Source organism: Streptomyces sp. S3(2020) (assembly GCF_013044505.1).
In the GTDB taxonomy this organism is placed as follows: domain Bacteria; phylum Actinomycetota; class Actinomycetes; order Streptomycetales; family Streptomycetaceae; genus Streptomyces.
The window spans coordinates 1-56,767 of record NZ_JABERD010000044.1; the positions used below are offsets into that span (position 1 = coordinate 1).

At 70.7% G+C, this 56,767-nt stretch carries 50 protein-coding genes, 1 tRNA gene and 1 pseudogene (1 of these 52 cut by a window edge); 35 read left to right on the top strand and 17 right to left on the bottom strand.

Going from position 1 to position 56,767, the window contains the following annotated elements:
- The 3 genes and pseudogenes from HLK59_RS51045 to HLK59_RS16615 form a co-directional block, all read left to right on the top strand.
- A pseudogene (locus tag HLK59_RS51045) lies at nt 1–173 on the top strand (formyl-CoA transferase); the annotation flags it as partial.
- 99 nt (nt 174–272) lie between these two features.
- Entirely contained in the window at nt 273–809 is a 537-nt protein-coding gene (locus HLK59_RS16610; RefSeq protein ID WP_171142204.1) for a carbonic anhydrase, read from the top strand.
- A 29-nt stretch (nt 810–838) separates the two neighbouring features.
- Complete coding sequence (locus HLK59_RS16615) at nt 839–1,069, top strand: hypothetical protein (RefSeq protein WP_171142205.1); 231 nt, start codon at nt 839–841, stop codon at nt 1,067–1,069.
- A 169-nt stretch (nt 1,070–1,238) separates the two neighbouring features.
- Here HLK59_RS16615 and HLK59_RS16620 read toward each other — a convergent pair whose 3' ends face one another.
- Nucleotides 1,239–1,931, bottom strand: a complete 693-nt coding sequence (locus HLK59_RS16620) for a GntR family transcriptional regulator (RefSeq protein ID WP_171142206.1) — start codon at nt 1,929–1,931, stop codon at nt 1,239–1,241.
- Between the two features lie 225 nt (nt 1,932–2,156).
- On the opposite strand from HLK59_RS16620, the gene HLK59_RS16625 reads away from it, so the two are divergent.
- The gene (locus HLK59_RS16625; protein WP_171142207.1) at nt 2,157–2,945 is read left to right on the top strand and encodes an acyl-CoA dehydrogenase family protein; all 789 of its coding nucleotides are present in this window, start codon (nt 2,157–2,159) and stop codon (nt 2,943–2,945) included.
- A gap of 42 nt (nt 2,946–2,987) precedes the next feature.
- Here HLK59_RS16625 and HLK59_RS16630 read toward each other — a convergent pair whose 3' ends face one another.
- Nucleotides 2,988–3,677, bottom strand: coding sequence for a GntR family transcriptional regulator (locus HLK59_RS16630; RefSeq protein ID WP_171142208.1), 690 nt, complete (start codon nt 3,675–3,677; stop codon nt 2,988–2,990).
- Nucleotides 3,678–3,966: 289 nt separating this feature from the next.
- Here HLK59_RS16630 and HLK59_RS16635 point away from each other — a divergent pair, with 289 nt between their 5' ends.
- From HLK59_RS16635 to HLK59_RS16650, 4 genes are read left to right on the top strand one after another with little or no spacing between them, the layout of a single operon-like run.
- Complete coding sequence (locus HLK59_RS16635) at nt 3,967–4,440, top strand: NAD(P)H-dependent oxidoreductase subunit E (protein WP_171142209.1); 474 nt, start codon at nt 3,967–3,969, stop codon at nt 4,438–4,440.
- 2 nt (nt 4,441–4,442) lie between these two features.
- On the top strand, nt 4,443–6,122 hold the full coding sequence (locus tag HLK59_RS16640) for an NADH-quinone oxidoreductase subunit NuoF (protein WP_240982450.1): 1,680 nt from the start codon (nt 4,443–4,445) through the stop codon (nt 6,120–6,122).
- Complete coding sequence (gene fdhF / locus HLK59_RS16645) at nt 6,119–8,935, top strand: formate dehydrogenase subunit alpha (protein ID WP_171142210.1); 2,817 nt, start codon at nt 6,119–6,121, stop codon at nt 8,933–8,935. The genes HLK59_RS16640 and fdhF overlap by 4 nt, the downstream gene beginning before the upstream one ends.
- 1 nt (nt 8,936) lies before the next feature.
- Nucleotides 8,937–9,149 (top strand): formate dehydrogenase subunit delta, encoded by a 213-nt coding sequence (locus tag HLK59_RS16650; protein WP_240982451.1) that lies wholly within the window; start codon nt 8,937–8,939, stop codon nt 9,147–9,149.
- 128 nt (nt 9,150–9,277) lie between these two features.
- Here HLK59_RS16650 and moaA read toward each other — a convergent pair whose 3' ends face one another.
- Nucleotides 9,278–10,267 carry a GTP 3',8-cyclase MoaA gene (moaA, locus tag HLK59_RS16655; RefSeq protein WP_171142211.1) on the bottom strand — a complete coding sequence of 330 codons (990 nt, stop codon included), beginning with the start codon at nt 10,265–10,267 and terminating at the stop codon, nt 9,278–9,280.
- Nucleotides 10,268–10,358: 91 nt separating this feature from the next.
- Between moaA and HLK59_RS16660 the strand changes: the two genes are divergently transcribed.
- Complete coding sequence (locus tag HLK59_RS16660; protein ID WP_046256165.1) at nt 10,359–11,291, top strand: LysR family transcriptional regulator; 933 nt, start codon at nt 10,359–10,361, stop codon at nt 11,289–11,291.
- 62 nt (nt 11,292–11,353) lie between these two features.
- Here HLK59_RS16660 and HLK59_RS16665 read toward each other — a convergent pair whose 3' ends face one another.
- Nucleotides 11,354–12,934 carry a FadD7 family fatty acid--CoA ligase gene (locus HLK59_RS16665; RefSeq protein ID WP_171142212.1) on the bottom strand — a complete coding sequence of 527 codons (1,581 nt, stop codon included), beginning with the start codon at nt 12,932–12,934 and terminating at the stop codon, nt 11,354–11,356.
- 257 nt (nt 12,935–13,191) lie between these two features.
- Here HLK59_RS16665 and oxc point away from each other — a divergent pair, with 257 nt between their 5' ends.
- Both oxc and frc read left to right on the top strand, forming a co-directional pair.
- Nucleotides 13,192–14,940 carry an oxalyl-CoA decarboxylase gene (oxc, locus tag HLK59_RS16670; RefSeq protein WP_171142213.1) on the top strand — a complete coding sequence of 583 codons (1,749 nt, stop codon included), beginning with the start codon at nt 13,192–13,194 and terminating at the stop codon, nt 14,938–14,940.
- Nucleotides 14,941–15,009: 69 nt separating this feature from the next.
- The gene (gene frc, locus HLK59_RS16675) at nt 15,010–16,266 is read left to right on the top strand and encodes a formyl-CoA transferase (protein ID WP_171142214.1); all 1,257 of its coding nucleotides are present in this window, start codon (nt 15,010–15,012) and stop codon (nt 16,264–16,266) included.
- Nucleotides 16,267–16,387: 121 nt separating this feature from the next.
- Here frc and HLK59_RS16680 read toward each other — a convergent pair whose 3' ends face one another.
- Together HLK59_RS16680 and HLK59_RS16685 are read right to left on the bottom strand one after the other, a co-directional pair.
- Entirely contained in the window at nt 16,388–16,816 is a 429-nt protein-coding gene (locus HLK59_RS16680) for a PAS domain S-box protein (protein ID WP_171142215.1), read from the bottom strand.
- 285 nt (nt 16,817–17,101) lie between these two features.
- Nucleotides 17,102–18,073 carry a 2-dehydropantoate 2-reductase gene (locus HLK59_RS16685; RefSeq protein WP_171142216.1) on the bottom strand — a complete coding sequence of 324 codons (972 nt, stop codon included), beginning with the start codon at nt 18,071–18,073 and terminating at the stop codon, nt 17,102–17,104.
- A gap of 300 nt (nt 18,074–18,373) precedes the next feature.
- Here HLK59_RS16685 and HLK59_RS16690 point away from each other — a divergent pair, with 300 nt between their 5' ends.
- From HLK59_RS16690 to HLK59_RS51050, 4 genes are all read left to right on the top strand, one after another.
- A complete protein-coding gene (locus HLK59_RS16690) occupies nt 18,374–19,051 on the top strand; it encodes a GntR family transcriptional regulator (protein ID WP_171142217.1) in 678 nt (225 codons plus the stop codon).
- A 31-nt stretch (nt 19,052–19,082) separates the two neighbouring features.
- On the top strand, nt 19,083–19,532 hold the full coding sequence (locus HLK59_RS16695) for a MarR family winged helix-turn-helix transcriptional regulator (protein WP_171142218.1): 450 nt from the start codon (nt 19,083–19,085) through the stop codon (nt 19,530–19,532).
- Between the two features lie 187 nt (nt 19,533–19,719).
- Nucleotides 19,720–19,807, top strand: a tRNA-Leu gene (locus tag HLK59_RS16700).
- A gap of 107 nt (nt 19,808–19,914) precedes the next feature.
- A complete protein-coding gene (locus tag HLK59_RS51050) occupies nt 19,915–20,130 on the top strand; it encodes a hypothetical protein (RefSeq protein WP_240982452.1) in 216 nt (71 codons plus the stop codon).
- Nucleotides 20,131–20,719: 589 nt separating this feature from the next.
- On the opposite strand, the gene HLK59_RS16710 is transcribed toward HLK59_RS51050, so the two are convergent.
- Genes HLK59_RS16710 through HLK59_RS16720 form a run of 3 tightly spaced genes read right to left on the bottom strand, consistent with a single transcriptional unit; the run spans nt 20,720 to nt 24,098 of the window.
- Nucleotides 20,720–22,045 (bottom strand): hypothetical protein, encoded by a 1,326-nt coding sequence (locus HLK59_RS16710; protein ID WP_171142219.1) that lies wholly within the window; start codon nt 22,043–22,045, stop codon nt 20,720–20,722.
- Nucleotides 22,046–22,049: 4 nt separating this feature from the next.
- The gene (locus tag HLK59_RS16715; RefSeq protein ID WP_171142220.1) at nt 22,050–23,015 is read right to left on the bottom strand and encodes a hypothetical protein; all 966 of its coding nucleotides are present in this window, start codon (nt 23,013–23,015) and stop codon (nt 22,050–22,052) included.
- Nucleotides 23,016–23,066: 51 nt separating this feature from the next.
- On the bottom strand, nt 23,067–24,098 hold the full coding sequence (locus tag HLK59_RS16720; RefSeq protein ID WP_171142221.1) for a zinc-binding dehydrogenase: 1,032 nt from the start codon (nt 24,096–24,098) through the stop codon (nt 23,067–23,069).
- A gap of 402 nt (nt 24,099–24,500) precedes the next feature.
- Between HLK59_RS16720 and mftG the strand changes: the two genes are divergently transcribed.
- From mftG to HLK59_RS16760, 8 genes are all read left to right on the top strand, one after another.
- Nucleotides 24,501–26,066, top strand: a complete 1,566-nt coding sequence (mftG, locus tag HLK59_RS16725) for a mycofactocin system GMC family oxidoreductase MftG (protein WP_240982453.1) — start codon at nt 24,501–24,503, stop codon at nt 26,064–26,066.
- A gap of 368 nt (nt 26,067–26,434) precedes the next feature.
- Nucleotides 26,435–28,531 (top strand): elongation factor G, encoded by a 2,097-nt coding sequence (fusA, locus tag HLK59_RS16730; protein ID WP_171142223.1) that lies wholly within the window; start codon nt 26,435–26,437, stop codon nt 28,529–28,531.
- 194 nt (nt 28,532–28,725) lie between these two features.
- Nucleotides 28,726–30,042 (top strand): sugar ABC transporter substrate-binding protein, encoded by a 1,317-nt coding sequence (locus tag HLK59_RS16735; RefSeq protein ID WP_171142224.1) that lies wholly within the window; start codon nt 28,726–28,728, stop codon nt 30,040–30,042.
- Entirely contained in the window at nt 30,042–31,019 is a 978-nt protein-coding gene (locus tag HLK59_RS16740; protein ID WP_171142225.1) for a sugar ABC transporter permease, read from the top strand. Before HLK59_RS16735 ends, HLK59_RS16740 begins: the two co-directional genes overlap by 1 nt.
- A gap of 7 nt (nt 31,020–31,026) precedes the next feature.
- A complete protein-coding gene (locus HLK59_RS16745) occupies nt 31,027–31,866 on the top strand; it encodes a carbohydrate ABC transporter permease (RefSeq protein WP_171142246.1) in 840 nt (279 codons plus the stop codon).
- 20 nt (nt 31,867–31,886) lie between these two features.
- Nucleotides 31,887–33,245 carry a GH1 family beta-glucosidase gene (locus HLK59_RS16750; RefSeq protein WP_171142247.1) on the top strand — a complete coding sequence of 453 codons (1,359 nt, stop codon included), beginning with the start codon at nt 31,887–31,889 and terminating at the stop codon, nt 33,243–33,245.
- A 130-nt stretch (nt 33,246–33,375) separates the two neighbouring features.
- Entirely contained in the window at nt 33,376–34,794 is a 1,419-nt protein-coding gene (locus tag HLK59_RS16755) for an MFS transporter (protein ID WP_171142226.1), read from the top strand.
- Between the two features lie 85 nt (nt 34,795–34,879).
- Nucleotides 34,880–35,731 (top strand): alpha/beta hydrolase, encoded by an 852-nt coding sequence (locus HLK59_RS16760; protein WP_171142227.1) that lies wholly within the window; start codon nt 34,880–34,882, stop codon nt 35,729–35,731.
- A 32-nt stretch (nt 35,732–35,763) separates the two neighbouring features.
- Here the strand turns inward: HLK59_RS16760 and HLK59_RS16765 are convergent, their stop codons facing one another.
- The 3 genes from HLK59_RS16765 to HLK59_RS16775 all read right to left on the bottom strand — a co-directional run bounded on the left by HLK59_RS16765 (nt 35,764) and on the right by HLK59_RS16775 (nt 37,385).
- The gene (locus HLK59_RS16765) at nt 35,764–36,192 is read right to left on the bottom strand and encodes a PIN domain-containing protein (protein ID WP_346779747.1); all 429 of its coding nucleotides are present in this window, start codon (nt 36,190–36,192) and stop codon (nt 35,764–35,766) included.
- Entirely contained in the window at nt 36,189–36,446 is a 258-nt protein-coding gene (locus HLK59_RS16770) for a type II toxin-antitoxin system prevent-host-death family antitoxin (RefSeq protein WP_171142228.1), read from the bottom strand. Before HLK59_RS16770 ends, HLK59_RS16765 begins: the two co-directional genes overlap by 4 nt.
- A gap of 678 nt (nt 36,447–37,124) precedes the next feature.
- The gene (locus tag HLK59_RS16775) at nt 37,125–37,385 is read right to left on the bottom strand and encodes a hypothetical protein (protein WP_171142229.1); all 261 of its coding nucleotides are present in this window, start codon (nt 37,383–37,385) and stop codon (nt 37,125–37,127) included.
- 371 nt (nt 37,386–37,756) lie between these two features.
- Between HLK59_RS16775 and HLK59_RS16780 the strand changes: the two genes are divergently transcribed.
- Nucleotides 37,757–38,152: a hypothetical protein gene (locus HLK59_RS16780; protein WP_171142230.1), complete on the top strand. Its 396-nt coding sequence runs from the start codon at nt 37,757–37,759 to the stop codon at nt 38,150–38,152.
- Nucleotides 38,153–38,455: 303 nt separating this feature from the next.
- Here HLK59_RS16780 and HLK59_RS16785 read toward each other — a convergent pair whose 3' ends face one another.
- Nucleotides 38,456–41,473 (bottom strand): type ISP restriction/modification enzyme, encoded by a 3,018-nt coding sequence (locus tag HLK59_RS16785; protein ID WP_240982454.1) that lies wholly within the window; start codon nt 41,471–41,473, stop codon nt 38,456–38,458.
- Nucleotides 41,474–41,781: 308 nt separating this feature from the next.
- Between HLK59_RS16785 and HLK59_RS16790 the strand changes: the two genes are divergently transcribed.
- Complete coding sequence (locus HLK59_RS16790; RefSeq protein ID WP_171142231.1) at nt 41,782–44,127, top strand: DUF4132 domain-containing protein; 2,346 nt, start codon at nt 41,782–41,784, stop codon at nt 44,125–44,127.
- 20 nt (nt 44,128–44,147) lie between these two features.
- Here HLK59_RS16790 and HLK59_RS16795 read toward each other — a convergent pair whose 3' ends face one another.
- Nucleotides 44,148–45,095 carry a helix-turn-helix domain-containing protein gene (locus tag HLK59_RS16795; RefSeq protein WP_171142232.1) on the bottom strand — a complete coding sequence of 316 codons (948 nt, stop codon included), beginning with the start codon at nt 45,093–45,095 and terminating at the stop codon, nt 44,148–44,150.
- A gap of 157 nt (nt 45,096–45,252) precedes the next feature.
- On the opposite strand from HLK59_RS16795, the gene HLK59_RS51980 reads away from it, so the two are divergent.
- Nucleotides 45,253–45,384, top strand: a complete 132-nt coding sequence (locus HLK59_RS51980) for a hypothetical protein (RefSeq protein ID WP_277349489.1) — start codon at nt 45,253–45,255, stop codon at nt 45,382–45,384.
- Nucleotides 45,371–45,838, top strand: a complete 468-nt coding sequence (locus HLK59_RS16800) for a hypothetical protein (protein WP_171142233.1) — start codon at nt 45,371–45,373, stop codon at nt 45,836–45,838. The genes HLK59_RS51980 and HLK59_RS16800 overlap by 14 nt, the downstream gene beginning before the upstream one ends.
- A gap of 89 nt (nt 45,839–45,927) precedes the next feature.
- On the opposite strand, the gene HLK59_RS16805 is transcribed toward HLK59_RS16800, so the two are convergent.
- Entirely contained in the window at nt 45,928–46,320 is a 393-nt protein-coding gene (locus tag HLK59_RS16805; protein WP_171142234.1) for an SCO5389 family protein, read from the bottom strand.
- 52 nt (nt 46,321–46,372) lie between these two features.
- Entirely contained in the window at nt 46,373–47,326 is a 954-nt protein-coding gene (locus HLK59_RS16810) for an AAA family ATPase (protein WP_171142235.1), read from the bottom strand.
- A gap of 131 nt (nt 47,327–47,457) precedes the next feature.
- Between HLK59_RS16810 and HLK59_RS16815 the strand changes: the two genes are divergently transcribed.
- Genes HLK59_RS16815 through HLK59_RS16830 form a run of 4 tightly spaced genes read left to right on the top strand, consistent with a single transcriptional unit; the run spans nt 47,458 to nt 52,498 of the window.
- Complete coding sequence (locus tag HLK59_RS16815; protein ID WP_171142236.1) at nt 47,458–47,994, top strand: GNAT family N-acetyltransferase; 537 nt, start codon at nt 47,458–47,460, stop codon at nt 47,992–47,994.
- Complete coding sequence (locus HLK59_RS16820; protein ID WP_240982455.1) at nt 47,991–49,484, top strand: ABC transporter substrate-binding protein; 1,494 nt, start codon at nt 47,991–47,993, stop codon at nt 49,482–49,484. The genes HLK59_RS16815 and HLK59_RS16820 overlap by 4 nt, the downstream gene beginning before the upstream one ends.
- A gap of 3 nt (nt 49,485–49,487) precedes the next feature.
- Complete coding sequence (locus HLK59_RS16825) at nt 49,488–51,275, top strand: ABC transporter permease subunit (RefSeq protein WP_171142237.1); 1,788 nt, start codon at nt 49,488–49,490, stop codon at nt 51,273–51,275.
- The gene (locus HLK59_RS16830; RefSeq protein ID WP_171142238.1) at nt 51,272–52,498 is read left to right on the top strand and encodes an MFS transporter; all 1,227 of its coding nucleotides are present in this window, start codon (nt 51,272–51,274) and stop codon (nt 52,496–52,498) included. Before HLK59_RS16825 ends, HLK59_RS16830 begins: the two co-directional genes overlap by 4 nt.
- Nucleotides 52,499–52,557: 59 nt before the next feature.
- On the opposite strand, the gene HLK59_RS16835 is transcribed toward HLK59_RS16830, so the two are convergent.
- Nucleotides 52,558–53,316, bottom strand: coding sequence for a CDP-alcohol phosphatidyltransferase family protein (locus tag HLK59_RS16835; RefSeq protein WP_171142239.1), 759 nt, complete (start codon nt 53,314–53,316; stop codon nt 52,558–52,560).
- A gap of 107 nt (nt 53,317–53,423) precedes the next feature.
- Here HLK59_RS16835 and HLK59_RS16840 point away from each other — a divergent pair, with 107 nt between their 5' ends.
- The 4 genes from HLK59_RS16840 to HLK59_RS16855 form a co-directional block, all read left to right on the top strand.
- Complete coding sequence (locus tag HLK59_RS16840) at nt 53,424–54,407, top strand: FAD-dependent oxidoreductase (RefSeq protein WP_171142240.1); 984 nt, start codon at nt 53,424–53,426, stop codon at nt 54,405–54,407.
- Nucleotides 54,408–54,523: 116 nt separating this feature from the next.
- Complete coding sequence (locus HLK59_RS16845; RefSeq protein WP_171142241.1) at nt 54,524–54,922, top strand: 6-carboxytetrahydropterin synthase; 399 nt, start codon at nt 54,524–54,526, stop codon at nt 54,920–54,922.
- Entirely contained in the window at nt 54,919–56,109 is a 1,191-nt protein-coding gene (locus HLK59_RS16850; protein ID WP_171142242.1) for a glycosyltransferase family 4 protein, read from the top strand. Before HLK59_RS16845 ends, HLK59_RS16850 begins: the two co-directional genes overlap by 4 nt.
- Nucleotides 56,106–56,767, top strand: partial view of a class I SAM-dependent methyltransferase gene (locus tag HLK59_RS16855; RefSeq protein WP_171142243.1) — the 5' portion only. Its footprint extends 385 nt past the window's final position; the window shows 662 of its 1,047 coding nt (coding positions 1–662); it begins with the start codon at nt 56,106–56,108; the stop codon falls past the right edge of the window. The genes HLK59_RS16850 and HLK59_RS16855 overlap by 4 nt, the downstream gene beginning before the upstream one ends.

The following is a 56,767-nucleotide window of genomic DNA, read 5'->3' on the forward strand; positions in this document are numbered from 1 at the left end:
ATCCCGAACGCGGCCGCTTCACCACCGTCGGCAATCCCCTCAAACTCTCCGACTCCCCCACCCACATCACCACCCCGCCCCTGCTGGGCCAGCACACCGAAGAAATCCTCATCGGCGAACTCGGCCTCGAAGAGGCGGAGTTGCCGCTCCTCAAGGCACAGGGCGTGATCTGAGCGACGGCGGCCCGCGCCGCTTCCACTCCGTCCCGGGCGAGCCACGACCGCTCCCCGGGACGGTTTCCGTGAGTACCCGAACCGGAGAGGTAGCCCAGCATGTCGACCCACGCATCCCGTACCGCCCCGCCCGCCGGCGACACCGTCATCGACCGGCTCGTGGAGTCCAACCGCACCTACGCCGCAGGGTTCACGGACCCGGGCATGGGTGCCCGTCCGGTCCTGCGCGTGGCCGTCGTGGCCTGCATGGACGCCCGTATCGATCTGCATGCCGCGCTCGGCCTGCAACTCGGCGACTGCCACACCGTCCGCAACGCCGGCGGTGTGGTCACCGACGACACCATCCGCTCCCTGACGATCAGTCAGCGGGCCCTGGGCACCCGGAGCGTCGTCCTCATCCACCACACCGGCTGCGGTCTCCAGACGCTGACCGAGGAGTTCCGGCACGAGCTGGAGATGGAGGTGGGGCAGCGGCCGGCGTGGGCGGTGGAGGCCTTCCGGGACGTCGACCAGGACGTACGGCAGTCCATGCGGCGGGTGCGCACCTCGCCGTTCCTGCCGCACACCGACGACGTGCGCGGCTTCGTCTTCGACGTGACGTCGGGGCTGCTGCGGGAGATAGACCCGGGGGCCTGAGCCGGGCCAGGCCGTGGGAGCATCTCGGCATGCGTCTGACAGCTGACGGGGCCACGCCGATCCCGCGGTCGGTACTGGTGACGGAACTCGAGACCGACGACGGCCACGCCTTCGAACTGTCGCGCCCGCTCTTCCTGACCGCCGGCGACCGCATCGCGTTCGAGGGCGACGGCCTCGTCGTCGTGCGGCCCTGCGGAGAGCGGCTGATGGTGGACGGCAGCTGGTCCACCCGGTGCCGACCGGGCGCCGGACGGGGTTAGGGCGCTTCGGATGGCTCTTGGTCGGCCTCCGGTCAACCGGTCCGCCCGACGCGGGGCACGTCGTGAGGCACCGGCCGCCGCTCCGGGCTCACCCGTTCCAGCCCCGGGGCGGCTTCGAGATTCGCCAGAAGCGCCCTAGGGGTGTCCGGCGGGGAGCCCGCCGTCGTCGTCACATGTTCCCGTCGGCCATCGCGGCGATCTGACGGCAGTAGAAGTCGGTCGTGTTCGCGGTGTGCCGGCGCATGAGCTCTTCGGCGCCGTCGGGGTCGCCGACGGCGATGGCCTCGATGATCAGGGCGTGCTCGCTCCAGGCGTCCGTGCCGCGGGGCTTGGCGATGGGCATGTAGTACCAGCGCACACGCCGGTCCACCTGGGGGATGAGCTCGGCGAGGACCGCGTTGCGCGAGAGGTGGGTGATGTGGGTGTGGAGGGCGGCGTTCGCCTCCACGATGGCCCGGGCGTCGCCCGCCGCGAGCGCGGTGAGGCCGGTCTGCTGGAGTTCCCACAGCCGGGCGACGTCGGCGGGGGTGGCGTGCCGGGCGGCGCCGTGGGCGGAGTGGGTCTCCAGGACGGCCCGGACGCTGAGGAGTTGGGCGCACTCCTCGGCGGTGGGGGAGTGGACGAAGGCGCCCTGTGAGGGACGCAGGTCGACCCAGCCGGCGGTGTGGAGTCGCTGGAGCGCCTCGCGGATGGGCTGGCGGCTGACGCCGAGGTGCTCGGCGAGGTCGGCCTCGACGAGGTGCTGACCGGGTTTGAGCGTGCCGTTGATGATCAGCTCGGTCAGGGCGTCGTAGACCGCCTGACGCAGCGGGGCGGGCCGGGTGATCGGGCCGCGGGCTGCCACGGTGGGTGTGTTGGGCATGGACCCTCTCCCTCGTTCGACTGCGGACGGTGAACAGTGAACCGCGCCTACGGGATACTGAGTTTAGTATGCAATAGCCATTCTCGTGTGGCCCATGTTGCGGACTCCCTGGAAATTGGCGCGGCTCGCCTCTGGCGTCGACCGGCTGAGGGATGCAGAATACTGTATGCAATCATCGTCGCCGCCTGACAGCGGACCGGACACCGCTCCCGAGGGGGTCACTCCGTGTCGTACCGCACCGCGCTCACAGAAGTCCTCACCCGTGCCGTCGCACCCTGCGCCGAACTGACCGGCGCGGAAGGCAGGTTCCCCCGTGGTGCCGTGACGGCCCTGGGGGCCACCGGACTCCTGGGACTCACCGTCGCCACCGAGTTCGGCGGCGCAGGGCTCGGGCTGCCGGAAGCCGCCGATGTGGTGGCCCGGACCGCGCGCGTCTGCCCGGCCACGGCGGCCGTGCTCCAGGCCCACTACACGGCGGTCGCCGTCATCGAGTCGTACGGCAGTCCCTGGGTGCGCGGGGAGATCGCCGCCGGACGCCACCTCAGCAGCCTTGCCCTCGCCGAGGACGGCGCGGGTGGGTACGGGGAGGAGGCTCAACTCCTCACGCCGCAGTGCACCGCGGCCCGTTCCGGTGGCGTGGTCGCGCTGCGTGGGCGCAAACGCCAGGTGGTCGCGGCGGGGGAGGCCGACAGCTACGTCTGGTCCTCCCGTCCGCTCGGCGTACCGGACGGCCTGAGTCTCTGGGGGGTCCCGGCACACGCCCCGGACCTGTTCGTCCCGGCCCGGCCGGACGCCTCGGGCACGTCCGGCAGCGCGACCTCCACGGTGCTCGCCGATCCGGTGCTGGTGCCCGTCGAGGCGATGCTCGGCGAGGACGGCGGCGGGCTCGACATCGTGCTGCGCACGGTCCTGCCCTGGATGCTGGAGCTGCGGGCCGCCGCCGGCGCGGAGGGGACGCACCTCGCGGCCGCCGGCATGGTGCGCCGGCCTGCCGACTCCCTCGCGCCGTCCTGAACTCCCGCCCAGGAGTGGCCCGTTCGGAGCCGGCCTGTTCGGTCAGTCCTGGTTCGAGCCGGACGCGATCTGCTTGCGGTAGAAGTCGGTCGTGCGCTCGGTGTGCTTGCGCATCACCTCGCCCGCGCGGTCCGCGTCGCCCTTGGCGATGGCCTTGATGAGCTGGGTGTGCTCGTTCCAGGCCTCCTTGCCACGGGGCTTGGCGATGGGGGTGTAGTACCAGCGCACTTTCTGGCCCACCTGGGCGAGGAGTTCGGCGAGAACGTCGTTGGCGGCCACGGAGGTGACGAAGGCGTGCAGGGCGGTGTTGGCCGCGACGAGGCGTTCGACGTCGCCCTCGGCGAGTGCGTCGACGCCTTCCTGCTGGAGCTCACCGAGACGCTCGATGTCCTCGGGCCGCGCGTTCTGTGCGGCGAGCTGGGCCGAGTAGGTCTCCAGCACCGAGCGGACACCGAGGAGTTGGGCGGCCTCCTCCTCGGTGGGGGAGTGCACGAAGGCGCCCTGGGCGGGCCGCAGGTCGACCCAGCCGGCGGTCTGGAGCCGCTGGAGGGCCTCGCGGACCGGCTGGCGGCTGACGCCGAGGTGCTCGGCGAGCTCGGCCTCGACCAGGTGCTGGCCGGGCTTGAGGGAGCCGTTGATGATCAGCTCGGTCAGGGCGTCGTACACGGCCTGGCGCAGTGGTGCCGGGCGGGCGACGCGCCGGGACGCTGCGGCCGTGAGTGCCTCGCGCATGGTTGTCCCGTTCTGCCGCCGGGCCGACGGCTTTGCCAAGTGGTGGCCGCCGAGGGGTTGCCGACGACGGCTTCAGCATACAGGTTTTGGTATGCAACATGGCGTCGGCTGTCGGCTGTCGGCCGTTGGCTGCGAGGCCGGGCTCGACCGAAGCTCCGGACTTCCTCAGGGGCCGGAATCGGTGCAGGCTTCTTACGACTGTCGTCTGTATACAGAAGCCTGTATGGGGTATTGTCTCAGTCTCCTGCAACCCTCGCCGGGGACCCGTGTGACGGAAGGCGAAGCGATCATGACGACCAGCGGGAGCGATGTGACGGTCGAGAGCGTGGTCCGGAGGGTGGTGGCCGACCACCGGGGTCAGCGCGGCGCGCTGCTGCCCGTACTGCACGCCGTACAGGCCGAGTTGGGCCATGTACCGCAGGAAGCGGTCCCGGTGCTCGCCGACGAGCTCAACCTCTCCCGGGCGGACGTCCACGGAGTGGTGACCTTCTACCATGACTTCCGACGTGAGCCCGCGGGCCGCACCACGGTCCGCATCTGCCGCGCCGAGGCCTGCCAGGCACTGGGCGCCGACCGCCTGGTGAGCTACACGCGCGAAGCCGGACTCACCCTGGGCGAGACGACACCCGACGGTTCCGTGACCGTCGAGCAGGTCTTCTGCCTGGGCAACTGCGCGCTGGGGCCGACGGTGGAGGCGAACGGACGGCTGTACGGACGAGTGGGCCCGGCCCGACTGGGCTCGATCCTCAACGGGACGGTCTGATCATGAAGAACTCTTCCCCGGCAGGCACCCCAGCGGGCACCCCGGCAGGCACTCCGGCGGACATCCAGGCCGGCGCCCCGTCGCACTCCGCGGTCACGGTCTACGTCCCCCGCGACGCGGCGGCCAGGTCCGTCGGCGCCGACGAGGTCGCCGGCGCCCTCCAACGCGCCGCCACCCGCGGCGACTTCGCCATCGACGTCGTCCGCAACGGCTCGCGCGGCATGCTCTGGCTGGAACCGATGGTCGAGGTCGTGACCCCGCAGGGCCGCGTCGGCTACGGCCCGGTGACCCCCGAGGACGTCGACGGACTCCTGGCCGCCGGGCTGCTCGACGGCGCGGACCACCCGCTGCGGCTCGGCCTCGTCGACGAACTGCCCTGGCTGGCCCGCCAGAACCGTGTCACCTTCGCCAGAGTCGGCGTCATCGACCCCCTCTCACCGCGGGACTACGTCGAGCACGGCGGCCTCGCCGGACTGCGCGCCGCCCTCGAACTCGCCCCCGCGGACGTGGTCGCCGAGGTCACCGAGTCCGGACTGCGCGGACGTGGCGGCGCCGGATTCCCGGCCGGCATCAAGTGGAAGACCGTCCTGGACTGCGCCGACGAGCTCAAGTTCGTCTGCTGCAACGCCGACGAGGGCGACAGCGGGACCTTCGCCGACCGCATGGTCATGGAGGGCGACCCGTTCCTGCTCATCGAGGGCATGACCATCGCCGCGCACGCGGTCGGCGCGAGCGAGGGCTACATCTACCTGCGCTCCGAGTACCCGGACGCCATCGCCACGATGCGCGAGGCGATCGAGCTCGCCCGCGAACAGGGCTGGTTGGGCAAGGGAATCCTCGGCTCCGCGCTCGACTTCGACCTGCACGTACGGGTCGGGGCGGGCGCGTACATCTGCGGCGAGGAGACCTCCATGCTGGAGAGCCTGGAGGGCAAGCGCGGCATGGTCCGCGCGAAACCACCGATCCCGGCCATCGAGGGCCTGTTCGGCAGACCGACCGTGGTGAACAACGTGCTCACCCTCACCACCGTCCCCACGGTCCTCGCCAACGGCGCCAAGGCGTACCAGGACCTCGGCGTCGGCCGCTCCCGCGGCACCCAGGTCTTCCAGCTCGGCGGCAACATCGCCCGCGGCGGCATCGTGGAGACCGCCTTCGGTATCACGCTGCGCGAGTTGATCGAGGAGTACGGCGGCGGCACCCACACGGGCCGCCCGGTCCGAACCGTGCAGGTGGGCGGGCCGCTCGGGGCGTATCTGCCGGATTCGCTGTTCGATCTGCCGATGGACTACGAGGCGTTCGCCGAGGCCGGTGCGATGCTCGGGCACGGCGGGATCGTGGTCTTCGACGACACCGTCGACATGGCGGCCCAGGCCCGCTTTGCGATGGAGTTCTGCGCCGAGGAGTCCTGCGGCAAGTGCACCCCGTGCAGGGTCGGTTCGGTCCGTGGCGTCGAGGTGATCGACAAGATCGTCGCCGGTACGCACCGGGACGAGAACCTGGCCCTGCTGGAAGACCTCTGCGACCTGATGACCGACGGCTCGCTGTGCGCGATGGGCGGACTGACCCCGATGCCCGTGCGCAGCGCCCTCACCCACTTCCCCGACGACTTCCACGGTGGCCGTCGACTCCTGGACATCCAACCCGTGAACGCGACCGGCGTGAGGACGGAGGGGACGGCATGAGCCTTCTCAAGGAACCCGACTACGGAACCCCGGAACAGCCCGGGCCGGCAACGGTGTCGGTGGAGATCGACGGCTTGCCGGTGCATGTCCCCGAGGGCACCTCGGTGATGCGGGCCGCGGCACAGGCCGGCGTCGAGATACCCAAGTTGTGTGCCACCGACAGCCTGGAGGCGTTCGGCTCCTGCCGTCTGTGCGTGGTGGAGATCGACGGCCGCCGCGGCACCCCGGCGTCCTGCACCACCCCGTGCTCCGACGGGATGAAGGTGAGCACCCAGACACCGAAGGTGGAGAAGCTCCGCCAGGGCGTCATGGAGCTCTACATCTCCGACCACCCGCTGGACTGCCTCACCTGCCCGGCCAACGGCGACTGCGAACTCCAGGACATGGCAGGCGTGGTGGGGCTGCGGCAGGTCCGCTACGGCTACGAGGGCGAGAACCACCTCGACGCCGAGAAGGACACGTCCAACCCCTACTTCGACTTCGATCCGTCCAAGTGCATCGCCTGCTCCCGCTGTGTCCGTGCCTGCGGCGAGGTCCAGGGCACCTTCGCGCTCACCATCGAGGGCCGCGGCTTCGACTCGAAGGTCTCGCCCGGCGCCGGTGAGTCGTTCATGGACTCCGAGTGCGTCTCCTGCGGCGCCTGCGTCCAGGCCTGCCCGACCTCGACGCTCCAGGAGCGCTCCGTCGTCGAACTCGGCATGCCCACCAGGTCCGTTGTGACGACCTGCGCGTACTGCGGTGTCGGCTGCTCCTTCAAGGCCGAGCTGCGCGGCGACGAACTCGTGCGCATGGTCCCGTACAAGGACGGCGGCGCGAACGAGGGCCACTCCTGTGTGAAGGGCCGCTTCGCCTTCGGCTACGCCACGCACCCCGACCGGCAGCTCAAGCCCATGGTCCGCGAAAGGATCACCGATCCCTGGCGCGAGGTCGAGTGGGACGAGGCGATCGGCACCGTCGCCCGGCGGATGCGTGAACTCCAGGACCGGTACGGCACGAGCTCCGTCGGCGCCATCACCTCCTCGCGCTGCACCAACGAAGAGGTGTACGTCGTACAGAAGATGGTCCGCGCGGCCTTCGGAAACAACAACGTCGACACCTGCGCCCGCGTCTGCCACTCCCCGACGGGCTACGGCCTCAAGCAGACCTTCGGCGAGTCCGCGGGCACCCAGGACTTCCGCTCGGTCGCCGAGGCCGACGTCATCATGGTGATCGGCGCCAACCCCACCGACGGGCACCCGGTGTTCGCCTCCCGGATGAAGCGCCGGCTGCGTGAGGGTGCCGAGCTCATCGTCGTCGACCCGCGCCGCATCGACCTCGTGCGCTCCCCGCACATCGAGGCCCGCCACCACCTCCAACTGCGGCCCAGCACCAACGTCGCCGTCGTCAACGCCATGGCCCACGTGGTCGTCACCGAGGACCTGGTCGACCGCTCCTTCGTGGACGCCAGGTGCGAAGGCTTCGACGACTGGGCGGAGTTCGTCGGCCGACCGGAGAACAGCCCGGAGGCGGTGGAGGCCATCACCGGCGTCCCCGCCGCCGAACTCCGCGCCGCCGCGAGGCTGTACGCACAGGCCCCCAACGGAGCCATCTACTACGGTCTCGGCGTCACCGAGCACAGTCAGGGCTCCACCATGGTCATGGGTATGGCCAACCTGGCGATGGCGTGCGGCAACATCGGCCGCGACGGCGTGGGCGTGAACCCGCTGCGGGGGCAGAACAACGTCCAAGGCTCCTGCGACATGGGCTCGTTCCCGCACGAACTGCCCGGCTACCGGCACGTCTCCGACGACGCGGTACGCACCGTCTTCGAGAACCTGTGGGGCGGAACTATCCTCGCGGAGCCGGGACTTCGTATCCCCAACATGTTCGACGCGGCCATCGACGGCACCTTCCGCGGTCTCTTCGTCCACGGCGAGGACATCGCCCAGTCCGACCCCAACCTCCAGCACGTCACCGCCGCCCTCGAAGCCATGGAACTCGTCGTCGTACAGGACCTGTTCCTCAACGAGACGGCCAAGTTCGCCCACGTCTTCCTGCCCGGGGCGTCGTTCCTGGAGAAGGACGGCACCTTCACCAACGCCGAACGCCGCATCAACCGCGTCCGCGCGGTCATGAAGCCCAAGACGGGCAAGCACGAGTGGCAGATCGTCAGCGAGATCGCCACCGCCATGGGCTATCCGATGGCGTACGACCATCCGAGCCGGATCATGGACGAGATCGCCTCGGTCACCCCGACGTTCACCGGTGTCTCCTTCGACCTCCTCGACAAACTCGGCAGCGTCCAGTGGCCGTGCAACGAGGCGGCACCGGAGGGGACACCCACCATGCACGTGGACGAATTCGTTCGCGGCAAGGGCAAGTTCGTGGTCACCTCCTACGTCCCGACCAACGAGCGCAGCACCCGGCGCTTCCCGCTGGTCCTCACCACCGGACGGATCCTCAGCCAGTACAACGTCGGCGCGCAGACCCGGCGTACCGGCAATGTCGCCTGGCACCCCGAGGACATCCTGGAACTGCATCCCCACGACGCCGAGGTCCGTGGGATCGAGGACGGCGACATGGTCACGCTGGCCAGCCGCGTCGGGCAGACGACCCTGCGTGCGGAGATCTCCGACCGGATGCCGACCGGGGTCGTCTACACGACCTTCCACCACCCCGTGACCGGGGCCAATGTGGTGACCACGGAGAACTCCGACTGGGCCACCAACTGCCCCGAGTACAAGGTGACCGCCGTCCAGGTCGGGCTCGCCCGCCCGGACCGGGCCGGTGACGCCGAAGTCGCCGAGAACGACCTCGTGACGGTGGTGGACTGAGATGACCGCCACCGTGCCGTCCGAGCTCAGGATGGCGAACGACATCGCCCGCAACCTCGCCCACCTGCCGGGGGAGCGGGCCGCCGAGGAGATCGCGGGGCACATCGGCAGGTTCTGGGACCCGCGGATGCGCACCAGGCTGTACGACTTCGTGGACGCCGGCGCGGACGGCCTCGACCCCCTGGTGGTGGCCGCGGTCAAGCTCCTGCGCTGAACAGGCCGCGTCTGCGGCCGCTGTAGGGACGTACAGCGGCCGCAGACGCTTCTTACGTGGACGCTTCTTACGTCGACGGTTCTTGCGCAGGCGCTTCCTGCGCGCGCGGTCGGTGCGGGTTCGTCACGTCAGCCCCCGATCGCGGACATCGGCCGTTCGGGCTGGACGAAGGACGCCTCGTCGAGCCCGGCGGCCGCCTTCTTGCCCCACATCGCGGTGCGCCAGAGTCCGGCGATCGCCTCGTCCGGGGCGCCGGAGCGCAGGGCCGTGCGCAGGTCGGACTCCTCGCGGGCGAACAGACAGTCGCGGACCTGTCCGTCGGCGGTGAGCCGGGTGCGGTCGCAGGCGCGGCAGAACGGCCGGGTGACCGAGGCGATCACCCCGACCCGAGCGGGTCCGCCGTCGACGAGCCAGCGTTCGGCGGGCGCGGAGCCGCGCACCGAGGAGGGCTCGGGGGAGAGGGCGAAACGGGCCCGGAGCCGTTCGAGGATCTCCTCGGCCGTCACCATGTCGGCGCGCTGCCAGCCGTGTTGGGCGTCCAGCGGCATCTGCTCGATGAAGCGGAGTTCGTAGCCGTGGTCCAGGGCCCAGGCGAGCAGGTCGGGGGCCTCGTCGTCGTTGACGCCGCGCATCAGCACCGAGTTGACCTTGACGGGGAGGAGCCCGGCGGCGCGGGCCGCGTCGAGGCCGGCGAGCACGTCGTGGTGCCGGTCGCGGCGGGTCAGGGTGCGGAAGACCTCGGGGCGCAGGGTGTCGAGCGAGACATTGACCCGGTCGAGCCCGGCCGCGCGCAGCGCTTCGGCGGTACGGGCCAGTCCGATGCCGTTGGTGGTGAGCGAGAGCCTGGGGCGCGGGGCGAGGGCGGCACAGCGCTCGACGATGCCCACCAGGCCGGGGCGCAGCAGCGGCTCGCCCCCGGTGAAGCGCACCTCGGTGACGCCCAGTTCGGTGACCGCGACGGAGACCAGCCGGACGACCTCCTCGTCGGTGAGCAGCTCCGGCTTGGGCAGCCACCGTAGGCCTTCTTCCGGCATACAGTACGTGCACCGGAGATTGCACCGGTCGGTCAGTGAGACCCGCAGATCGCGGGCGATCCGGCCATGGGTGTCGATCAGCACGACTTCCTCCCCTGTACATATCCCAAATACTGCATACAGTATGGAGCTAGGTGGGGCGGCCCGGGCGACCTCGGGCAGAGAGGAGCCGTTCATGCTGTTCCGGCAGCTTGAGTACTTCGTGGCGGTGGCGCGGGAACGCCACTTCGCCCGGGCGGCGGAAGCCTGCTACGTCTCCCAGCCCGCGCTCTCGGCGGCGATAGCCAAGCTGGAGCGGGAGCTGAACGTCACGCTCATCAACCGCGGGCACAACTACCAGGGCCTCACCCCCGAGGGCGAGCGGCTCGTCGTATGGGCCAAACGGATCCTCGCCGAACAGGACGCGTTCAAGGCGGAGGTGGCCGCCGTGCAGTCCGGCATCACGGGCACGCTGCGGCTCGGCACGGACCCCACGGCGTCCACGACCCTCGCGCTGCCCGTGGCCGCGTTCTGCGCCGCCCACCCGCTCGCCAAGGTGCAGGTGCGGTCCCGGCTGTCGACGAAGGAACTCCACCGCCAGCTGCGCGACTACGAACTCGACGTGGCGATCGCCCACTTCGACCCCGGCGACCAGGAGGGCCTCCAGGTCGTACCCCTCTACCAGGAGCGCTACATGCTGCTGGTGTCGGACGACCATCTGGTGGCGCAGTCCTCGACCGTGACCTGGGCGGACGCGGCCCAGTTGCCGCTCGCGCTGCTGACGCCCGACATGCGGATCCGGCAGATCGTGGACACCGTGTTCGCGGAGAAGGGGTTCGTGGTCACCCCGCAGGTCGAGACGGACTCCATCGCCTCCCTCTACGCGCATGTCGGCGGCGGCGAGTGGGCCAGCATCGTGCCGCACACCTGGCTGCGCGCGATGCCCGTCATCGGCCGGACCAGAGCGCTGCCCCTGGTCGACCCGGAGGCCGGCGCGCAGGTGTCGGTGGCGATCCACGCCGCGACCCCCGGCTCGGTCGCCGCCCGGGCCTTCGTCAACGCGGCGACCGGCCTGTCCCTGGACGACTTCTTCGCCCGCCCACTGCCGAGCGAGCACCGCGTGCGCTGAGCCCACCTCGATGTCGTCGCGCGCGTGCGCCGATCCCGCCGTCCACGCGCGCCGGTCCTCTGTCAGGGCGCGTATCGTGCCTGCACCGCCTTCCGGTCGAGCCCGCCCTTCGCGGTGTACGGCAGTGCGGCGACCAGCGACAGCCGGTCCGGCACCTCGAACGCGGCCAGCCGGTCACGGCAGTACCGCAGGATCTCCTCGCGCTCCACGCTCTCGCCCGCGCGCACCACCACGGCGGCGCCCACCCGCTGCCCGTACACCGTGTCGGGCACGGCGAACACGGCGGCCTCGGCGACCCCCGGACACCCGGCGAGGACGTCCTCGACATGCTCGGGCGAGATCTTCTCACCGCCGCGGTTGATGAGGTTCTTGATACGCCCGGTCAGCGACAGGTACCCGTCCGCGTCCAGGGTGCCCAGATCGCCGGTGCGCAGCCAGCCGTCCACGAAGGTGTAAGCCGTCTCCTCCCGGTCGCCGAGATAGCCGCGCGCGACGGTGGGACCGTGCACCCACAACTCGCCCTCCACGCCCACCGGACAGGCCCGCCCGCCGCGGTCGAGCACCCGCACCTCGACACCGGTCGGCCGGCCCACCGAACCGTGCTTGAGCGCGCCCCGTCCCGGCAGCGGCTCACTGGTCGCCTGGTGCGAGGACTCCGTCATCCCGTACGCGGACAGCAGCGGCGCCCCGAACGTGCGCTCCAGCGCCCGCTGTGTGGCCGGGTTGAGGGGAGCGCTGCCGCTGCGTACGAACTTCAGGACCGGCGCGCGCGGGCCCGGGTACTCCCGTTCCGACCGCTCCAGGAGGATCTCGTGGATGGCCGGGGCCGCGGTGAACCAGGTGGCGCCCACGGCACGCATGTCGTCCCAGAACGTGCCCGCCGCGAACCGGCCCCGCTCGGGCAGCAGTACACAGCCCCCGCTGGCGAGGGAGGCCAGCAGCGCCGCGAACAGCCCGTGCCCGTGGAAGAACGGCATCACCGCGACCGTGGCGTCGTCGGGCCCCAACTCGTAGGTGGCGCACAGGGAGTGGACGGACGCGGCCACGTTGGCGTGGCTGAGCGGGACCATCTTCGCCCGGTCGCTGGTACCGGCGGTGAAGAGCACGAGCGCGTCACGCGCCGACAACTCACGGGCCGAACCGCCGACGTGGGGCGCGGCGCACACGCCGGGTTGGAACGCGACGGCCGCCGTCCCCGCGCGGGAGGCCTCCACGCGCAGCGGCCAGGCCGGGACCGGCAGCGGGGCGCCTGTCGCGGCAGGCCCCAGCAGCACGGCCCGCGCCCCCAACGCCTCGATCCGCGCGCAGAGTTGTGACGCGGGCAGCGCCGGGTCCAGCGGGGCCACCACCAGGCCGGCCCGCGCCGCTCCGAGGAGCGCGACGACGAACTCCGCCGTGTTGGCGCAGATGAGGCCGATCGCGTCACCGCGGCGCAGCCCCGTGCCGCCGAGCCGGGCCGCCACGCCGTCCGCCAGGGCCGCGAGACCCCGGTAGGACAGGTGCACCCGCTCCCCGGTGACGACCAGGGCCCGGGCGTACGGGCGTTCACGCACCTGCGCGTCGAGGAGATCGACGAGGTCCGTGACCTTCGGAGGCCGGTACAGGTTCGCGTCGCGCACGGATGCCGCGGCCGCAGCGGCCATGACCCCACCCCCTCGCGCCCAGGTCCGATGCATCAGTCCTCTGCGAGCCTGCGGTGACCTGCGACGCACGTCCAATACCTACTGCCGAACGGCTGATAGCAGGCGTCTATCAAGGGAGTTGCGAGGGCCTCCGGCAGCCGTCGATAGATGTTGCTTATCGGCTGGTCGCCGATGGGTCTTGGACGCGGGCGGACGCGCTGCGGATGGTGAGAGCAGTAGCCGCTCCGGCAGGACCTGCCCAAGGAGGACCTCGGACCATGACCGCCCCCTCGCCACTGGAGACCGCGGCAGCAGCCGACGTTCCGACCGAGCTCACCGACGGGTACCACCTGGTCGTCGACGCGCTCAAGATGAACGACGTCGACACCATCTACGGCGTGGTCGGCATCCCGATCACCGACCTGGCCCGCCTCGCCCAGGCCCAGGGCATCCGCTACATCGGCTTCCGTCACGAGAGCAACGCCGGACACGCGGCGGCCATCGCCGGCTACCTCAACAAGAAGCCCGGCGTCGCCCTCACGGTGTCGGCCCCCGGCTTCCTCAACGGCCTGGTCGCGCTGGCGAACGCGACCACCAACTGCTTCCCCATGGTCCAGATCTCCGGCTCCAGCGAGCGCCACCTCGTCGACCTCAAACAGGGCGACTACGAGGAGATGGACCAACTCGCCGCCGCCCAGCCCTTCGTGAAGGCCGCCTACCGGGTCAGCCGCGTGGAGGACATCGGCCGCGGCATCGCCCGCGCGCTGCGCACCGCGATCTCCGGGCGCCCCGGCGGTGTCTATCTCGACATCCCCGCCGCGGTGCTCGGTGCCATCCTCCCCAAGGCCGAGGGCGACCGCACGCTGAGCCGCCTCGTCGACCCCGCCCCGCGCCAGCTGCCCGCGCCGGAGGCCGTGGACCGCGCGATCGAGCTGCTGGCCTCCGCCGAGCGCCCGCTGGTGGTGCTCGGCAAGGGCGCCGCGTACGCCCAGGCGGACGCCAAGGTACGGGAGTTCATCGAGTCGACCGGTATCCCCTACGTACCGATGTCGATGGCGAAGGGCCTGCTGCCCGACGACCACCCGCAGTCCGCGGCCACCGCCCGCTCGCTGGCGCTGAAGAAGGCCGACGTGGTGATGCTGATCGGAGCACGCCTCAACTGGCTTCTCGGGCACGGGCAGACGGGCTGGAACCCCGACGCCAAGTTCGTCCAGATCGACATCGACCCCAAGGAGATGGACAGCAACCAGCCCATCTCCGCCCCCCTCGTCGGCGACATCGAGTCGGTCCTCGACGCCCTCGCCGAACGCACCAAGCCCGGCCAGATCCAGGCCCCTTCGGCCTGGCGCGAGGAACTGGGGGAGCGCTCGGCGCAGAACGTCGCCAAGATGGCCAAGCGCCTGGAGGCCGACCCGCACCCCATGCAGTTCATGGGCGCCCTCAAGGCCGTACGCGACGTCGTGCACGCGCACCCGGAGACGTACATCGTCAACGAGGGCGCCAACGCCCTCGACATCGCGCGCAACGTCATCGACATGCACGTCCCGCGCCACCGCCTCGACAGCGGCACCTGGGGCGTCATGGGCATCGGCATGGGCTACGCCATCGCCGCCGCCGTCGAGAGCGGCGCGCCGGTCGTCGCCATCGAGGGCGACAGCGCCTTCGGGTTCAGCGGCATCGAGATCGAGACGATCTGCCGCTACCAACTGCCCGTCGTCACCGTGATCATGAACAACGGCGGTGTCTACCGGGGCGACGACGTCAACCCGTACGACGACGAACCCTCGCCCACCACCCTCATGTCGGCGGCCCGCCACGACCTGCTCATCGAGTCGTTCGGCGGCAAGGGCTACCGCGCCACCACCCCCGCCGAGGTCACCGCCGCCCTCACCGAGGCCCTCGCCTCCGGTCGCCCGGCGCTCATCGACTGCGTGATCGACCCGTCGGCCGGCACCGAGAGCGGCCACATCTCGCACCTCAACCCCAAGGGCATCACGGTCGGCAACATCACGCCGGCCAAGAAGTGACCGCGCCCTGCCCTCCGAGCTCCTCGAACTCCCGCTCCGTACGCGTACGTTCACGAAAAGGAAGCACACATGAGTGAAAAGCCGCTCGCCGGAATCAAGGTGATCGACTTCACCGGGGTCCAGGCCGGCCCCGCCTGCACACAGATGCTCGCCTGGTTCGGCGCCGACGTCCTGAAGGTGGAGCGCCCCAACGGCGGCGACGTGACGCGCCGTCAGCTCCGGGACATCGAGGACCTGGACGCCCTCTACTTCACGATGCTCAACAGCAACAAGCGCTCCCTCGCCATCAACACCAAGACCGCCGAGGGCAAGGAGGTCCTGGAGAAACTCATCGAGGGCGCCGACGTCCTGGTGGAGAACTTCGCCCCGGGCGCCCTGGACCGCATGGGCTTCACCTGGGAGCGCATCCAGGAGCTCAACCCGCGCCTCATCTTCGGCTCGGTCAAGGGCTTCAACGACCAGTCGTCCTGGAACGACCTCAAGGTCTACGAGAACGTCGCCCAGTGCGCGGGCGGCGCCGCCTCCACCACCGGCTTCTGGGACGGCCCGCCGACCATCTCCGGCGCCGCCCTCGGCGACACCAACACCGGTATGCACCTGGCGATCGGCATCCTCACCGCGATCATCGACCGCAACCGGACGGGCAAGGGCCAGAAGGTCTCCGTCTCCATGCAGGACGCCGTCCTCAACCTCTGCCGCGTCAAGCTGCGCGACCAGCAGCGGCTGGAGCGGGTCGGCTACCTGGAGGAGTACCCGCAGTACCCGAACGGCGAGTTCACCGACGTGGTGCCGCGCGGCGGCAACGCGGGCGGCGGTGGCCAGCCCGGCTGGGTCCTGAAGTGCAAGGGCTGGGAGACCGACCCGAACGCGTACATCTACTTCACCGTCCAGGAGCAGAACTGGAAGCGCACCGCCGAGGTCATCGGCCACCCCGAGTGGGCCGAGGACCCGGAGTACGCCACCGCGCGCGCCCGCCAGTCGCACATCTTCGAGATCTTCGAGGAGATCGAGAAGTGGCTCGCGGACAAGACCAAGTACGAGGCGGTCGACGTCCTGCGTGAGTGGGAGGTGCCCTGCGCCCCCGTGATGAGCATGAAGGAGATCGCCTACGACGAGGACCTGCGCCGCAGCGGCACCGTCGTCGAGGTCGAGCAGAAGGAGCGCGGCACCTACCTCACGGTCGGCAGCCCGGTGAAGTTCTCCTCCTTCAAGCCGGACGTCACCGGTGCTCCGCTGCTCGGCGAGCACAGCTCGGAGGTCCTGGTCGAACTCGGCTACGACGAGGAGACCATCGGCCGGCTGAAGGAGAGCGGAGTCATCGTCTGACCCGGTCCGACGAAGCGGAAGCGGAAGCGGCCGTGGCCTTCGGGCCACGGCCGCTTCCGTACGCGGTCCGACGGGGTCCTACGGGGTCCGATGGCGTTCGGACCGGGGTTCAGACCGGGGCTCAGGCCGGGGCGGTCTCGGACCGCCGCCGCATCAACTCCCGCTCCCGCTCACGGCGGGCGGTCACGTCTCGGATGACCGCGCCGACGTACGTGCTGCCGTCGGGACCGGGCAGCAGCACCACACTGAACTCGATGGACAGCTTGCGGCCGTCCGCGGCCAGCGCGGGAACGTTCAGCAGGTCCGCGTCCCCGTACTTGCTGTACCCCCGCTCCATGGCCTCGTCGAAGCCCTCCTGATGCCGCTTGCGATGCCGCTCGGGAATGATGACGTCCAGGCTGAGGCCGTCCACGTCGGCCGCCGAGAACCCGAAGATGCGCTCCGCGCCCCGGTTCCAGTAGCGGATCAGTCCTTCACCGTCGACGATCACGATGCCGTCGGGTGCCTGGGCGGCCATTCCCAGCACCACATCGGGGTTCAGATCTTCCATGTCGCCTCCGAGCCGGGGCCATTGGATGCCGATCGAGTACAGGTCGGCAGTATACAGAGGATCGTATACAGGATCCAGGTGCGGGACTCAGGTGTGGGATCCAGGCCGCACACGACTGAGGCGGGACCCCTCTGGCGCAGGGGGCGCTCCCCGCCGGTAGAGGTCCCGCCGTCGTGCAGCGGAGGGCCGGTCAGCCCTGGGTGGCCGCGCCCCGCAGGGTGATGCGGTCCGCTTCCGCGTGCACGTTCCTGGAAGTGCCGTCCCGTGGCGGCGAGTCGGGCCGTCTCATGCGGCGGTCCGGTGGGCGAGGAGGTCGCTGATGGCGTGGACGGTGTGGAGGGTGGGGACGTGGGTGTGGGTGATGTGGGCGAGTTCGATGACGGCGGTGAGGAGGACGTCGAGTTCGAGGGGTTTGCCGGCTTCGAGGTCTTGGAGGGTGGAGGTGCGGTGGTCGCCGACGCGTTCGGCGCCGGCGAGGCGGCGTTCGATGGAGATGCCGATGTCGCAGCCCAGGGCCTGGGCGACGGTGAGGGTTTCGCGCATCATGGTTTCGATGACTTGGCGGGTGCCGCCGTGGTGGCACATCTGGCGCATGGTGGCGCGGGCGAGGGCGCTGATGGGGTTGAAGCTGATGTTGCCGAGCAGTTTGAGCCAGATGTCGTTGCGCAGGTCCTTCTCGACGGGGCATTTGAGGCCGCCGGCTTGCATGGCGTCGCTGAAGGTCTGGCAGCGGGGGGAGATGGTGCGGTCGGGTTCGCCGATGGAGAAGCGGGTGCCTTCCAGGTGTCGCACCACACCCGGGCCCTCCAGTTCGGTGGCCGCGTAGACCACGCACCCGATGGCGCGTTCGGGGGCGAGGACCGCACTGACCGCGCCTGCCGGGTCGACGCTTTCGATGCGTTGTCCGTCGTGGGGTCCGCCGTGTCGGTGGAAGTACCACCAGGGGATGCCGTTCTGGGCGGCGATGACCGCAGTGGTCTCGTGGAGCAGGGGGTCGATGAGCGGCCCGCACGCCGCGTAGGAGTTGGCTTTGAGGCCGAGGAGGACGTAGTCGACGGGGCCGATCTCGTTGGGGTTGTCGGTGGCGTGGACGTGGGCGGTGAAGTCGCCGCGGGGGCTGTGGACTTGTACGCCGTGCTGCCTCATGGCCGCGAGGTGCGGTCCACGGGCGATGAGGTGGACGTCGGCGCCTGCGTGGTGCAGGGCGGCGCCGACGTAGGCGCCGATGGCTCCGGCGCCGAGGACTGCGACTTTCACTGGGTGGCGCTCCGTTCGGTCGAGGGTGTACCGCGGAACTGTCGAAATCTGTCGACGAAATATTGTCTACAGGATGGAACTGGCGCCAGCAAGAGTTTGGGACGGCACCCGGACGGCCACTCGTGGCGTGTGAGAAGCCTGGGTCGTTTGCTCATCCGCGCTCGTGAGCTGCTGGTACGGCCCGCCGGAACGGGCCCAACTCCCGGGTGTCCAGGCGTTTGTGCGCCGTAGACTGTAGGCGAAAGCCAATCCATACTTGGCTCTCGCATACAGCGATGACGCTGCTGAGGAGGGGCCGTGATGTTGTCGACGACAGGACTGCCGCAGGGTGCGGTACCCAAGCTCGAACGCCCCGGCCCACTGCGCGACCGTGTCTACGAGGCGCTGCTGGAACTCATCACCACCCGTGCGCTCCAGCCCGGCCAGCACCTCGTCGAGAGCGAGCTCGCCGGCCATCTCGGCGTCTCGCGCCAGCCCGTACGCGAGGCGCTCCAGCGCCTCAGCACCGAGGGGTGGGTCGATCTGCGGCCCGCCCAGGGCGCGTTCGTGCATGAGCCAACCGAGGAGGAGGCGGACCAACTCCTCACCGTCCGCACACTGTTGGAGGCCGAGGCCGCCCGGCTCGCCGCGGCCAACGCGTCCAAGGCTGCCATCGGAGTACTTGAGGAGGTGTGCGCGGAGGGCGAGCGCGCGGTCGCCGCCGACGACGTGGACCGCGCGGTCGCGATGAACGCCCGGTTCCACGCGAAGATCATGGAACTGGCCGGCAACGCCGTCCTCGCCGAGCTGGCGGCACAGGTCGACCGACGCGTCCGCTGGTACTACACACCGGTCGCCCGGCAGCGCGGACGGCAGTCCTGGATCGAGCACCGCGAGCTGATCGCGGCGATCGCGGACGGCGACGAGCAGCGCGCCACGGCGGTCATGCGGGCCCACACGGAACACACGCGGAAGATGTACCACGAGCGCGACAAGTAGGGGTCCGATCGACCCTGGGTACAGTCCCCGCATGTCCGATGATCAGAGACCCTCACCCCCCGGGGACCGGCTCGGCCACCTCCTGAAGAAGGCCCAGGCCAAGCTGGCCAGAGCGTCCGCCGAAGCCCTCGCGCCGCACGGGGTGGACGGGCACGAGCTGACGGTGCTCGCGGTGCTCTCGGGGGCGGCGTCGCTGTCGCAGGTGGAGGTGGCCGGGCGGCTCGGCGTCGACCGTACGACGATGGTGGCTCTCCTCGACGGCCTGGAGGACCAGGGGCTCGTCGAGCGGCGTCGCAGTCCGCGGGACCGGCGCAAGAACCTCGTCGAGCTGACGGACGCGGGACAGGAGTGTCTGAGCCGGGCCGAGCAGGCGCGCACGAACGCCGAGGAACGTTTCCTCGCGCCGCTGGGGGAGGAGACGGCGGCATCGCTCGTACGGGCCCTGCGGGTACTGGTCGCGGAGGGGCGCGTCCACGGATGACGATGACACGGACGACCTCCTCCGCGTAATCGTTCCGTCGCTGGTGGTGAGTGCCCGGAACCGCTCCGCACCGCGCTCCGGGAGTGCCCTCCGGGGCACGGATATGCAGGTGAAAGGCGCTCCGAAAGCTTGGTATTGTTGTCCATGTCGCCGCGGGGAACACCCCCGGCAAGGCGGCAGACACCTGGTCCGGGTGGCGGAATGGCAGACGCGCTAGCTTGAGGTGCTAGTGCCCTTTATCGGGCGTGGGGGTTCAAGTCCCCCCTCGGACACCAGCTGAGACCCCTGTGCATCAGGGGTCTTTTGCTTTGGGGCGACGCCGGGCGCGCACTGTCGCGCCTCGCTGCGCACCGCCCCCATGCCGGCGACGGTCACCAGCACGATGCCCGAGCTCTGGGCCCATGAGGGCTGCTCGGCGAGGAGCACGAACCCGACGACGGTTCCGATGGCGGGCTCCAGGCTCATCAGGGTGCCGAAGACCGTCGTGGGCAGATTGCGCAGGGCGACCATCTCGGCGGCGTACGGCAGGATCGGCAGCAGCAGCGCCGCCAGCGCGGACAGGGCGAAGGCCCGCGCGTCCATGTGGCCGACGATGTGACCGGCGTCGGCGAACGGCAGGGTCACCGCGGAGGCCGCCGCCATGGAGACGGCGAGGCCGCCGAGGCCGGTGAACTGGGCGCCGACCCGTTTGGTCAGCAGGATGTAGCCGGCCCAGCCCGCCGCCGCCCCGAGCGCGAAGCCGACTCCGGCCAGATCGACCTCACCGCTCCAGGGCCGGGTCAGGGCGAGCACACCGGCCGCCGCGGTCAGCGGCCACAGGACGTCGATCCGGCGCCGCAGACCCGCCACGGCCACCCCCAGCGGGCCGAGGAACTCCAGCGCCGTGGCGGTGCCGAGGGGGATACGGACCACGGCCTCGAAGTAGAGCAGGGTGAGCAGTCCGCTGACCGCTCCGAGCAGCAGGGCGGTGCCCACCTCACGGTGGTCGCGGCCGCGCAGGCGGGGCCGGGCGAGGAGCCACAGGACGACCGCCGCCCAGGTCAGGCGCAGCCAGGCGGTTCCCGAGGGCGTGAACGTGTCGAAGAGGTGGCTGGAGGTACCGGCCCCGGTCTGCACACTGGCCATGGCCACCAGGGCGAGCGCCGTCCCCCGGTAGCGGGAACCGGTGTCCGGGGCGAGCGGGAGATTCATGAGGCGCGTGCTCCGTCGGCCGTGAGATCTGCCGGGTCGCCAGGGTCCGGCAGTTGGGCTACGAGGGCGGCGACCGGATGTGCCACCGTGTCCCCGACGCTCGCCGGAGCCACCTCGTGGCGGCCCTCGGTGAGCGCGAGCAGCCACTCGCCGACCTCGGGGATCCAGGGCACGCCCAGTGTCTCGGCGTCCCGCCGCACGCGCTGCGGTCGGGTGGCCGCCTGCTGGGCGAGGTAGAGCTGTGCGCGATCGGGGTCGACGGCGGGCAGTGCGGTGAGCCGGGCGGCGACGAAGTCGAGCCACCAGGCGTCCCCGTCCTCCAGGGCGGCGCCGAGCAGCACCCGCGCGTCCTCCGTGCGCAGCGGCACCCCGCCCCGCTCGCAGGCCAGCCCGACCAGGACGCGATCGCCGGACGAGACACCCAACGCATAGGCGTCCACGGCCTGTTGGGCGAGCAGGTCGGCATCGTCGCAGCACTCGAAGGCGAAGCGTACGGCGGGCGCGCTGCCCGAGGTCAGCAGCCGGCGCCACATGGGGGCGTCGAGGGACTCCCGGTCGGCGTCCGTGAACACCGTGAACAGGGCGGGCAGTTCGGCGAAGCGCTCCTCGGACACCAGGCGCCGGAACACCGAGGTGAAGCCCTCGATGCGGGGTGGCGGGCGCAGGCAGGCGAGGGCCGCGGCCAGATCGTGCAGGGTGCCGTCGGTGACGGCCTCGGCGACGGCGCGGTGGATCTCCCGGGTGTCGAGACGGACCTCGACATCGGCGAGGCGGGCCAGCTTGCGCAGCGCGCCGTGGCGGCCGCTCGCCAGGAGCGCCCGGATGCCGGTGGCGGCGGCGTCCGCGTCGAACCGCACCGGGACGCCGGAGAGTTGACGCATGTAGTCCACGGCACCGAGGCGGCCGGCGGCCACCAGGACGTTGTACGACCGCAGGACCGTCTCCTCGTCGAGAACGGGGCGCACCCCGGTCGCCGCGATGATCTGCTCGATGCCGCCCGCGTTGCCGCGTCGCGCCAGCCGGGCACAGGCCCGGTCGATACGGTCGCGGGCCGGGCGCCCGGCCGGCGGCAGATGCGCGTACAGGAAGCAGAAGTCGTCGACCACGCCCCGCTCCAGCGCCCGACCGGTCGCGCGGGCCACAGCCTCCATGGGCAGTCCGGCCAGGACGGGAACGTATTTGTTCACCTGCTCCAGGACGTAGATCTCGTCCCTTTCGAGCAGCCATCGTGACTGCGCGGCGAGGAATTCCGCGGGCAGCCGGGTGAGCTTCTCCGGGGCGTCCTCGGACAGTTGCTTGAGAAGATTGCGGTACGCGCGCACGGCCCTACCCCGCCAGTGCCAACTGCGCCGGCACAAAAGGCAGCAGGTGGCTGAAGTCGTGGTCGCGGTTGAAACGGACCATGGCCTTGCGCAGTTCGGGGTCGTACCCCTCACGGCCACGGAAGTCGGTGCTCTCGTCGGCGAGTTCCTCGCTCCACAGGCCCGTGTAGACGGGCAGCCCCATGGAATGTCCGGCCACCACGACATCGAAGATGCCCTGGATGGTGGGCGGGGTCCAGTCGCCCGGCTGTGTGGTCTGCTGGAGATAGGAGCCCTCGGCGACATAGGTGGGCGTCAGATAGATCACCAATTCGGTGCCGTGGCGGTCGCAGAGCTCCTTCAGATACTCCATCGTGGCGACGGCCTCGCGCACCCCGTGCTCGTCCGTCATCCGCGGCGCCGGCTTGACCAGGACGTACGAGGTGAGCCGGATCCCCAGCTCGCCGAGGAGCGCGACCCGGGCCTCCATCACCCGGCGGGAGATCTTCTTCTTCAGCACGGTCTGCCGGATGAAGTCGTCCTGCGTCTCGAAGCCGACCGTCACATCGAGCCGAGGCGCGTGGGTGGTCCTGGCGATGTGCTCCAGGTAGTCGCGCTTGACGTACTCGGGGCGCGTCTCGATGGACAGGACCTCCAGGTTCTCCATCTCCCGGGCGCGGTACAGGAGATGGTCGACGGACTCGCGGTGGAAACGCCTCGGGTCGAGAGCGGAGCCCTCGTTGCCGAAGCACAGCTGGCGGAAGCCGCCCAGTTCACCGGCCCTGGAGTCGAAGACGTGGTCGATCTGGTTGTTGATCTGTCCGGCGGTCACCTCGAACGACGCCGAGCGGGTGGGCAGCGCGCAATAGGTGCACTGGAACTGGCACTTCGTCGTGTAGAACGACAGGACCAGATCACGCCTTCCGAGGAACTTCCGGGTGCCGACATAGAGCGGTGTGTTCGGATCGTGGGTCTCGTTGTTCTCGGACATCCTCAAACCTCCGTGGATATACGGCCGTTCGGCTCTGGGGCTGTCGTGTTGTCAGCGCCACGGATGCAGAATGATCTTTCCGCATTCCCTGGTGAGCTGGAGTTTCCAGGCCTGCTCGATCTCGTCGAGCGGAAAGGTGTGCGTGATGAACCGGTCGATGAGCGGGCCGGTACGGGAAATGGCGTCGAGCATTCCCGGGGCGTGCCGCAGATACAGATCGAGGCTGCCGTGGAGGGTGACGCCCTTCTGGATCAGGTCCCGGTCGACGTGGAGCGACAACTCACCGGACTCCCCGAGGAAGGTGACCCGCCCGCCGCGCCCCGCGGCGTCCAGCCCGAACCGCTGGTGGCCGGCCTGCGCCGAGCAGTCGATGACGTGGTCGACACCCTTGCCGCCGGTGAAGTCCCGTACGGCGTCCGACGCGTCCGGTGTCCCCAGGTCGACGATCAGCCCCGCGCCCAACTGCCGTGCCAGTTCCCGGCGGTAGGGGCTGCGGCCGGCGCAGACCACCCGGGCACCCCTGGCCCGCCCGTTGATCACGGCCCCGAGCCCCACCTGGCCGAGCCCGGTGACCAGGACCGTGTGGCCGGCGGCGACCTCCATGTTCTCCATCGCCGTGTACGTCGCGCCCATCCCGCAACAGGCCATCGCGGCATGCTCGTACGTCATCCCGTCGGGGATCCGGAGCAGCAGCCGTTCCCGCTTGATCATGTACTGCGCGAAGCCGCACTCACCCGAGTCGCCGCCGCACACCGCGAGAGGATCCTCGGTGTCGGCGCAGTGCGCGTACCGCCCGGAGACACACAGCGCACAGCGGCCGCACGGATAGCCGCTGAGCACGACCACCCGGTCCCCCGGCCGGAACGGGCTGCCCGGGCGGGCCTCGACCACCTCGCCGGCCGCCTCGTGCCCCAGGGAGTCCCAGCGGTTGCGGTCGCGGAAGTCCCAGCGCTCGTACGCCAGATGCTCGTTGCACATCGGGGCCGCGACCACCTTCACCAGGACGTAGTCCTCGGCGATCCGCGGCAGCCGCTTCTCGATGATCCGGCTGACGCCGGGTCCGTCCAGTGACGCGACTTTCATGCGTGCCTCTGCGGCCATGGTCGGTGCTCCAGGAGGTCGGGAAGGGCTTCGGTCCCGGTCCGGGGTGGGGCGAACAGCCCTTGTGGCAGGCCTGGTCGGTGAACCGGGGACGGTGCGCGCGCGGTGCGCCGCTCGTACGGGACCGGCGCACCGCGGGGGTGGGGGTGCGGCCGGTGACCGCCGCCGCGTACCCGCACGGCACGCGGATCCCGGAGCCTCGTCCGGACGCCGCCTGGTACGGGGCTCCCTTGCCCCGACAGATCCGCTGGAGCGATCGTTCAGAGTCTCTGCGGATCCGCTAGGGGACGACTCGACCGACAGCTGAGCCCACGCCCTCCCGGAGGCCGGGGCGGCAGTGGGGCGCACCCGTGATCGCCGCAGGTCTGGGGCAGGATGGCACCCATGGCACAGACCCCGAACCCTGTCGATGTCCTCGTGGTCGGCGCCGGAGCCGCCGGAGCGGTGCTCGCGGCACGGCTCAGCGAGGACCCCGACCGCAGCGTGCTGCTGATCGACACGGGCGAAATGCCGCGAGGGGAGGCGGAGTTCGGCCCCGACCTGCTGGACGCGCGGCTCGTCCCGGGAGCGCGGCCCGGTCATCCCGCCACGACCTGGTATCCCGTGCACCTGACCCCCCGGCGGCCGTGGCGGGTCCCGCGCGGGCGGGGTCTCGGCGGCTCCACCACCGTCAACGGCGGCTACTTCGTACGGGCCCGACGCGCGGACTTCGACCGCTGGGCCGCCGCGGGCAACCCCGCCTGGGCCTACGACCGGGTCCTGCCGTTCCTGCGGGACCTGGAGAACGACCTCGACTTCGGCCACGGTCCGTCGCACGGCGGCTCCGGCCCGGTCCCCGTGCGTCGAAGCCCCCTGACACACCCGGCGGCGCGGGCCTTCCGCGACGCCGCCCGCCGGCTCGGCTTCCCGGCCGAACCCGACAAGAACGACCAGGCCCCGCCCGGCTTCGGCCCCGTCCCCTCGAATACGGTCGACGGTATACGCCATAACGTCGGCCTCGGCTACCTTCCACCGGAGGTCATGGACCGCCCCAACCTGCGCACCCTCGGCGACTGCCGCGCCCTCAGGGTGATCGTCGACAGCGGCCGCGCCACCGGAGTCCTCGTGGAGCACGAGGGAGCACGCCGGACCCTGGACGCGCGGACCGTCGTCCTCAGCGCCGGAGCGTTCGCCACCCCGCACCTGCTGCTGCTCTCCGGCATCGGCCCCGCCCCCGACCTCGTGCGCCACGGCATCCCCGTCGTCCGCGACCTCCCCGCCGTCGGCGCCCGACTCGCCGACCACCCCCAGCTCGTCCTGGACTGGACACCGCGCGACGACCTCGGTGAGCCGGCCGACACCTGGCTGGGCGGCTGTCTGCACCGCGCCTCGGCGGGCGCCTCCGACGGACCGGGCGACATCGAGATCCTCCAGTCCCTGGTGCCCATGGCCGGGCTCGTCGAGGGGGTCGTGCGGGTGCCGGGCGCCCCCCTGTCGTTCCTCGTCTCCGCGCAGCTGTCCCGGCCGGGCGGCACGCTGCGGCTGGACTCCGCCGACCCCGACGACATGCCGCGGATCGCCTACGGTTTTCTGGCCACAGGCGACGACTTCCGGCGGCTGCGCGAGGCCGTCCGCCTGACCGCGGAACTGCTCGACAGCCCGCCGCTGGCAGCGGTGTCCGGGGGACTGATGGACCCCGGCCCCGAGGTACTCGACGACGACCGTGCGCTGGACCGGTGGATCTCCGGGCATCTGGGCACCAGTCAGCACACCTGCGGCACCGTGCCGATGGGGCCCGCCGACGATCTCCGGCACACGGCGGTGGACCAGTTCGGGCGCGTCCACGGCGTCCGGGGGCTACGGGTGGCCGACACCTCGATCCTGCCGGACACCCCCCACCGGGGCCCGGCGGCGACGGCCGTGCTCATCGGCGAGGTCGTCGCCGACGCGATCCGCCGGGAGCTGCCGTGAAGCCTCCCTCGCCGGGTCGACGGAAAATCGCGTGACCCGCGTGTCCCCGTCTCCCTACACTCGCCACGCGTCGCGCACCACCCACGCCGGGCCGGTGCGCGTGTCATGACGAGGACCGACGAGTGAGGGGAGACCGGCCGTGTGTGACCGCGCCGCTGTCGTCGTTCCCCCGTCGTCGTACGACGTGATCCTCGTGTCCCGCTCCGTCCGGTGCCCGCTGCGCGGCCGGTACCGGATGCCCCGGACACACACCTGACCAGCAACTGACCCCGCACGTCAGCACATTGACATGCCATCAGATGCCGTCAGACGCGTCCTGTCCGGGAATCGCGCCGCCCTGTCACACACCGTCCGAAAGGCCATGGGCCGTGCGCATCAACCTCGACAGCCTCTCCGTCGTCCGCAACCTGGGCATCCTCGCCCACGTCGACGCCGGCAAGACCACCGTCACCGAGCGGATCCTCTACGCCACCGGAACCACCCACCGGCGTGGCGAGGTCCATGACGGCACGACCGTCACCGACTTCGACCCGCAGGAGCGCGACCGCGGCATCACGATCTTCGCGGCGGCGGTCAGCTGCGCCTGGGACGGCCACCGGATCAACCTGATCGACACCCCGGGACACGTCGACTTCGCCGACGAGGTGGAACGTTCGCTGCGGGTGCTCGACGGGGCGGTCGCGGTGTTCGACGCCGTCGCGGGCGTCGAGCCGCAGAGCGAGTCGGTCTGGCGGCAGGCCGACCGGTACGGCGTCCCGAGGATCGCCTTCGTCAACAAGCTGGACCGTACGGGCGCCGACCTCGACACCGCCGTCGCGTCGATCCGGGAGCGGCTGCACCCGGCCCCGCTGGTCGTGCAGCTGCCCATCGGTACGGAGGACGCGTTCCGCGGGGTCGTGGACCTGGTGCGCATGCGGGCGCTGATCTGGACCGACGGCGGCGACATGGTCGTAGCGGACATTCCCGGGAGGCTGCGCGAGGAGGCGCGACGGCGGCGTCGGCTGCTGGAGGAGGCGGTGGCCGAACTGCATCCGGCCGCGCTGGAGGAATTCTGTACACAGTCGACGCTCGACACGGAACCGGACGACACGGAACCGTTCGACGGGGGATCGCTGCACACGGCGACACTCGTCGACGCCCTGCGCGACCTCACCCGCACCGGCGACGCCGTCGTCGTCCTGTGCGGCTCGGCCTACCGCAACCGCGGGATCGAACCGCTGCTGGACGCCGTCGTGGCCTACCTGCCGTCGCCGCTCGACGTGCCGCCCGTGCACGGCACTCTCGGCGACACCCGGCAGGAACGCCCCGCCGACCCGATGGCGCCCTTCGCGGCTCTGGTGTTCAAGGTGAACGCCACCCCGAACGGGCGGCTCACGTACCTCCGGGTGTACTCCGGAACGATCGGGAAGGGAGACATGGTGATGGACGCGGGTGCGCGGCGCGGCGAGCGCGTCGGGCGGATCCTGCGCGTACAGGCCGACCGGCACGCCCAGTTGGACCGGGCGGTCGCCGGTGACATCGTCGCGGTCGTCGGGCTGAAGTCCGCCCGCGCCGGGTCGACCCTCTGCGCGCCGGACGCCCCGCTCGTCCTCGAACCGCCGAGCGTCGCCGAACCGGTCGTCTCCGTGGCGGTCGAGGCCGTCAGGCGCACCGACACCGACCGGCTGGCCTCGGCGCTCGCGAGGCTCGCCGAGGAGGACCCGTCGCTGGTCGTACGGACCGACCCGGAGACCGGGCAGACCGTGCTGTCCGGCATGGGTGAACTGCACCTGGAGGTCGCGCTGGAGAAGGCGCGGCGGGACCACGGCCTTGACGTCAACGCCGGCCGGCCCAGGGTCGCGCACCGCGAGACCGTCGGGCGCGGCGTGTCCGGACAGGTCTTCCGGCACGTCAAACAGGACGGTGGAGCAGGGCAGTTCGCCCATGTCGTCCTCGATGTGGAGCCGTTGGACCTGGAGGCCGGGTTCGAGTTCCGCTCGGCCGTCGTCGGTGGACGGGTCCCGCAGGAGTACGTCCGGGCGGTCGAGGCCGGCTGCCGGGACGCCCTGGCGGAGGGACCGCTCGGCGGGCACCCGGTGACGGGGCTGCGGGTCACGCTCACCGACGGGGCGACCCATGTGAAGGACTCCTCCGACACGGCCTTCCGCACGGCGGGCCGGTTCGGGCTCCGTGAGGCGTTGCGGGCCTGCGCGATGGTCCTCCTCGAGCCGGTCGCCGAGGTCACCGTCACGGTGCCCGACGCCGCCGTCGGGGGAGTGCTCGGCGACCTGGCGGCACGGCGCGGCCGGGTCTCCGCCTCGGTGACGCGGGCCGGCTCGGCGGTCGTCACCGCCACCGTGCCGCTGGCCGAACTCTTCGGTTACGCGACCCGGCTGCGCAGCCGGACCCAGGGCCGCGGCACCTTCACGGCCCGGCCCACCGGGTACGCCCCGGCGCCGGCGCCGGTGGCGTCGGCCCCGCGATAGCGGTACCAGGGCGGCCCCTCTCCCGTACGAGAGGGGCCGCCCGCTCCCCGTTCAGGAAGTGAACGGCCCGGCACCCGGTCGCGCCCCCTCGTCGAACTCCAGCCGCTCAACCCCTTGACGTCCCGAACCCGTGGCAGTTAACTCACGTCCTAAATTAAGCCGTGAGTGCATTCCCTGAAGGGACACCAGGAGCCATGCGCAGCAACCGAGCCGCGGCCGTAGGCGCCGTCACCCTGTCTCTCGCCCTGGCCGCAACGGCCTGCGGAGGCGGTTCGTCGACGGGCGGCGGGTCCAACGACTCGCCGAAGACGCTCACCTACTGGGCCTCCAACCAGGGGGCGAGCATCGAGGTCGACAAGAAGGTCCTCCAGCCGGAGCTCGACAAGTTCGAGAAGCAGACCGGCATCAAGGTGAAGCTGGAGGTCGTGCCCTGGTCGGACCTGCTGAACCGCATCCTCACCGCGACCACCTCGGGACAGGGCCCCGACGTCCTCAACATCGGCAACACCTGGAGCGCCTCGTTGCAGGCCACCGGCGCGCTGCTGCCGTGGGACGCCAAGAACCTCGCGAAGATCGGCGGCCGGGACCGCTTCGTCGACTCCGCGCTCGGCTCGACGGGCGCCGAGGGCAAGGACCCCTCCGCGGTGCCGCTGTACTCGATGGCGTACGCCCTCTACTACAACAAGAAGATGTTCGCCGACGCCGGCATCGCACAACCTCCCACCACTTGGGCGGAGTTGGCCGCCGACGGCAAGAAGCTCTCCAAGGACGGCAAGTGGGGCCTGGGAGCGGAGGGTTCGAACCCGTCGGAGAACATCCACCACGCCTTCGTCTTCGCCCAGCAGCACGGCGCCGACTTCTTCACCGCCGACGGCAAGCCCGACTTCACCAGCGACGGGGTCGTCACCGCGGTCAAGCAGTACGTCGACCTGATGGCCAAGGACAAGGTCATCGCGCCCGGCAACGCCGAGTACGCCCAGAACCAGTCCGTCAGCGACTTCGCCAAGGGCAAGACGGCGATGCTGCTTTGGCAGTCCGCCTCCGCCAACCTCCAGTCGCAGGGCATGAGCGAGGACGACTACGGCATCGCCCCGGTACCCGTGCAGTCCGGCACCCCGGGCACCGGCGCGCAGGTCAACTCGATGGTCGCGGGCATCAACCTGGCCGTCTTCAAGAACACCGACAACCGCGACGGCGCCACGAAGTTCGTGAAGTTCATGACCAGCGACGCGGAGCAGAAGATCCTCAACACCGCGTACAGCTCCATACCGCCGGTGAAGACGGCCCAGGCGGACAGCGCCTTCAACACCCCCGCCAACGCCGTCCTGAAGGACACCCTCGCCAAGAGCGCCGCCGCGCTGCCCCAGGTCGCCGACGAGTCGCAGTTCGAGACGGCGGTCGGTACGGCGATCAAGGGCCTGTTCGCCGACGCGGCCGCCGGACGCGCGATCACCACCGACTCGGTGAAGGCGGCGCTGGAGAAGGCCCAGCAGCAGATGCCGGCCGCCTGATGACCGTGACCCTGGAACGCGCCGAACCCGAGGCGCCACCCGGCGAGAAGCGCACCCCGCGCCCCGGCCGCATCCGCCGCATCGGGCTGCCCTATCTGCTCCTGCTGCCCGCACTGCTCCTCGAACTCCTGGTCCACCTGGTGCCGATGGGCGTCGGCATCGTGATGAGCTTCAAGGAGCTCACGCAGTTCTACATCCGCGACTGGGGCACCGCGCCCTGGTCCGGGCTCGACAACTTCAAGGTGTCGGTGGACTTCGACGCCCCCGTCGGCGAGGCCCTGCTGCACTCCTTCCTCGTCACAGTCGCCTTCACCCTGCTGTCGGTCGCGCTGTGCTGGCTCATCGGCACCGCGGCGGCGGTCTTCATGCAGGACACCTTCCGCGGCCGCGGCCTGCTGCGGGCACTGTTCCTGGTGCCGTACGCGCTGCCGGTCTACGCGGCCGTCATCACCTGGGTGTTCATGTTCCAGCACGACAACGGCCTGGTGAACCACGTCCTGCACGACCAGCTGCACCTCACCGACAAGCCGTCCTTCTGGCTCATCGGCGACAACAGCTTCGTCGCGCTGCTGATCGTGTCGGTGTGGAAGGGCTGGCCGTTCGCCTTCCTCATCGTCATGGCCGGACTCCAGAACATCCCGAAGGAGTTGTACGAGGCGGCCGCCCTCGACGGCGCCGGAGTGTGGCAGCAGATCCGCCGCATCACCCTGCCGTCGCTGGGCGCCGTCAACCAGGTGCTGGTCCTGGTCCTGTTCCTGTGGACGTTCAACGACTTCAACACGCCCTACGTCCTGTTCGGCAGAACCGCCCCGGAGGCCGCGGACCTCGTCTCGGTCCACATCTACCAAGCCTCGTTCGTCACCTGGAACTTCGGCACCGGTTCCGCCATGTCCGTACTCCTGCTGCTGTTCCTGCTGCTCGTGACGGGCGTCTATCTCACCGTCACCTCGCGCGGACGGAGGGCCTCGCGTGCCTGACTCCCCGATGGCACCGCCGCGTTCGTTCCTCTGGTCCCGGCGGATCTTCCTCACCGTGCTCGGCACCTTCGTGCTGGTGCCGGTGTACGTGATGGTCTCCAGCTCGCTGAAGCCGCTGGCCGACGTCACCGGCAAGTTCCGCTGGATACCGAGCGAGTTGACGATCCGCCCGTACATCGACATCTGGTCGACGGTCCCGCTCGCCCGGTACTTCGTGAACTCACTGATCGTGGCGGGCGCGGCGACCGTCTGCTCGGTGGTGATCGCGGTCTTCTCGGCGTACGCGGTGAGCCGCTACGACTTCCGCGGCAAGCGGGTCTTCACGGTCACCGTCCTGTCCACGCAGATGTTCCCGGGCATCCTCTTCCTCCTCCCGCTGTTCCTGATCTACGTCAACATCGGCAACGCCACCGGCATCGCCCTGTTCGGCTCGCGCGGCGGGCTGATCCTGACGTATCTGACCTTCTCCCTGCCGTTCTCCATCTGGATGCTGATCGGGTACTTCGACTCGGTGCCGCGCGACCTGGACGAGGCGGCGCTGGTCGACGGCTGCGGCCCCCTGAGAGCGTTGTTCCGGGTCGTCGTACCGGCCGCGATCCCCGGCATCGTCGCGGTCGCCGTCTACGCCTTCATGACCGCCTGGGGCGAGGTGCTGTTCGCGTCGGTGATGACCAACGACACCACCCGCACCCTCGCCGTCGGCCTCCAGGGCTACTCCACGCTCAACGACGTGTACTGGAACCAGATCATGGCCGCCTCGCTGGTCGTCAGCGTGCCGGTGGTGGCCGGCTTCCTTCTCCTGCAGCGCTATCTCGTCGCCGGGCTGACGGCGGGTGCCGTCAAGTGACCGACCTTGAAAGGGATTTCGTGACCATCGACCTCGCCGCACTCCCGCCCGGCTTCCTGTGGGGCACGGCCACCTCGGCGTACCAGATCGAGGGAGCCGTGGCGGAGGACGGCCGTTCGCCGTCGATCTGGGACACCTTCGCCCACACCCCCGGGAAGATCGCCGGGAACGACCACGGCGACGTCGCCTGCGACCACTACCACCGCTGGCGCGAGGACATCGCGCTCATGCGCCAACTGGGCACCAACGCCTACCGGTTGTCGATCGCCTGGCCGCGCGTGCTCCCGGGCGGCGACGGACCGGTCAACGCCAAGGGCCTCGACTTCTACGACCAGCTGATCGACGGCCTGCTGGACGCGGGCATCACCCCGTCCGTCACCCTCTACCACTGGGACCTGCCCCAGGCGCTCCAGGACCGGGGCGGCTGGCCCGAGCGGGCGACCGCCGAGCACTTCGCCGCGTACGCCTCGGTGGTGGCCGCGCGCCTGGGTGACCGGGTCAGCCACTGGACCACGCTCAACGAACCCCTGTGCTCGGCCTGGATCGGCCACCTCGAAGGCAAGATGGCCCCCGGGTTCACCGACCTGACCGCCGCGGTGCGCGCCTCGTACCATCTCCTCCTCGGCCACGGACTGGCGACGCAGGCCATCCGGGCGGCCGTCCCCGCCGCCGAGGTCGGCATCGTCAACAACCTCTCCACCGTGTACCCGGCCACCGACCGTCCGCAGGATCTCGAAGCCGCCCGCCGGATGGACGGCCACACCAACCGCTGGTGGCTGGACCCGATCCACGGCCGCGGCTTCCCCGAGGACATGCGGAAGGTGTACGGCGTCGAACTCCCCGAGCACGACGGCGACCTGGAGACGATCGCCGCCCCCCTCGACTGGCTCGGCCTCAACTACTACTTCCCGGCCACCGTCGCCGACGACCCCAGCGGCCCGGCCCCGCACGCCCGTTCCGTACGCCGCCTCGGCGTGCCCCGCACCGGCATGGACTGGGAGATCGACGCCGGCGGCATCGAGACCCTGCTGCTCCGCCTCACCGACGAGTACGGCGCCCGCAAGCTGTACGTCACCGAGAACGGCTCCGCCTACCCGGACGTCGTACGCCCCGACGGGACCGTCGACGACCCCGAGCGGCAGGACTACCTGACCCGGCACCTCGCCGCCTGCGCGTCCGCCGCCCGCCGGGGCGCACCGCTGGCCGGCTACTTCGCCTGGTCGCTGCTGGACAACTTCGAGTGGGCCTACGGCTACGACAAGCGGTTCGGCCTGGTCCACGTCGACTACCGGACCCAGACCCGCACGGTCAAGGGCTCCGGACACCGGTACGCGGAGATCATCCGCGAACACCGGGGCAGGGTGCGGCGCGCGGCCTGAGCCGGGTCGGAAGTCCCTGGTGAAAGGGGGTCCTAGGGCGTGCGCGGTGCCGCCCTTGGACTCTGCTCTCCCTCTTCGTGCGAGAGGAGGCTGAAGAGGCAAGGACACCTCCTCACCACCAGGAACAGCCATGCCTGCCGTACACGAAGCGACGACCGCGGTCGCCGGGCGGTCCTACGATCTCGCCCAGTACCGGCCCGGCCGGGACATCACCGACTGGGAGCCCGAGAACGAGCTCTTCTGGACCTCGGTGGGCAGACGGGTCGCCCGGCGCAACCTGTGGATCGCCGTCCCGGCGCTCCTGGTGGCCTTCGTGGTGTGGCAGGTGTGGAGCGTCACCGCCACCAACCTCGCGGACGTCGGCTTCTCCTTCACCACCTCGCAGCTCTTCTGGCTGACCGCGATCCCCGGCCTGACCGGCGGCACGTCCCGGATGATCTACACCTTCCTCGGCCCGAGGATCGGTCAGCGCACCTTCACCGCACTGTCCACGGTCGTCCTGATCGTCCCGCTGATCTGGCTCGGCATCGCCATCCAGGACACCTCCACGTCCTTCACCACCATGGCCACGATCGCCGCCCTGTGCGGTTTCGGCGGCGCCAACTTCTCCTCCTCCCTCGCCAACATCGGCTTCTTCTTCCCGAAGCGCGAGAAGGGCAACGCGGCCGGTGTCAACGGCGGCCTCGGCAACCTCGGCGTCTCCGTCGTACAGCTCCTCACCCCGATCGTCATCACCAGCTCGGTGATCGCCATCGGCTCCGGGCAGGCGAACACGAAGACCGGGGAGACGGTCCACCTCCAGAACGCGGCGTTCGTCTGGGTGCCGGTCCTCCTCGTCCTGGCGGGCCTCGCCTGGTTCGGCCAGAACAACCTCAGGACGGCCTCGTCCTCCTTCTCCCAGCAGAAGGTCATCTTCAGGCGCAAGCACACCTGGGTGATGACCTGGATCTACGTCGGCACCTTCGGCTCCTTCATCGGCTTCGCCGCGGCCCTGCCGATGCTGATCAAGACCACCTTCCCGGCCTACTCCGTCGCCACCTACGCCTGGACGGGCCCGGCCCTGGGCGCCCTGGCCCGCTGGGCCGGCGGCTGGATCGCCGACAGGCTCGGCGGCGCCCGAGTCACGATCCTGTCCTTCGCCGGCATGGCGGCCTCGATCGTCGGAGTGATCCACTTCCTCCCGGCCGGCGGCGACACCGGAAACTTCGCGGGCTTCCTCGGCTGCTTCCTCGCCGCGTTCCTCTTCTCCGGCATCGGCAACGGCTCGACCTTCCGCCAGATCCCCGTGATCTTCCGCAACCAGCACCTCAAAGGCCTGACCGAGGGCACCGAGGAGTACACCCAGGCCCTGCGCCGGACCGAGCGGGAGGCCGGCGCGGTCACCGGCTTCACCGCCGCGATCGCCGCCTACGGCTTCTTCTTCATCCCCGCCCTGTTCGCCAACTTCGCGGTGACCAGCGCGATGTGGGGCTTCGTGGCCTTCTACGGCACCTGCATCGCCGTCACGTGGTGGTACTACGCCCGCAAGGGCGCGGAGTCGCCGAGCTGAGCGTCGTGGCGGAAGGGCCGGACATCCGCCGTCCGGCCCTCCTTAATACGTTGCCGCAGGCCAGGCCCCCTGAAAGCCTCACGTCATGCCCACCTTCACCACCCCCGACAACACCACCCTCGCCTACCACGCGACCGGCGACGGACCACCCCTGGTCTGCCTCCCCGGCGGCCCCATGCAGGCCTCGGCCTACCTCGGCGACCTGGGCGGCCTCACCGCCCACCGCACCCTGATCCGCCTGGACCTCAGAGGCACCGGCGACTCGGCGACCCCCGAGAACCCGGCGTCGTACCGCTGTGACCGCCAGGTCGACGACGTCGAGGCCCTGCGCGAGGAACTGGGCCTGGACCGCCTGGACGTGCTGGCCCACAGCGCGGGCGCCAACCTGGCCGCCCTCTACACGGCCCGCCACCCCGACCGCGTCGCCCGCCTCGCCCTGATCACACCGAGCGTCTACGCGGTCGGCATCACCGTCACCGCCGAGGACCGCCTGAGCACCGCCCGGCTGCGCCAGAGCGAGGAGTGGTTCGCCCCGGCGTACACAGCCCTGGAATCCCTCACCACGGGCCGCCCCGCCCCCGACGCCTGGCAGACCGTCGCCCCCTTCTGGTTCGCCCACTGGGACGAGCAGGCCAAGGCGGTCCGCGCGGCCGAGGAGGAGCAGCGCAACGACGAGGCGGCGGGCGTCTACGGCTCCGACGGTGCGTTCACCCCGGACGCCACATGCCCGGCGCTCGCCGCCTTCGCCGCACCGGTACTGGTACTGGCCGGTGAAATGGACGTGGCGGGCCCGCACCCCGCGATGGCCGAGTATGCGGGCCTGTTCCCGAAGGCTGACCTGGTGGTCCAAGCCGGTGCCGCGCACTTTCCGTGGCTGGACGACGCTGAGCGGTTCGCGGCTGCCATGGTGTCGTTCCTGGCCGGGGATTCCGTCTGAGGTGCGCTATGGCCCTCGGCGGAGTCGGCCCGTCAAAGATCGTCCGGCAGGAGGCGGAACGCTGTGTGTCCTGTCAGAGGGCGCACCATCCGGAAGTGGCGGTGATCCAGGGTCAGGACCGAGTCGGTGTGGTACTCGGATGCCATGACCACGTTCATGGCATCGGTGAGCCCGATCTGCGGATATCGCCGCATGGTGACCAATGCGGTCGACAGATGAGGCTCGATCTCGGGCACCGCGTACCTGCGCACAGCAACGCGGTCGCGGATGTGGGCCAGCGCCCCCTGCGCGGCTTCCGGGCCGATTCTCGTGGTCAGCAGATAGTCGAGTTCGGCCAGCACCAAGGGCGTCACCACGAGGTGAGCGGCGGAGGCGAGCCCCGCGCGGCACGCCTTGTGCTCAGGGTCACTTCCGTCGTAATAGGCGTACAGGCCCGAAGTGTCCGCGATCAGTACGGTCACGCCCCGAACCCTTCCAGGTAATCACTGCGGCCCGCCGACCAGTCGATGGGGGATCCGCTGTCAAACACGGGGGCTTCGTCGTCCTCACCCATGGGGTCGGTCGGGTATGCGGAAACGGGGGTGGCTAGGTCGCCCGCTGGGGAGAGTATGGCGACCGGCCGGCCGTTCTTGGTCACCGTGATGCGCTCGCCCCGCTCCGCTGCGGCAAGGATCTTTGAGGCGTTCTGGTTGAACTCTCGGGCGGTGGTCTCCATGTACTACATGGTAGTACGCGAGGCTCGACGGAGCGATCGCGTACCGATGAGGAACCCTCGGCACATCGACGAGCCATTCGGGAAGATCGCAGTACTCGGCAATTCCGGCCGTCGTTCCAGCCTCGCTCAGGAACAGGCTCGGGTGCCCATGCCATGACACGTACAGGGTGTCCCGTCCCCGTGTGCAGGCCACGAACAGCAGGCACCGTTCGGCCATGAGGTCTGCCTCATGCTGGAGTTGGTCCACCGCCCTCCTCGTCGGCCAACTCCTTAAACGGGTGGCCGACGAGGAGGGCGGTGGACCAGCTGAGAATCTCGTGTGTGGAGCGACAGTTCCTGCGCATCTTCGTGGCGCGGCCCGCGACATTGATTCCGACCGCCTTCAGCGACACCTTCGAGTCGTAGATACGTTGATGAGGATCGCCCGCGATGAACAGGTCGTCCGGTCACGGCGGGACCGCCGCACGCAGTAGCCGCGACTGGGCCGGGTGCAGGTCTTCGCGCATGTGTCGAGGCAGGTGCGCAGACCGTCGGCGCCCATCCGTTCCGTGAATCCTGGATGGTCCGCCATACCAACGGTCGTTTCGACATGGCCAACGCGCTGCCGCGCCCGCGCCGCTCGCACGCTTCGTCCGCCTCCTGCCAGACGCCTTCGATGCTCTCCACACCTTCGTCCGGCTATTCGAGTTCGTCGAGAACCCGCCACGCAAGGTCGGCGAGGGTCTTGCCCGAGGTGGGCGCCCGCCGTGCCGTGCCCTGGTCGGCGACGGGCCGCTTCTCCCATTGTGCGACCTTCCAGATGAGGGAGATCAGCCCGGAAGGCGAGTACTGCTTGCCATCGGCGGCCCAGAGAACCGGCTTGATGCGGTGCGGTACCCACGTGGCTCGCGACCGCTTCTCGTCCTTGGCGAGCCAGCCCCACAGGGCGTCGGCCTCCATGGGGTAACCCGTCGTGAGCGTGAGCTGTGTCGGCTTGCGACGGTACTTGTCCGCGGTGGCGGAGGTATCCGGCGCCGCTGGAGCGCCGAGAACCCGGTCGGAGACCTCGCGGCACCGTTCGATGTCCGCGCATACGGCACGGATCTGCGAGCGATCGGGGGCACCTCGTCAATTGGTCAGGGCGGCACTTCGTCCCTCGTAGCGCGGACTCAGTCCATGGAGGCTGAGAGGCGACCCCTCCAAGGCGAACGCCTTCCTCGCCCGGCCGAGTGACAGGACACAGACGTCACGTCGGCGAGTGATGATCAGGCAGAGCCTCTGCCAGTTCCACGCGGTGAGTCTTGTCCGAGCTGTGTGCTAGGCATGACTTCATGCCGCTGCCGCACTTCGAGCTCAGCAGTTCCCAGTACCGGCTTCTGGCCGAGACGGTGCTCAGCTCGCTGCCTGATCCCGCAACGCAGGAAGACGCGCAACTGGAATGGACTGCACGGGGATTGGACCCGGAAGATCTCGAGTTGGACGTGCCAGAGCTGATCTTCCTCGGGCTGGTTGCCCAGGAGCAGGGTTCGCTCGCGATGACCCGACTGGGGGCGGCGGTCCACTACCGGGCAGTGTACGAGGCCGCCGAGGAGCGGCTGGCCGCCGTGGTGCTGCTCGCTGAAGCGGCGGAGAACGTAGACCCGCAGTTCTGCCGTACGGTGCGTCGATTGGTGCAGGGCAATGTCTCGTTCGCCGAGGCGTTGGCCGAGGTCGCCAGGAACGTCTGAGGCAGATCAGCCGTTGTCAGTGCCGGTGCTGAACAAGGTGCCCTCCTCACGATGTCGGGCTTTCCGTGCTCCGGGAGCGATGGGAAGAACCCCGGCAGTGGTCAGGTCCGTCACCGTCACGACGCTGCCGCTCAGAACATCGGTGAGCAACTCGCTCTGCGCGGGTGCCAGGTCGGTGAGGCGGCGCAGGACGGAGAGCAGCTCGATCAGCTCGGTCGTCCACTCGTGCGGCCAGCTGTCGACGTGGATGTCGTCCAGTGGACTGGTCTTCTTACTGGTCGGGGATGCCTTGCGGTAGCCGAACTACTTGTTGAGGACGCCCATGCCGCCGACGTCGTATCGCCAGACGGCCTGGGGCACCGGAGCGAAGCGTGCCTCACCGATGTGAAGGGTTTGGGTCTCCGCCTCATAACGCATGCGGTCGGGGAGCCCGATGCCGATGTGGCTCAGGTACTTGACCTGACCGGGTTCGCCGGATGGGAATTCCACGTTCCGAGGAGGGCGTCCCGCCGACGGCTCAGCGCAGCGCTCGCCGTACGTGGAGGCCCACAGGACTTTGCGGCCGAGGGAGACGCCCTTTTCCCAGAGCGCTCGTTCCCGCGTGAGGGGGACGCGGACGCCAGGAGTGAGGAGTTCCTCGGTGAAGCGCTCGGTGAAGGCCCTGTGGCCGGCTAGCGCGATCGTGTAGGCAGCAAGATCTGCCACCGTGACGCGCTCTACTCCCAGGACATGCGCAAGATGAGGCAACAGGCCGGTGGGGGTGTTGGCAGAGCCGTCAGGATGGAGGATCGGCAGGACTCGTCCGCCTCGGCCGTTGAAGTGGTGGGTATCCGGGAGCAGATGGGTCGCGACCACGGCGGCGCCCGAGTCGATGGCATGGGATGACTGCTGGTTGAGGAAGACCTGGCCGGGCTGAAGAGAGGCCCAAAGGCTGGGCCTGGGGTAGTCGAGCACGCGATTGTCGGCGATGAGGTACTGGCGATCGAAACTACGCAGCCCGACGCGTATAAGTGCCGGCGTGGTGATGGTCTCCTGACCGATGGAAAGTGGGGAGCCCGAGTGCGCTGGCAGCGGCTGCCTGCTGTATGCCAGCGTCCGGTCGCGGGTTTCCTTGAACAGGTTGCCCTTCTCCACTTGGTCGGTCTCTCGGATCAGCCGGGCCCATCTGCGGCGCAGAGTCTCGACTGAAGGGGAGCTGACCCAGGAGCGGTTCGACGTGATGCCGAGGCTGCTCCAGGGGAACAAGTCGCCGAGTTCGGGGAACTCCTCCCAGCCCGAGCGGCTGGCCGGCGTGAAGGGACGAGGGCCTTCGGCGTGCGTGTCCCGCCAATCGTCGTCATCGAGGCCGATGCCCCTGAGCTGACGGAATTTGTCCTCCCGCCGACCAGTTACTTCCCGGTAGTGCACATGGGCCTGATGATGTGGCCCACGCACCATGTCCGCCCGGCGGACGAAGATATGGATCGCCAGCGGTTGCGCGACTCCCGGGAAGACCCGACTCGGGACCGGCGCACGCTGTCCCTCGGGCGAGAGATTGATGATCCATCCCTCGTCGCACGTACGGCGAAGATAGTTGCGCATGCCGCGCCCACCGGGCCCGGTTGCCCACCCTGACGGGGTGATGAGGCAGACCACGCCGTGTTGGTCCTCCGGATGAGCATCGAAGACTTTCCAGGTGGCCCAGCGCCAGAAGTACACGTACATGTTTTTGAGCATGTGCTCGTGACGTCCGTTGTCCGGGTAGCGGAACGCATCGAGGACCGGTGGTTCCTTGCCCGCAGGACGCTTCTCCACCCAGCCGCCGCGGCCCTCTGCCTTGTCGTCGTAAGGCGGGTTGGTGACGACGGCAGTGACCGGTGTGCGGGCCTTGATCTGGTTGGCGCGCCTGCGGGAGTCGGAGAGGGCTCCGTAGGTGGAGGCCAGGTGCTCCTCTTCCACGAAGGGGTTGTCCAGGGTGTCCGTGACGAAGAAGCTCAGCCCGTTCCGAGGCAGCGGCGCGCCGTACCGTTTGAGCATGTCGGAGGCACGGAGCTCGGCGACCGCGAACGGGCCCGTCTGGAGTTCGAAGCCGAACAGCCGCGAGGCCAGCCGGGAGATGGCGTCGCGGGCCATGGCCGGGCCGTGGCGGTCCGTCGCCTGCTCGGCCACCCGCTCGATGATGGTGTGGAGGAACGTGCCCGTTCCCATGGCGGGATCGACGATCTTCACCTCGTCCGCGCCGAATCCCTCCTCCTGGCCGAGCCGGGTCCGTACGACCTCTTCGGCGAGGCGGACCATCTCCTCCACGATCTCGAGTGGCGTGTAGTACGAGCCGCTCTGTTGCCGCAGCGATGGATCGTAGACGGTGAGGAAATGCTCGTAGAGGTGAAGGTACGCGTCCCGGTTCCCTGCTCGGATGACGTCCCACCGCACTTCGGCGATGGTCCGGGTCAGCAGGTCCAGTGTGACGGTGAAGCGTTCGTTGATGTTGTCCGTGAGCAGTTGGAGAGCCTTGCCCATCAGCCCGTGGTCGGCGTCGAGCAGGCGGCCGATCTCGTGGAAGGAGTTCGCTTCGAGCGGGATGCCCTCGGTACGCGCCAGCAGGAGTGCGAAGGTGATCGTCTGCGCGTATCCGTCGGCGAACGTGGCGTCGTCGGCGGTGGGAAAGAGCAACCGCCTCCAGTCGTTCTTGAGGCCGGTGAACGGTCGGGCGCGTACGTCGTCGTCGGGAGCTGACGAGCGTGCCTCGAAGTCCAGTTGCTCCAGGACGGTGGAGCGCAGCAGTCGGCACAGCGGCGCGATGTGGTGGACGAGACGGGCGACTTGGGTGATCTTTGGCGGGGTCCAGCGCAGGAACTGCTTCAGCAGTGCGTCGAATGAGGCCGGACTGACGGCTGACAACTTCTCGCCGGCGCTCTTGAGCGCTCCGTGGAAGAAGACAGTCTCGCCGAGCTGTTCGCCGTGGCGGAACAGACGCCACTCGGTACCGTTGGAATACAGGAGGTTGGGCAGGTCTCGCAGCTTCTCCCACTGCTCGCGATTGTGCTTCGAGAATGTTTCCGGATCCACCGACAGTCCGGGTTTCTTAAGCTCGATGTACCCGGTGATGTCGTGCCCGGACCGGACTGCATAGTCGGGGCGAACACCCAGCTCAGGGATGCGATATTCGTCGTGCCACGAGATCTCTCGAAACTGATGGCGTTCGCCCACAGCCCTGAGCAACCCTTCGAGAGGGGAGCGTATCGACGATTCCGGGCCGCCCCCACCGGCCAGTTTCTGACGGCACTGTCGGCCGAATTCCGACACTGCGTCGCGTAACCAGCCATACGAGTCCTCAGGCATGAATCCCCCCGGGGTCTGATGCGCCCCGGTTGTCCCTCCTCGGGGCATGCCACATGCATGTCAGTCCGTCAAATGCAACGCGCGTAACTGATGGTGACGGAGAGGAAGCGCTCTGTCCATCCCTCTGTATGGCGCAGAGGTTCACGTCTGGCACCAATGCGGGCGAGCCCATCACTTCAGCGCAACGCAGGCGGCACGGCGACCGGCGCATCGTGGACTCGGACCTCACGGCGGCAGGTTGAGGAGAGGAGGGGGAGGCGATGCATGGTGGCCCTGGATCCTCCGGGGCGAGACCGAGAGTCGGTTGCATGTCAGTGCCGCCTGCCATGATCCTCGACATGCTCTACGACGACCTGGTCCGCGCGTTGACCGAGCCCGGCTTCACGATCGACGTCCGGGCCGGTGATCTGTCGGGGCTGTCCGACGAGGAGTTGGGCGAGTTGCTCCCGGCGGCTCAGGCCGTCGGCGCCGAGGCTCCGGTCGTGATGCGGCAGGTGGCCGTCACGGTCTGCCATGCGGTCAGGGAGCGGGAGCCGCGTTTCACGCCGGAAGCGTGCCGTCGGATGTTCGAGTCGCTCGTCGCGCGGCGGGGACAGGTGGGTCCGTTGCCGGCGCTGGACGCGTTGCGGCGTTGCACGGGCCCGTGGCCCGAACTCTCCGGCCCCGCCCGTGCCCTGACCGAGCTGTATCTGGAGGAGGACCGGGTCCCTCACCCGTACGCGCTGCTCGCGGTGGCGGGACTCGCGGGCGACGAGACACTGCGCACGGCCGCGGACCGTCTTCGGAGCGACGCAGGGGCCATCGTCGTGGACGAGATCGACGTCGTCATCGACCTCACGCCTGTCGAACGGGCCGTGCTCGCCGAGGCTGACGAGGTCCACACCTACGCGCCGGAGCCGAACGCCCCGGACGTGTGGCGCGGGATCGCCCGCATCCCGGCCTACGTCGCCTTCGCCCGCCGGGCGCTGGAGGCGGCCGCCGACCGTGCCGACGCCCTCCAGCGCGGCGAGCTCCCCTACCGGGCCGACAAGGCGTTCACGCCCCGTGAGGTCGACATCCTCGGACAGGCCGCGCGGGTGGCGCTGCTGCGGGACGAGCCCTGGCTGCCGGACCTCGTCGAGCGGCTGCTGCCCGGCATCGCCGTCGCCCCGACGGCCGCCAGGACCGTCCCCTCGCAGGCCCTGCTGTACGAACTGGTCCGCGCCGCCCGGGACTTCCCGACGCCTGAGCTGGTCACCGCGATCCGCACCGCGCGCTCGGTCACCCGGCACGCCGGAATCCCCAGACAGCTCGACAGGCTGCTCAAGAAGGTCGAGCCGGCCCTGGCCGAGCGGACCGAGGTGGCGCTGCGGCTGTCGAGGGACGGGTTCGACGACGACGGTGTCCTGCGCAGGGAGGCGGGCGACGGGTACACGGCCGTCGTGACGGTCACCGAGACCGTCGGGCTGACCTGGGAGAAGGACGGCCGCCCCCTGAAGAACGTCCCCGCACCCGTGCGCCGCGACCACGCCGGCCTGCTCAAGGAACTGCGCGGCCTGGTGAAACGGGTGGACATCCAACTCGGCACCCTCGCCCGGGCGCTGGAGGGCGGTTTCACCGTCGACGCCGTCCACCCGTACGGCTGGTGGCGCGCGGAGCTGGCCGGGCATCCGCTCGCCCGGTCCGTCGTACGCCGGCTGATCTGGGAGATCGAGGTCGCGCCCGGACGGTGGCGGGCGGTCCTGCCGGCGGCCGAGGACCTCCCCGACGCGCCCGACGACGCCTCGGTACGGCTGTGGCACCCGATCCGCTCCGACGCCGACACCGTACGGGCCTGGCGGGGCCGTCTCGTCGACGGGCAACTGCGACAGCCGTTCAAGCAGGCGTTCCGGGAGATCTACCGGCTCACCCCGGCGGAGGAGGAGACCCGCGTCCACTCCCTCCGCTTCGCCGCCCATCTCGTGCACTACCGCCGGATGTTCGCGCTGTTCCGGGCCAGGGGCTGGACGAGCCGACTGCTCGGACCCTGGGACGCCGGGGACGGGGACGCGGCTCTGCGCACCCTGGGCGTGGGGGAGTGGCGGGCCTCCTTCGCCCACACCTACGCGGACGGGGTGGACGGCGACGAGGTGGCCTCGACCGACCGGGTCCGCTTCGAGCGCCGGGCGGCCGGCGCCTGGCGGGAGGCACCCCTCGCGGAGGTGCCGCCGCTGGTGTTCAGCGAGGCGATGCGCGACGTGGACCTCTTCGTCGGCGTGACCTCGATCGCCGCCGACCCCGACTGGACCGAGCAGGGACCGGCCCGCGCCTACTGGGAACGGGCCGCCTTCGCGGAGCTGAGCGAGAGCGCCGAGGCCCGCCGTGACGCCCTCGCACGGATCCTGCCGCGACTGAAGATCGCCGACCGGTGCACGCTCGACGGCCGCTTCCTGGTGGTCCGGGGCGACCTGCGGACGTACCGGATCCATGTCGGCTCGGCGAACATCCTGATGGAGCCGGACAACTCCTATCTGTGCATCGTCGCTTCGCGTGCCGGGGCGGGCGGCAAGGTCTTCCTGCCGTTCGAGGACGACCGGCTCACCGTGATCCTCAGCAAGGCCCTGCTGCTCGCCGCCGACAACGAGATCACCGACCCGTCCATCCTCACGCAGATCGAGAGCGGGAGACCGGGCTGACGACCATTGACCTCCCTCGGCTACCGCCCTGTCTGCGCCGCCCGGCGCAACTCGGCCGCCGTGCAGCCGAACTCGTCCCGCAGCGCCCGGGCCAGATGAGTGGGGTCCACCAGACCCCGGTCGGCCGCCACGGCGGCGACCGTCCGGTGCGCGAGCGCCGGATCCATCAGGTCGCGGCGGATCCGCTTCAGCCGCTCGTGGCGCACCCAGGCGGTGAACGTCCGCTCGCGGCCCTTGAACAACTGGTGCAGCCATCGGGGGGAGATGCCGTGCCGGGCGGCCACGCCCGCCGCACACAGGTCGGGGTCGTGGAGATTGGCCAGGGTGTAGGCGATGATCCGGTCGACGACGGCGGCGGACCCGCTCTCGACGCGTTCCGCGGGAACACCGGCCAGCGTGCTGATCAGCAGACCGGTCACGGCGTCGAGCAGATACTCCGAGTGCGGTGCGCCGAGCGCGTCGACATGGTCGCCGAGCCCGGTCAGCAACGCGGCGCACACGGCGCCCATCCCGGCGTCGGTGGGCACCGGCTCCCCGCTGCGGCGGGCCAGCGTCTTCGCGTGCGGGCCGAGCAGCCCCCGGGGCAGACCGACGACCACGACATCGCACGGGTCGGGAAGGGCGAGGGTGTAGGGGCGGGTGGTGTCCAGGGCCAGCAGGTCACCGCTGCGCACCTGACGCTGCCGGCCGCCCTGGCTCGCCCACGCGCTGCCGCGCCGGTGCAGGGTGACCTTGAACAGGTCGGGATCGGTGGAGGACATGGACCGCGACTCGCGCAGCACACTGTGCGGGGTGCAGCGCACCCGCCCGGCGCTCAGCCGCGTCGTCCCGGCGGATTCGACCACGGCACGGAAGGCCTGGCTGTCGGGCGCGGTCACTCTGAGAGGGACGAGAAAGCGCGAGACGGTCGTCTGCAACTCCTCGGCCTGCCGCATGTGCGGCGGCCCTGCCGCGTGCCCGTCGTCCATCGGGCGGCTCCTTTCCCCGTTGCCCAGGGGCGGCTTCCAGTGAAGCAGCAGCCCGTCGCCCGCGAGGTGCGCTCGGTGGCGAATCACCCTGCGCGGTACGGCGGTTGCCTCCGTCGCCCGCCGTCTAGCGTGGAGGCCGACCGAAGGGGGACGGAACGTGGCGGAGTTGGTCCGGATGACGTTCGCCGACGAACGCGGCATGGTGACGGCGAAGACGGCCGGCGAAGCGACTTTGGCGGCGCCGACGCCCGGCCGGCCGGGCACGGGGGCGGGCCATGCCGTCGGCTGAACTGCCCGACCCGCTCGACACCGACCCCGACTACCGGCGCGGACAGGCCGCGCTCGCCGACGGCGACTACCCCGGGGCCGCCCGTGCCCTCGCCGCGGCCGCCGAACGCCACCCCCGGGCACCGGTCCAGTACCGGCTCGCGCTCGCCAGGCTCGCCCGCCGGTCCCCGCGTACCCTGCGCACCGAGCAACTCGCCGACATCGAACGCCTGGTCCGGCACGCGTTGTGCACCAACCCCGCGTACGCGCCCGCGGCCGCGCTGCTCGCCGTCCTCAAGGAGGAGGCCCGCGAGTCGCTGGAGCGGGCCGACGATCCGCCGTACCTCCCGGAACTCCATGCCCGCGCGGTGCACTGCGGCCGGGAGGAACTGACCGAGCTGCGCACCCACTGTCCCGCCGCCGCGGGATCCGTGACGTGGTACCTGCTCATCGGCCGGAAGGACCACGCCTCATGACCACGACTCATGACCACACGCAAGACCGTTGTCGCACGACCACGCGCGGAACCGTCGTCGGGGGGCGACGGTTCCGCGCGGCGGACGGCTCAGCAGTCCCTGAACTCCGGCGACTGATTCAGGATCTGTGAGCGCGTGGAGGTGAAGCGCGCGTACGTCTCGCTGTCCTGCGCGCCCGGCCGGAACGCCGCCACCCGGTGGCAGTTCTGGAAGGCCAGGGCCACCCCGAAGTGCCGCTCCAGGCTGCCGCGGATGGCGTCGCTGGCCAGGGCCCGCAGCAGCTGGCCGCGCTCCTTCTCGGACGGCGGGGGCGTCTGGTTGTCGGTGAACTCGGCCTTGCCGCCGTGGAGTTCGCCGGCGAGAGAGGCGATCAGGTCGTAGGCGTAGGGGAGGGACGTGCGGACGGTGTCCACGAAGTCCTCCTCGCGGACGGCGCCGTTCTCGGCTTCGGCGAGGAGCTTCGGGGAGACGTCGAGAGACATGAAGGTGCTTGTCCTGTCTGTGCGTTGAGCGGGGGTGGGGGTGAGGGGTGTGTCAGGCGAGGGACGCGGGGCCCGGTACGAAGTCGGGGTCGACCTGGGAGGCCAGGTCCTCGCCCGCCCAGGCCCGGGCGTTGCGCAGATGGAACTCGACGGCGTGCCGATGGAGCGTCGCCCAGTCGCGGGGGCAGTCGTCCACGGTCTCCCGCAGGACGTTCAGGGCGTGCCGGTTGTGCGGCTCCAGGGACTCCAGGGACTTCTGGTCGCCCTGTTCCCGGCCCTGTTCGGCGGCCCGGACGAACGGTGAGTGGACCAGGTGGGTCAGCAGGTCGTCGCCCACCTCCTCCTTGAGGAAGAGCAGATCGTCCTCGCCGGTCACCTTGTTGCCGACGACGGCGATCCGGATGCCGAACTCACGGGCGTGATCGCGGTACTGGCGGTAGACCGAGACGCCCTTGCGGGTGGGTTCCGCCACCAGGAACGTGAGGTCGAAGCGGGTGAAGAGACCGGAGGCGAAGGCGTCCGCGCCCGCCGTCATGTCCACCACCACGTACTCGCCGGGCCCGTCGACGAGATGGTTGAGGTAGAGCTCCACCCCGCCGAGCTTGGAGTGGTAGCAGGCCACCCCGAGGTCGCTCTCCTCGAACTCGCCGGTCACCATCAGCGGCACGTCGCCCACCCGCCGGACGTGCCGGGCGTGCAGTCCGTCGTCACCGAGCAGGGTCAGCAGCCGGGAGCCGCGGCCCGGCGGAGTGGTCTTGATCATGGCCTCGGAGGACGCGATACGCGGGTTGGTGCCGCGCAGCAGGTCCTTGACTGCGTTCAGGTGCGCGCCCAGCGCGGGAGCGGCCGGCAGTTCACCGTCATGGCCCAGTGCCTCGGCCAGATGCTGGTTGATGTCCCCGTCCACGGCGAGCACCCGGGCGCCGGAGTGCGCGAGGTGACGGGAGAAGAGTGCCGACAGGGTGGTCTTGCCGCTGCCACCCTTGCCGACGAAGGCGACGCGCATCAGCATCCCGCCCTGACAGCTAAGGCCGTTTTGAAAATGGATGTCATGTCGGTAGGTTGTAGGGCGTGCCCTTGATCACTGTCAAATCGTCCGGTGATCAACCACTTCCGCTTAATGCATATGATGTGCAAGTGCGTGAATACAGCATCAGGGCCGCGGGCCCGGACGACCTCGAAGGTGCGCGAGCCGTGATGCTCGACACCGTCTACCGTGACTTCGGTTCCGGCTACGTGCCCCGCTGGCACGGCGACATCATCGACCCGGCCGCCGCCTACCTGCTCCCGGAGCGCCACACCCTCCTCGTGGCGCTCGACCCGGAGAGCGGCGAGGTCGTCGCCACCGGCGCCCTGGACTCCCGTGGCCCGGCCCACCCGCCGAACCCGCGCCATGTCGCCGAGCGCTACCCCTCGGGCCAGACCGCACAGCTGCGCCGCATCTACGTCCGCCCCGAGCACCGCAGGCGCGGCCTCGCCCGGCGGCTGGTCGCGGAGCTGATGGCGTTCGCCGTCGCCGAGGGCGGCTACCGCTCCGTGTATCTGCACACCGACCCGGCCGTCCCGGGCGCCGAGGCCTTCTGGCGGTCGCTCGGCAAGCTCGTGCACGACGAGCGCGAGGACCCCGAGGGCGCGTCCGGCGTCCTGCACTTCGAGATACCGATGGGGCGATGACCCGCATGACCCGACCGCGCTTCCTTCTCGCCCTCCTCCTCGCCCCCGTCCTCACCGGCTGCTTCGCCTCCGACGGCACCGGCGACTCGTCCGACGACGCCGGTGACGGCTCCCGGCTGCGGGTCGCCCTCGCCTTCCCGCCCGCCGAGAACCTCTCGCCGTACGGCGCCGACGCCACCCTCCTCAGCCGTCTCGGCGTCACCGAGGGACTGACCGCCCTGGACGCCAACGGCGCCGCCGCCCCCGCGCTCGCCGCGTCCTGGACCCGCGAGAACGACCGCACCTGGCTGTTCACCCTGCGCGAGGCCACCTTCCAGGACGGCACCGACGTCACCCCGGCCACCGTCGCCGCCGCCCTCAGCCACGCCACCGACGCCGAGCCGGCCCCCGCCGCGCTCTCCGGCGTGACCCTCACCGCGAAGGCCGAGGGCGCCACCGGCGTCCGGGTCACCACGAAGGACCCCGACCCCGCGCTGCCCCTGCGACTGTCCAGCCCCAGCCTCGCCATCCTCTCCGCGAAGGCCTACGGCACCAGGGTCGACCCCGTCGGCCACGCCACCGGCCCCTTCGAGCTCACCAAGGTCATGGGCGCCACCGCGGCCACCCTCGACCGCTACGACGACTACTGGGGCGGGCGCGCCCAGGCCTCGGGCATCGACGTGAAGTTCGTCGCCGACGGCACCGCCCGCACCAGTGCGCTCCGTACCGACCAGGTCGACCTCGCGGAGGCGATTCCCGTCGCCCAGGCCGCCACCCTCGACAAGGGCCTGCGCAAGGCCACCGCCACGACCCGCACCACCAGCCTGCTGCTCAACACCGAGAGCGGTGCCTTCGAGGACGCCGGCCTGCGGGCCGCCGCCCGGCGGGCCGTGGACACCTCCGCGCTCGCCGAGGGCGTCTACGAGGGGTACGCCGACGCCGGTGCCGGCATCTACGGACCCGCCGTGACCTGGGCCGAGGGCAAGCGGACCGAGCCGGCCGGCCGGGCGAAGGCCACCGACCCCGAGGGCGCGAAGATCACCCTCGCCACATACGACAACCGGCCCGAACTCCCCGAGGTCGCCCAGGTGTTGAAGCAGCAGCTGGAGAAGGCCGGGTTCGAGGTCGAGCTGGAGGTGCGCGAGTACTCGCGGCTGGAGAGCGACGCGCTCCAGGGCAGGTTCGACGCCTTCGTCGGCGCCCGCAACAGCCTCCTCGACACCGGCGACCCCGTCTCGGTCCTCGCCAGCGACTTCACCTGCGACGGCAGTTACAACCTGGCGCTGCTGTGCGACAAGGACGTCGACAAGGCGGTGAAGAAGGCCGAGGGCATCGCCGACACCGAGAAGCGCCAGGGCGCCGCCATGGCCGCCGAGGCGAAGATCCTCGGCACCGACGCCGTCGTCCCGCTGGTCCACCAGCGCGTCATCACCGGCGTCGGCCCCGACGTCGCCGGCGCCCTCCTCGACCCGTACGAGCGCACCCTCGTCGGCATCGGCACCCGGCGCTGACGCGTGCGGCAGCAAGCGGCCACGCTCCTGTGGCGGGCCGGGATCGCCGCCGCCCTCGTGTGCGCCGTCGGCCTGCTGCCCTGGCTCACCCGCACGGACCCGGCGCTGACCGTGCTCAAGGCCCGCTCGGCCGAACGCGACCCCGACCCGCGGGTACTCGCCGACATCCGGGCCCAACTGGGCCTGGACGACGGCCCGTTCCACCTGCTGGGCCGGTGGGTGAGCGGGCTGTGGCGCGGCGACGCGGGACAGTCGTGGATCTCCGGCGGCGATGTCACCCCCGCCGTGCTCCAAGCGCTGGGCGCGTCCCTGCTGTTGATGGCGGTGGCCCTGCTGGTCGCCGCCGTCACGGCCGCGCTGGTCTGCGCCCGCACCCTGTGGCTCGGCGCACACCACAGGCTCGGCGGCCGTGGCGCCGGCGGCAGCGGGTCCGCGGTCCTCGCCGCGCTGCCCGAGTTCCTCACCGCGTCCGTGCTCGCCACCGTCGTCGGCGTCCAGCTCGGCTGGCTGCCCGCCCTCGGCTGGTACGGGCCGCAGTGGACGATCCTTCCCGCCCTCGCCCTCGGCCTGCCCGCCGGGGCCGTGCTCGGCCGCCTCCTCGACGACCTGCTCCCCGGCGCCTTCGCCGAACCCTGGGCGCTGGCCGCCGCCGCGCGCGGACTGCCCGGCCGCGTCATCGCCCGCCAGGCCCTGCGCCGCTGCCTGCCCGGACTCCTGCCGAACACCGGCCTGTTCGCGGTCGGCCTCACCGGCGGCGCCGTCGCGGTGGAGCAGATCTTCGACATACCCGGCCTCGGCCGCACCACCCTCCAGGCGGCGATCGCCCAGGACCTCCCCGTCCTCCAGGCCGGCACCCTCGCCCTCGTCCTCCTCGCCGCCGCCTTCGCGGGCCTCGCCGCCCTCGCCACCCGCCTGCTCATCGGCACGGCCCTGCGCGACGGCGCGCTGCCGTCGCTGCACGGCCCCAGGTCGACGGTCCGCGGTGTACAGCCTTTTGTCTACGGTGGTCTGCTGGCGGTCGTCATCGCGCTCGGCCTGCCCCGCGACCCGCTCGCCCTCGACACGCAGCAACGCCTCCGCGCCCCGTCCCCGGCACACCCCTTCGGCACCGACGCGCTCGGCCGCGACGTCCTCGCCCGCGTCGGCCACGGAGCCCTGGAAACCCTGCTGCTCGCCCTCGCGATCGGCACCGCCGCACTGACCGTCGGCGTCCTGCTCGGACTGCTGCCCCGGCTGTCCGGCCCGCTCGTCGACACGGTCACCGCACTGCCGCCGGTCCTCGTCGCCCTCCTCGTCACCGCCGTCGCCGGCAGCGGCCCCGCCACCCCCGCGCTCGCCGTCGGCGCCGTCGCCTGGGCACCGCTGGCCGCCCACACCTCCGCACTGCTCCGCCAGGAACGCGCCGCCCTCCACATCACCGCCACCCTCGGCCTGGGCGCCGGCCGCTGGCACCTGCTGCGCCATGAACTCCTGCCCGCCGTCCTGCCGCCCGTCACCCGCCACGCCCTGCTGCGGCTCCCGGGCATCGCCCTCGCCCTGGCCTCGCTCGCCTTCCTCGGCCTGGGCGCCCAGCCGCCGTCCCCGGAGTGGGGCCTGCTGCTCGCCGAGAACCAGCCCTACGCCGAGCGCGCCCCCTGGGCCGTCCTCGCCCCGGCCGCCGCACTCGTCCTGCTCGGCGCACTGGCGGTGACCGCGGCGGGAGGGGTGCGTCGGCCGCGCGGGAAACAGCGCCCGCCCGTCGCCGAACCCGAACAGCGGCCTCGTACAAGGGAATCGGTGGGAAGCCGATGAGCGCGATCGCGACCGCGCTGCGCAAGGACCCGGACCGCCCTCGCCTCCCGCCGCTCCTCCACCTGCTGATCCTCACCCAACTCGCCTTCAACATCGGCTTCTTCGCCGTGCTGCCGTTCCTCTCCGAGCACCTCGGCACGGCGGTGGGCATGGCGGGCTGGACGGTCGGCTTCGTGCTGGGGCTGCGGACCTTCAGCCAGCAGGGGCTGTTCGTGGTGGGCGGGGCGCTCGCCGACCGGTACGGGATCCGGCCGATCGTGCTCGCCGGATGCGCGCTGCGGATCGCCGGGTTCGTCTGGCTCGGGTACGCCGAGGCGACCGGGGCGGTCATCGGGGCCGTGCTGCTGATCGGGTTCGCCGCCGCGCTGTTCTCCCCCGCGGTCGAGTCCGAGGTGGCCCGGCAGGCCGTCGTCCACGAGGAGGAGGACGGTGGATCGCGCACCCGGGTGCTCGCCCTGTTCACCGTGGCCGGACAGGCGGGCGCGTTCGTCGGGCCGCTGCTGGGCGCGCTGTTGCTGTCGGTGGACTTCCGGAGCGTGTGTCTCGCCGGAGCCGGGATCTTCGTCCTCGTCCTCGCCGGGCACGCGTGGCTGCTGCCGCAGCACATCCCGGGCCGGGAGCGGGTGCGGTTCAAGGGCGGGACACGGGTGCTGCTGCGCAACCGGCGCTTCCTCGCGCTGTGCTGCGCGTACGGCGCCTATCTGCTCGCCTACAACCAGCTCTATCTCGCCCTGCCCGCCGAGGTGGAGCGCGCCACCGGCTCCCAGTCGGCGCTGGCCTGGCTGTTCGCCCTGTCCTCGCTGCTGGTGGTGACCGCCCAGCTGCCCGTCACCCGCTGGGCGGGGGACCGGCTCGCACCACGCCGCTCGATGGAGGCCGGACTGCTGCTCATCGCCGCCGGGTTCGCCGTCGTGGCGCTCGCCCGCCCGGCCGGCTGGACCGGGACGGCGGGGCTGCTCCCCGCGGCCGGGTTCGTCGTGCTGCTCACCCTCGGGCAGATGCTCGTCGCCCCCGTCGCCCGCGCCTGGGTTCCCGACCTGGCCGAGGCGGGGCGGCTCGGCCTCTACACCGGCGCGCTGTCCTCGGTCTCCGGCCTGATCGTGCTGGCCGGCAGCTCGCTGACCGGCACACTCCTCGACAGCGGGCTGCCGACGGCCGTGCCGTGGCTGGTGCTGGCCGCCGTACCGGCCACGGCGATCGCACTGCTGCCGCGCCGGCCCTGAAGCCTGCTCCAGAAGTCGGTGGGCGGGCATCTACCGTGTATGGCTGGGGTGTTGAGGGGTCAGCCGGCGACGAGCTCGCGCACGTCCTCCAGCAGGACCGCCTCGATCCGGGAGGTACGCATCAGCCACAGGATGTCCCGGCCGAACGACCACACCAGCGCGCCCAGCGCCGTCGCGACGACCCCGAACTCCAGGGCGTACGGCAGGAAGCCGGAGGCGGCCAGGAGGAGGAACACGCCCTGGAGGGCGGCCACCGTCTTGCGGGCCGTGCTCGGCGGGAGGGGGGCGTTCAGCCACGGCCAGACGCGGGCGGCGGCCACGAAGGCGTAGCGCATGCCGCCGATCAGCAGGACCCACGGGCCGTGCGTCATCGACACGTAGACGCTCAGCACCAGGATCAGGAACGCGTCGACCTCCATGTCGAAGCGCGCGCCCAGCGGCGTGGAGGTGCCGGTGCGGCGGGCGACCTTGCCGTCGACACCGTCGAGGATCAGGGCCACGGCCGTCAGACCGACGAAGAGGGTGACCGGCGGCGAACTCTGGAAGGAGTCGGCGACCAGGGCCGTGACCCCGCCGACCAGGGTGGCCCGGCCGAGCGTCACCCGGTTGGCGGGGCCGAAGGAGCGCGGACGGTGGCGGTGCAGGGCCCGGGAGAGCACCGCCCAGGTGGCGACGGCGAAGACGAGACCGGTCAGCCAGCCCGCCGGTCCCATGCCGATCGCCGTCCCGAGCAGAGCCAGCAACAGGATCTGTACACCCGCTCCCACAGCGGTCTCCTGCTGGACCAGCCTTGCGTCGTAAGTGTTGTTCAGGGCCACCGAACATCCTCCGGCCGTGTGACAGAGTCGATCAACGCCGCGTACTGTGCGCGACCTGTGCACACCTCGGTACGTGAACCACTTCCCAAGCGTTCAGGAGGATGCCGATGAAGCGCACCGCGCGTGCTTTCTGGCTCAACAGCCCCGGTGAAGGTGAGATACGTGAGGTCACCCTCCCGGCTCCCTCCGAGGGGGAAGTACTGGTCCGCGCCCTGTACTCCGGGGTCAGCCGCGGCACCGAGACGCTCGTCTTCCGCGGCCAGGTCCCCGAGAGCCAACACGCGGCCATGCGGGCGCCCTTCCAGGAAGGCGACTTCCCGGCCCCCGTCAAGTACGGCTACCTCAGCGTCGGAGAGGTCGAGGAGGGCCCGGCGGACCTCGTCGGCCGTACGGTCTTCTGCCTCTACCCGCACCAGACGCGCTACGTCGTCCCGGTGACCGCCGTGACCCCGGTGCCCGGGAACGTGCCCGCCGAACGGGCGATCCTCGCCGGCACCCTGGAGACCGCCGTCAACGCCCTCTGGGACGCGGCGCCGCTGGTCGGCGACCGGATCGCCGTGGTCGGCGGCGGCATGATCGGCTGCTCGGTCGCCGCACTGCTGGCCCGCTTCCCCGGCGTACGGGTCCAGCTGGTCGACGCCGACCCGGCGCGGGCGCGGGTCGCCAAGGCCCTGGGCGTCGACTTCGCGCTGCCGCAGGAGGCCCTCGGGGAGTGCGACCTCGTCGTCCACGCCAGCGCCACCGAACAGGGACTGGCCCGCTCCCTGGAACTGCTGACGCCCGAGGGCACGGTCCTCGAACTCAGCTGGTACGGCGACCGGCAGGTCAGCCTTCCGCTCGGCGAGGCCTTCCACTCCCGGCGGCTCGTCATCCGCAGCAGCCAGGTCGGCACCGTCTCCCCGGCCCGCCGCTCCAGCCGCACCTACGCCGACCGGCTCGCCCTCGCCCTCGAACTCCTCGCCGACCCGGCGCTCGACGCACTCGTCACGGGGGAAAGCGCGTTCGAGGAGCTGCCGCGGGTGATGCCCAGGCTCACTTCCGGGGAAATTCCAGCTCTTTGTCACCGCGTGAGGTACGGCAAGAGCGCCTGACCTGAGAAAAGAGTGAGAGACGGCTGAACGCGGGGACGCGAAGAGCCGTACTACCCGGCATCCCCGCCGGCGATCAGCCGGGGGGATCAGACGTGCCGCACCTGGAGGGTCGTCCGTTGTTCAGTGTCACCGTCCGCGATCACATCATGATCGCCCACAGCTTCCGCGGCGAGGTCTTCGGACCCGCGCAGCGCCTGCACGGAGCGACGTTCCTCGTGGACGCCACCTTCCGGCGGGAGCAGTTGGACGACGACAACATCGTCGTCGACATCGGACTGGCCACGCAGGAACTCGGAGCCGTCGTCAGCGAGCTGAACTACAGAAACCTCGACAACGAACCCGACTTCGCCGGGATCAACACGTCGACGGAGTTCCTGGCCAAGGTCATCGCCGACCGGCTCGCCGAGCGGATCGAGAAGGGCGCGCTCGGCGAGGGCGCCCGGGGCATCGCGGCGATCGCCGTCACCCTGCACGAATCGCATGTCGCGTGGGCGAGTTACGAGCGTGCGCTGTGACCGACGTGACCCTGGAGAAGGCCCCGCAGCCGGCCCTGGGCTATGTGCCCGTGCAGCATTCCGCTCTCAAGAACGCGGACATCGTCCCCATGTCCTTGCGCTCCGTGCACTTCGTCCTGCCTGGCGGTGTCGACGACCCGGCCGCGCCGAGCGGCGGCAACGCCTATGACCGGCGCGTGAGCCTGGACCTGCCGGGCTTCGGCTGGCAGGTCCACAAGCACGCGGTGGCGGGCGAGTGGCCCCGGCCCGGTGCCTCGGCCCGTGCGGAACTGGCGAGTGTGCTGCGGGGGCTGCCGGACGACACGGTGGTCCTGATGGACGGCCTGGTCGCCTGCGGTGTACCGGAGATCGTCGTACCGGAGGCGGAACGCCTGCGGCTCGTGGTCCTCGTCCACCTTCCGCTCGGTGACGAGACCGGCCTGGAGCCGGCCCTGGCCGCCGAACTGGACGCCAAGGAGCGCGCGGTGCTCCGCGCGGTCCCCGCGGTCGTCGCCACCAGCGACTGGGCGGTCCGCCGTCTCGTCTCCCATCACGGCCTCGCCCCCGACCGGGTCCATGTCGCCGCCCCCGGCGCCGACATCGCCCCCCTCGCCTCCGGCACCGACGGCCTCTCACGGCTGCTGTGCGTCGCCGCGGTGACACCCCGCAAGGGACAGCACCGGCTGGTGGAGGCACTGGCGGCGGTCCGGGACCTGCCGTGGAGCTGCGTGTGCGTGGGCGGCCTCGGCCAGGACCCCGAGTACGTGGCCGACCTGCGGTCCCTGATCGCGAAGTACGGCCTGGAGCACCGGCTGACGCTGGCCGGACCGCAGGCCGGCGCCGAACTCGACGCCAGCTACGCGGCCGCCGACCTGATGGTCCTCACCTCCTACGCCGAGACCTACGGCATGGCGGTCACCGAGGCCCTCGCCCGCGGCATCCCGGTGCTGGCCACCGACGTCGGCGGGCTCCCCGAGGCGGTCGGCCGCGCCCCCGACGGCGGTGTGCCCGGCATCCTCGTCCCGCCGGAGGACCCCGCCGCCCTCGCCGCGGAGCTGCGCGGCTGGTTCGGCGAGGCGGACGTACGACGCCGTCTCAAGGCGGCTGCCCGGGGCCGGCGGGCCGCCCTGGACGGCTGGGCGACCACGGCCCGCAGCCTGGCCGGAGTACTGGGCCGACTGCCGAACGAACCCAGGAGGGCGGCATGAGGAAGACGGCTACGACAGCGCAGCGCGGGGGACGGATCCCGGCGCAGGCGGGACCGCGGGCCGCGGCGGGGGCGGAGTCCCTGACGCCCGGGGACACCCCGGCGGCCTCGAAGTCCGCCGACGCCGGCACGGAGTCCGTGATCCCCGGCGCCGGCCCCGCGGCCCGCCCCGGCGAGCGGCCCACCGTACGGCTGCGCGAGGACGGGCCCGAGGAACAGCCCCGGTACGCGCCCGAGTGGCTGGAGCTGCGGGAACCCGCTGACGCCGGCGCACGGGCGCTCGATCTGCTCGACCCGTTGCGGATCCGGCTCGCCAACCTGCCCGGCAAGGCCGGGGTGGTCGTGCACGACCTCGGGTGCGGCACCGGGTCGATGGGCCGCTGGCTCGCGCCCCGGCTCGACGGCCCCCAGCACTGGGTGCTGCACGACCGCGACCCCTACCTCCTGCACTTCGCGGCCGTCGCCTCCCCGCGGGTCGCCGCGGACGGCAGCCGGGTCACCGTCGAGACCCGCCGCGGTGACGTCGGCCGGCTGACCCCGGACGCCCTCGCGGGCGCGTCCCTGGTGACGGCCTCCGCACTCCTGGACGTCCTCACCCGCGAGGAGATCGAGACCCTCGCCGCTGCCTGCACCGGCGCCGGCTGCCCGGCCCTGCTCAC

Coding starts and splice junctions, on each gene's coding strand:
- HLK59_RS16610 (WP_171142204.1), top strand. CDS start 273: ATGTCGACCCACGCATCCCGTACCGCCCCGCCCGCCGGCGACACCGTC.
- HLK59_RS16615 (WP_171142205.1), top strand. CDS start 839: ATGCGTCTGACAGCTGACGGGGCCACGCCGATCCCGCGGTCGGTACTG.
- HLK59_RS16620 (WP_171142206.1), bottom strand. CDS start 1,931: ATGCCCAACACACCCACCGTGGCAGCCCGCGGCCCGATCACCCGGCCC.
- HLK59_RS16630 (WP_171142208.1), bottom strand. CDS start 3,677: ATGCGCGAGGCACTCACGGCCGCAGCGTCCCGGCGCGTCGCCCGCCCG.
- HLK59_RS16635 (WP_171142209.1), top strand. CDS start 3,967: ATGACGACCAGCGGGAGCGATGTGACGGTCGAGAGCGTGGTCCGGAGG.
- HLK59_RS16640 (WP_240982450.1), top strand. CDS start 4,443: ATGAAGAACTCTTCCCCGGCAGGCACCCCAGCGGGCACCCCGGCAGGC.
- fdhF (WP_171142210.1), top strand. CDS start 6,119: ATGAGCCTTCTCAAGGAACCCGACTACGGAACCCCGGAACAGCCCGGG.
- HLK59_RS16650 (WP_240982451.1), top strand. CDS start 8,937: ATGACCGCCACCGTGCCGTCCGAGCTCAGGATGGCGAACGACATCGCC.
- HLK59_RS16660 (WP_046256165.1), top strand. CDS start 10,359: ATGCTGTTCCGGCAGCTTGAGTACTTCGTGGCGGTGGCGCGGGAACGC.
- HLK59_RS16665 (WP_171142212.1), bottom strand. CDS start 12,934: ATGGCCGCTGCGGCCGCGGCATCCGTGCGCGACGCGAACCTGTACCGG.
- oxc (WP_171142213.1), top strand. CDS start 13,192: ATGACCGCCCCCTCGCCACTGGAGACCGCGGCAGCAGCCGACGTTCCG.
- frc (WP_171142214.1), top strand. CDS start 15,010: ATGAGTGAAAAGCCGCTCGCCGGAATCAAGGTGATCGACTTCACCGGG.
- HLK59_RS16680 (WP_171142215.1), bottom strand. CDS start 16,816: ATGGAAGATCTGAACCCCGATGTGGTGCTGGGAATGGCCGCCCAGGCA.
- HLK59_RS16690 (WP_171142217.1), top strand. CDS start 18,374: ATGTTGTCGACGACAGGACTGCCGCAGGGTGCGGTACCCAAGCTCGAA.
- HLK59_RS16695 (WP_171142218.1), top strand. CDS start 19,083: ATGTCCGATGATCAGAGACCCTCACCCCCCGGGGACCGGCTCGGCCAC.
- HLK59_RS51050 (WP_240982452.1), top strand. CDS start 19,915: ATGCCCGAGCTCTGGGCCCATGAGGGCTGCTCGGCGAGGAGCACGAAC.
- HLK59_RS16715 (WP_171142220.1), bottom strand. CDS start 23,015: ATGTCCGAGAACAACGAGACCCACGATCCGAACACACCGCTCTATGTC.
- HLK59_RS16720 (WP_171142221.1), bottom strand. CDS start 24,098: ATGAAAGTCGCGTCACTGGACGGACCCGGCGTCAGCCGGATCATCGAG.
- mftG (WP_240982453.1), top strand. CDS start 24,501: ATGGCACAGACCCCGAACCCTGTCGATGTCCTCGTGGTCGGCGCCGGA.
- HLK59_RS16735 (WP_171142224.1), top strand. CDS start 28,726: ATGCGCAGCAACCGAGCCGCGGCCGTAGGCGCCGTCACCCTGTCTCTC.
- HLK59_RS16740 (WP_171142225.1), top strand. CDS start 30,042: ATGACCGTGACCCTGGAACGCGCCGAACCCGAGGCGCCACCCGGCGAG.
- HLK59_RS16745 (WP_171142246.1), top strand. CDS start 31,027: ATGGCACCGCCGCGTTCGTTCCTCTGGTCCCGGCGGATCTTCCTCACC.
- HLK59_RS16755 (WP_171142226.1), top strand. CDS start 33,376: ATGCCTGCCGTACACGAAGCGACGACCGCGGTCGCCGGGCGGTCCTAC.
- HLK59_RS16760 (WP_171142227.1), top strand. CDS start 34,880: ATGCCCACCTTCACCACCCCCGACAACACCACCCTCGCCTACCACGCG.
- HLK59_RS16770 (WP_171142228.1), bottom strand. CDS start 36,446: ATGGAGACCACCGCCCGAGAGTTCAACCAGAACGCCTCAAAGATCCTT.
- HLK59_RS16775 (WP_171142229.1), bottom strand. CDS start 37,385: ATGGAGGCCGACGCCCTGTGGGGCTGGCTCGCCAAGGACGAGAAGCGG.
- HLK59_RS16780 (WP_171142230.1), top strand. CDS start 37,757: ATGCCGCTGCCGCACTTCGAGCTCAGCAGTTCCCAGTACCGGCTTCTG.
- HLK59_RS16785 (WP_240982454.1), bottom strand. CDS start 41,473: ATGCCTGAGGACTCGTATGGCTGGTTACGCGACGCAGTGTCGGAATTC.
- HLK59_RS16790 (WP_171142231.1), top strand. CDS start 41,782: ATGTCAGTGCCGCCTGCCATGATCCTCGACATGCTCTACGACGACCTG.
- HLK59_RS16795 (WP_171142232.1), bottom strand. CDS start 45,095: ATGGACGACGGGCACGCGGCAGGGCCGCCGCACATGCGGCAGGCCGAG.
- HLK59_RS16800 (WP_171142233.1), top strand. CDS start 45,371: ATGCCGTCGGCTGAACTGCCCGACCCGCTCGACACCGACCCCGACTAC.
- HLK59_RS16805 (WP_171142234.1), bottom strand. CDS start 46,320: ATGTCTCTCGACGTCTCCCCGAAGCTCCTCGCCGAAGCCGAGAACGGC.
- HLK59_RS16810 (WP_171142235.1), bottom strand. CDS start 47,326: ATGCGCGTCGCCTTCGTCGGCAAGGGTGGCAGCGGCAAGACCACCCTG.
- HLK59_RS16820 (WP_240982455.1), top strand. CDS start 47,991: ATGACCCGCATGACCCGACCGCGCTTCCTTCTCGCCCTCCTCCTCGCC.
- HLK59_RS16830 (WP_171142238.1), top strand. CDS start 51,272: ATGAGCGCGATCGCGACCGCGCTGCGCAAGGACCCGGACCGCCCTCGC.
- HLK59_RS16840 (WP_171142240.1), top strand. CDS start 53,424: ATGAAGCGCACCGCGCGTGCTTTCTGGCTCAACAGCCCCGGTGAAGGT.